The sequence below is a fragment of the Marinobacter sp. ELB17 genome (genome assembly GCF_000169375.1).
Lineage (GTDB): Bacteria > Pseudomonadota > Gammaproteobacteria > Pseudomonadales > Oleiphilaceae > Marinobacter.
This window is the reverse complement of record NZ_AAXY01000001.1, coordinates 339,617-397,287: the sequence shown is the minus strand read 5'-3', so window position 1 is coordinate 397,287 and position 57,671 is coordinate 339,617. Positions and strand designations below refer to the sequence as shown.

The 57,671-nt window shown below is 56.1% G+C and carries 52 protein-coding genes (2 of these 52 running past the window's edge); 29 read left to right on the top strand and 23 right to left on the bottom strand.

Annotated elements, in window-relative coordinates:
- The 3 genes from MELB17_RS01895 to MELB17_RS01885 form a co-directional block, all read left to right on the top strand.
- Positions 1-163: the 3' portion of an alpha/beta fold hydrolase gene (locus tag MELB17_RS01895; protein ID WP_007348433.1), read on the top strand. 785 nt of this gene lie to the left of the window's left edge; the window shows 163 of its 948 coding nt (coding positions 786-948); its start codon lies off the left edge, out of view; it ends in the stop codon at positions 161-163.
- Positions 164-264: 101 nt separating this feature from the next.
- Positions 265-1,848 (top strand): cation:proton antiporter family protein, encoded by a 1,584-nt coding sequence (locus MELB17_RS01890; protein WP_007348432.1) that lies wholly within the window; start codon positions 265-267, stop codon positions 1,846-1,848.
- 196 nt (positions 1,849-2,044) lie between these two features.
- Complete coding sequence (locus MELB17_RS01885; RefSeq protein ID WP_007348431.1) at positions 2,045-3,439, top strand: sigma 54-interacting transcriptional regulator; 1,395 nt, start codon at positions 2,045-2,047, stop codon at positions 3,437-3,439.
- Positions 3,440-3,481: 42 nt separating this feature from the next.
- On the opposite strand, the gene MELB17_RS01880 is transcribed toward MELB17_RS01885, so the two are convergent.
- The 5 genes from MELB17_RS01880 to dauA form a co-directional block, all read right to left on the bottom strand.
- Positions 3,482-3,685 (bottom strand): hypothetical protein, encoded by a 204-nt coding sequence (locus tag MELB17_RS01880; protein WP_036183145.1) that lies wholly within the window; start codon positions 3,683-3,685, stop codon positions 3,482-3,484.
- Between the two features lie 393 nt (positions 3,686-4,078).
- On the bottom strand, positions 4,079-5,944 hold the full coding sequence (locus MELB17_RS01875; protein WP_007348430.1) for an SLC13 family permease: 1,866 nt from the start codon (positions 5,942-5,944) through the stop codon (positions 4,079-4,081).
- Between the two features lie 161 nt (positions 5,945-6,105).
- Positions 6,106-7,698 (bottom strand): isocitrate lyase, encoded by a 1,593-nt coding sequence (locus MELB17_RS01870; protein WP_007348429.1) that lies wholly within the window; start codon positions 7,696-7,698, stop codon positions 6,106-6,108.
- A gap of 269 nt (positions 7,699-7,967) precedes the next feature.
- Positions 7,968-9,929 (bottom strand): CASTOR/POLLUX-related putative ion channel, encoded by a 1,962-nt coding sequence (locus MELB17_RS01865; protein ID WP_007348428.1) that lies wholly within the window; start codon positions 9,927-9,929, stop codon positions 7,968-7,970.
- Between the two features lie 120 nt (positions 9,930-10,049).
- Entirely contained in the window at positions 10,050-11,771 is a 1,722-nt protein-coding gene (gene dauA, locus MELB17_RS01860; RefSeq protein ID WP_007348427.1) for a C4-dicarboxylic acid transporter DauA, read from the bottom strand.
- A gap of 111 nt (positions 11,772-11,882) precedes the next feature.
- Between dauA and MELB17_RS01855 the strand changes: the two genes are divergently transcribed.
- The gene (locus MELB17_RS01855) at positions 11,883-12,902 is read left to right on the top strand and encodes a ChaN family lipoprotein (RefSeq protein ID WP_007348426.1); all 1,020 of its coding nucleotides are present in this window, start codon (positions 11,883-11,885) and stop codon (positions 12,900-12,902) included.
- 8 nt (positions 12,903-12,910) lie between these two features.
- On the opposite strand, the gene MELB17_RS01850 is transcribed toward MELB17_RS01855, so the two are convergent.
- Entirely contained in the window at positions 12,911-13,978 is a 1,068-nt protein-coding gene (locus MELB17_RS01850; protein WP_007348425.1) for a beta-N-acetylglucosaminidase domain-containing protein, read from the bottom strand.
- A 153-nt stretch (positions 13,979-14,131) separates the two neighbouring features.
- Here MELB17_RS01850 and MELB17_RS01845 point away from each other — a divergent pair, with 153 nt between their 5' ends.
- From MELB17_RS01845 to MELB17_RS01830, 4 genes are all read left to right on the top strand, one after another.
- Positions 14,132-15,208 (top strand): acyltransferase family protein, encoded by a 1,077-nt coding sequence (locus tag MELB17_RS01845; protein WP_007348424.1) that lies wholly within the window; start codon positions 14,132-14,134, stop codon positions 15,206-15,208.
- A gap of 115 nt (positions 15,209-15,323) precedes the next feature.
- The gene (locus MELB17_RS01840; RefSeq protein WP_007348423.1) at positions 15,324-16,400 is read left to right on the top strand and encodes a TRAP transporter substrate-binding protein; all 1,077 of its coding nucleotides are present in this window, start codon (positions 15,324-15,326) and stop codon (positions 16,398-16,400) included.
- 101 nt (positions 16,401-16,501) lie between these two features.
- Positions 16,502-17,047 carry a TRAP transporter small permease subunit gene (locus tag MELB17_RS01835; RefSeq protein ID WP_007348422.1) on the top strand — a complete coding sequence of 182 codons (546 nt, stop codon included), beginning with the start codon at positions 16,502-16,504 and terminating at the stop codon, positions 17,045-17,047.
- The gene (locus MELB17_RS01830; protein ID WP_007348421.1) at positions 17,044-18,339 is read left to right on the top strand and encodes a TRAP transporter large permease; all 1,296 of its coding nucleotides are present in this window, start codon (positions 17,044-17,046) and stop codon (positions 18,337-18,339) included. The genes MELB17_RS01835 and MELB17_RS01830 overlap by 4 nt, the downstream gene beginning before the upstream one ends.
- Positions 18,340-18,390: 51 nt before the next feature.
- Here the strand turns inward: MELB17_RS01830 and MELB17_RS01825 are convergent, their stop codons facing one another.
- Positions 18,391-18,864: a Dps family protein gene (locus MELB17_RS01825; protein ID WP_007348420.1), complete on the bottom strand. Its 474-nt coding sequence runs from the start codon at positions 18,862-18,864 to the stop codon at positions 18,391-18,393.
- A gap of 176 nt (positions 18,865-19,040) precedes the next feature.
- Positions 19,041-20,483, bottom strand: coding sequence for a dihydrolipoyl dehydrogenase (locus MELB17_RS01820; protein ID WP_007348419.1), 1,443 nt, complete (start codon positions 20,481-20,483; stop codon positions 19,041-19,043).
- A 121-nt stretch (positions 20,484-20,604) separates the two neighbouring features.
- Between MELB17_RS01820 and MELB17_RS01815 the strand changes: the two genes are divergently transcribed.
- Positions 20,605-21,276, top strand: a complete 672-nt coding sequence (locus tag MELB17_RS01815; RefSeq protein WP_036183130.1) for a LysE family translocator — start codon at positions 20,605-20,607, stop codon at positions 21,274-21,276.
- On the opposite strand, the gene MELB17_RS01810 is transcribed toward MELB17_RS01815, so the two are convergent.
- Entirely contained in the window at positions 21,221-22,303 is a 1,083-nt protein-coding gene (locus MELB17_RS01810) for a 3-deoxy-7-phosphoheptulonate synthase (protein ID WP_007348416.1), read from the bottom strand. The two genes, MELB17_RS01815 and MELB17_RS01810, sit on opposite strands and share 56 nt — an antisense overlap.
- A 370-nt stretch (positions 22,304-22,673) precedes the next feature.
- On the opposite strand from MELB17_RS01810, the gene MELB17_RS01805 reads away from it, so the two are divergent.
- Positions 22,674-23,507 (top strand): secretin, encoded by an 834-nt coding sequence (locus tag MELB17_RS01805; protein WP_157133226.1) that lies wholly within the window; start codon positions 22,674-22,676, stop codon positions 23,505-23,507.
- Positions 23,508-23,510: 3 nt separating this feature from the next.
- On the opposite strand, the gene MELB17_RS01800 is transcribed toward MELB17_RS01805, so the two are convergent.
- Positions 23,511-24,050 (bottom strand): hypothetical protein, encoded by a 540-nt coding sequence (locus tag MELB17_RS01800; RefSeq protein WP_007348414.1) that lies wholly within the window; start codon positions 24,048-24,050, stop codon positions 23,511-23,513.
- A 280-nt stretch (positions 24,051-24,330) separates the two neighbouring features.
- Between MELB17_RS01800 and MELB17_RS01795 the strand changes: the two genes are divergently transcribed.
- The 4 genes from MELB17_RS01795 to MELB17_RS01780 all read left to right on the top strand — a co-directional run bounded on the left by MELB17_RS01795 (position 24,331) and on the right by MELB17_RS01780 (position 29,808).
- On the top strand, positions 24,331-25,458 hold the full coding sequence (locus MELB17_RS01795) for an efflux RND transporter periplasmic adaptor subunit (RefSeq protein ID WP_007348413.1): 1,128 nt from the start codon (positions 24,331-24,333) through the stop codon (positions 25,456-25,458).
- Complete coding sequence (locus MELB17_RS01790; RefSeq protein ID WP_007348412.1) at positions 25,458-28,559, top strand: efflux RND transporter permease subunit; 3,102 nt, start codon at positions 25,458-25,460, stop codon at positions 28,557-28,559. The genes MELB17_RS01795 and MELB17_RS01790 overlap by 1 nt, the downstream gene beginning before the upstream one ends.
- A 6-nt stretch (positions 28,560-28,565) precedes the next feature.
- Positions 28,566-28,877 (top strand): DUF3301 domain-containing protein, encoded by a 312-nt coding sequence (locus tag MELB17_RS01785; RefSeq protein WP_007348411.1) that lies wholly within the window; start codon positions 28,566-28,568, stop codon positions 28,875-28,877.
- Between the two features lie 94 nt (positions 28,878-28,971).
- Positions 28,972-29,808 carry an inositol monophosphatase family protein gene (locus tag MELB17_RS01780; protein ID WP_007348410.1) on the top strand — a complete coding sequence of 279 codons (837 nt, stop codon included), beginning with the start codon at positions 28,972-28,974 and terminating at the stop codon, positions 29,806-29,808.
- Positions 29,809-29,811: 3 nt separating this feature from the next.
- On the opposite strand, the gene thiS is transcribed toward MELB17_RS01780, so the two are convergent.
- From thiS to MELB17_RS01745, 7 genes are read right to left on the bottom strand one after another with little or no spacing between them, the layout of a single operon-like run.
- Complete coding sequence (thiS, locus tag MELB17_RS01775; RefSeq protein WP_007348409.1) at positions 29,812-30,012, bottom strand: sulfur carrier protein ThiS; 201 nt, start codon at positions 30,010-30,012, stop codon at positions 29,812-29,814.
- Positions 30,013-30,022: 10 nt separating this feature from the next.
- Positions 30,023-30,487, bottom strand: a complete 465-nt coding sequence (locus MELB17_RS01770) for a DUF423 domain-containing protein (protein ID WP_007348408.1) — start codon at positions 30,485-30,487, stop codon at positions 30,023-30,025.
- Positions 30,477-31,277 carry a symmetrical bis(5'-nucleosyl)-tetraphosphatase gene (locus MELB17_RS01765; RefSeq protein WP_007348407.1) on the bottom strand — a complete coding sequence of 267 codons (801 nt, stop codon included), beginning with the start codon at positions 31,275-31,277 and terminating at the stop codon, positions 30,477-30,479. The genes MELB17_RS01770 and MELB17_RS01765 overlap by 11 nt, the downstream gene beginning before the upstream one ends.
- 6 nt (positions 31,278-31,283) lie before the next feature.
- On the bottom strand, positions 31,284-32,117 hold the full coding sequence (rsmA, locus tag MELB17_RS01760; protein WP_007348406.1) for a 16S rRNA (adenine(1518)-N(6)/adenine(1519)-N(6))-dimethyltransferase RsmA: 834 nt from the start codon (positions 32,115-32,117) through the stop codon (positions 31,284-31,286).
- On the bottom strand, positions 32,114-33,127 hold the full coding sequence (gene pdxA, locus MELB17_RS01755; RefSeq protein WP_007348405.1) for a 4-hydroxythreonine-4-phosphate dehydrogenase PdxA: 1,014 nt from the start codon (positions 33,125-33,127) through the stop codon (positions 32,114-32,116). Before pdxA ends, rsmA begins: the two co-directional genes overlap by 4 nt.
- Entirely contained in the window at positions 33,124-34,473 is a 1,350-nt protein-coding gene (locus MELB17_RS01750; protein WP_036183303.1) for a peptidylprolyl isomerase, read from the bottom strand. The genes pdxA and MELB17_RS01750 overlap by 4 nt, the downstream gene beginning before the upstream one ends.
- A gap of 52 nt (positions 34,474-34,525) precedes the next feature.
- Entirely contained in the window at positions 34,526-36,928 is a 2,403-nt protein-coding gene (locus tag MELB17_RS01745; protein WP_007348403.1) for an LPS-assembly protein LptD, read from the bottom strand.
- 220 nt (positions 36,929-37,148) lie between these two features.
- Between MELB17_RS01745 and MELB17_RS01740 the strand changes: the two genes are divergently transcribed.
- Genes MELB17_RS01740 through MELB17_RS01730 form a run of 3 tightly spaced genes read left to right on the top strand, consistent with a single transcriptional unit; the run spans position 37,149 to position 39,672 of the window.
- Entirely contained in the window at positions 37,149-38,225 is a 1,077-nt protein-coding gene (locus MELB17_RS01740; protein WP_007348402.1) for an aminoglycoside phosphotransferase family protein, read from the top strand.
- Positions 38,222-38,929: an N-acetylmuramate alpha-1-phosphate uridylyltransferase MurU gene (gene murU / locus MELB17_RS01735; RefSeq protein ID WP_007348401.1), complete on the top strand. Its 708-nt coding sequence runs from the start codon at positions 38,222-38,224 to the stop codon at positions 38,927-38,929. The genes MELB17_RS01740 and murU overlap by 4 nt, the downstream gene beginning before the upstream one ends.
- The gene (locus MELB17_RS01730) at positions 38,923-39,672 is read left to right on the top strand and encodes a hypothetical protein (protein WP_007348400.1); all 750 of its coding nucleotides are present in this window, start codon (positions 38,923-38,925) and stop codon (positions 39,670-39,672) included. The genes murU and MELB17_RS01730 overlap by 7 nt, the downstream gene beginning before the upstream one ends.
- A 50-nt stretch (positions 39,673-39,722) precedes the next feature.
- Here MELB17_RS01730 and MELB17_RS01725 read toward each other — a convergent pair whose 3' ends face one another.
- Positions 39,723-40,760, bottom strand: coding sequence for a DUF3530 family protein (locus MELB17_RS01725; protein WP_227498757.1), 1,038 nt, complete (start codon positions 40,758-40,760; stop codon positions 39,723-39,725).
- A 232-nt stretch (positions 40,761-40,992) separates the two neighbouring features.
- Here MELB17_RS01725 and rpe point away from each other — a divergent pair, with 232 nt between their 5' ends.
- From rpe to MELB17_RS01690, 7 genes are all read left to right on the top strand, one after another.
- Positions 40,993-41,679, top strand: coding sequence for a ribulose-phosphate 3-epimerase (rpe, locus tag MELB17_RS01720; protein ID WP_007348398.1), 687 nt, complete (start codon positions 40,993-40,995; stop codon positions 41,677-41,679).
- 12 nt (positions 41,680-41,691) lie between these two features.
- Positions 41,692-42,381, top strand: coding sequence for a phosphoglycolate phosphatase (locus tag MELB17_RS01715; RefSeq protein WP_007348397.1), 690 nt, complete (start codon positions 41,692-41,694; stop codon positions 42,379-42,381).
- 26 nt (positions 42,382-42,407) lie between these two features.
- The gene (trpE, locus tag MELB17_RS01710; RefSeq protein WP_007348396.1) at positions 42,408-43,895 is read left to right on the top strand and encodes an anthranilate synthase component I; all 1,488 of its coding nucleotides are present in this window, start codon (positions 42,408-42,410) and stop codon (positions 43,893-43,895) included.
- A 15-nt stretch (positions 43,896-43,910) separates the two neighbouring features.
- On the top strand, positions 43,911-44,501 hold the full coding sequence (locus MELB17_RS01705) for an anthranilate synthase component II (RefSeq protein WP_007348395.1): 591 nt from the start codon (positions 43,911-43,913) through the stop codon (positions 44,499-44,501).
- A gap of 4 nt (positions 44,502-44,505) precedes the next feature.
- Complete coding sequence (trpD, locus tag MELB17_RS01700) at positions 44,506-45,534, top strand: anthranilate phosphoribosyltransferase (RefSeq protein WP_007348394.1); 1,029 nt, start codon at positions 44,506-44,508, stop codon at positions 45,532-45,534.
- A gap of 43 nt (positions 45,535-45,577) precedes the next feature.
- Positions 45,578-46,387: an indole-3-glycerol phosphate synthase TrpC gene (gene trpC, locus MELB17_RS01695; protein WP_007348393.1), complete on the top strand. Its 810-nt coding sequence runs from the start codon at positions 45,578-45,580 to the stop codon at positions 46,385-46,387.
- Between the two features lie 147 nt (positions 46,388-46,534).
- A complete protein-coding gene (locus MELB17_RS01690) occupies positions 46,535-47,674 on the top strand; it encodes a GGDEF domain-containing protein (RefSeq protein ID WP_007348392.1) in 1,140 nt (379 codons plus the stop codon).
- Between the two features lie 5 nt (positions 47,675-47,679).
- Here MELB17_RS01690 and MELB17_RS01685 read toward each other — a convergent pair whose 3' ends face one another.
- Positions 47,680-48,300, bottom strand: coding sequence for a glutathione S-transferase family protein (locus MELB17_RS01685; protein WP_007348391.1), 621 nt, complete (start codon positions 48,298-48,300; stop codon positions 47,680-47,682).
- Positions 48,301-48,445: 145 nt separating this feature from the next.
- Here MELB17_RS01685 and MELB17_RS01680 point away from each other — a divergent pair, with 145 nt between their 5' ends.
- A complete protein-coding gene (locus MELB17_RS01680; RefSeq protein ID WP_007348390.1) occupies positions 48,446-49,306 on the top strand; it encodes a substrate-binding periplasmic protein in 861 nt (286 codons plus the stop codon).
- Positions 49,307-49,320: 14 nt separating this feature from the next.
- On the opposite strand, the gene MELB17_RS26400 is transcribed toward MELB17_RS01680, so the two are convergent.
- Positions 49,321-49,554, bottom strand: a complete 234-nt coding sequence (locus tag MELB17_RS26400; RefSeq protein WP_083796326.1) for an META domain-containing protein — start codon at positions 49,552-49,554, stop codon at positions 49,321-49,323.
- A gap of 313 nt (positions 49,555-49,867) precedes the next feature.
- Here MELB17_RS26400 and modA point away from each other — a divergent pair, with 313 nt between their 5' ends.
- Genes modA through modC form a run of 3 tightly spaced genes read left to right on the top strand, consistent with a single transcriptional unit; the run spans position 49,868 to position 52,416 of the window.
- Entirely contained in the window at positions 49,868-50,635 is a 768-nt protein-coding gene (modA, locus tag MELB17_RS01675; protein ID WP_036183110.1) for a molybdate ABC transporter substrate-binding protein, read from the top strand.
- A gap of 21 nt (positions 50,636-50,656) precedes the next feature.
- Positions 50,657-51,337 carry a molybdate ABC transporter permease subunit gene (modB, locus tag MELB17_RS01670; RefSeq protein WP_007348387.1) on the top strand — a complete coding sequence of 227 codons (681 nt, stop codon included), beginning with the start codon at positions 50,657-50,659 and terminating at the stop codon, positions 51,335-51,337.
- On the top strand, positions 51,334-52,416 hold the full coding sequence (gene modC / locus MELB17_RS01665) for a molybdenum ABC transporter ATP-binding protein (RefSeq protein ID WP_007348386.1): 1,083 nt from the start codon (positions 51,334-51,336) through the stop codon (positions 52,414-52,416). The genes modB and modC overlap by 4 nt, the downstream gene beginning before the upstream one ends.
- 43 nt (positions 52,417-52,459) lie before the next feature.
- On the opposite strand, the gene crp is transcribed toward modC, so the two are convergent.
- Complete coding sequence (gene crp / locus MELB17_RS01660) at positions 52,460-53,101, bottom strand: cAMP-activated global transcriptional regulator CRP (protein ID WP_007348385.1); 642 nt, start codon at positions 53,099-53,101, stop codon at positions 52,460-52,462.
- A 270-nt stretch (positions 53,102-53,371) separates the two neighbouring features.
- Here crp and MELB17_RS01655 point away from each other — a divergent pair, with 270 nt between their 5' ends.
- Complete coding sequence (locus tag MELB17_RS01655; RefSeq protein WP_007348384.1) at positions 53,372-53,794, top strand: OsmC family protein; 423 nt, start codon at positions 53,372-53,374, stop codon at positions 53,792-53,794.
- 20 nt (positions 53,795-53,814) lie between these two features.
- On the opposite strand, the gene MELB17_RS01650 is transcribed toward MELB17_RS01655, so the two are convergent.
- The gene (locus MELB17_RS01650; protein WP_007348383.1) at positions 53,815-54,681 is read right to left on the bottom strand and encodes a phosphoribulokinase; all 867 of its coding nucleotides are present in this window, start codon (positions 54,679-54,681) and stop codon (positions 53,815-53,817) included.
- Positions 54,682-54,700: 19 nt separating this feature from the next.
- On the bottom strand, positions 54,701-57,671 hold the 3' portion of the coding sequence (locus MELB17_RS01645) for a DUF1631 family protein (RefSeq protein ID WP_007348382.1). The gene runs 830 nt beyond the window's last position; the window shows 2,971 of its 3,801 coding nt (coding positions 831-3,801); its start codon lies beyond the right edge, outside the window; the stop codon is at positions 54,701-54,703.

The following is a 57,671-nucleotide window of genomic DNA, read 5'->3' as shown; positions in this document are numbered from 1 at the left end:
TGTGATTAACTACCGTAACGGCGAAGTCTTTGTGGACATCATCCCGGGTGCACGACTTGAGGTATTGGACGGGGTTGGTCACGTGCCCATGCTTGAAACACCGGAAGAGTCAGCTCGTCTGTTCCTGGAGTTTGCCAAATCCCATGCTTCAAAAGCCGGGTAACACAAACAGGCACGAGGCTCTGTTGTTATCGGCTTCAACGACCGGGAAAAACAAGGTAGCCTTATGCTGACCATAATCCGTTTTCCCTGAAAGAACCTCTCATGCCTGAAGCAGTATGGATATCCTTTGCGTTTGGTCTTGGCCTGCTGGTCAAGGTGGTTCATTTGCCACCCCTGGTGGGTTATCTGGCGGCCGGTTTCACACTCAGCGCGCTAACGGCGTTCCCGGGTTCCAATATCTCTGCCGAACCCACCGAAGTATTAGGCCACATTGCCCACCTGGGCGTGTTACTGATGCTGTTTACGGTGGGCTTGAAGCTGAAACTCAAGACCATCATCAGCCCCGAGGTTATTGGAGGTAGCCTGCTGCACTTTGGCATAACCTGCTTTGTGTTCACTCCCGGGCTGTATCTGATTTTGGATATTACCTGGTACGTTGCGTTTATGCTGGCAGCGGCGCTGTCGTTTTCATCCACTATTCTGGTCGCTAAAGTGCTGGAAAGTAAGCGCGAGTTGCGTGCATTCCATGGCCGCGTAGCCATCGGTATTCTGGTGATGCAAGACCTGATCGCACTGGTCGTAATGAGCCTGGCTGCGGGTAAAACGCCGTCGGAATGGGCCTTGATTGTGTTCGGCCTGCCGCTACTGCGGCCATTGCTGTTCCGCCTGCTGGATGCCAGCGGCCACGATGAACTACTGGTGCTGTTGGGCATGCTTTTGGCGCTGGTATTGGGCGGCTTGGGCTTTGAAGCCGTGGGCTTGAGCTCCGAGCTTGGCGCTTTGCTGTTTGGTGCGGTGCTGGCCAATCACCCACGCAGTCAGGAGTTGGCCAAATCTCTGTGGAGTGTGAAAGAAATATTCCTGGTGGGGTTTTTCCTGCAAATCGGCATTGGCGGGCTGCCAGACACCCATTCACTGATGTTTGCGCTGGCTGCCGGCCTGATTCTGCCGTTGAAAGGACTTCTGTTTTTCTTCCTGATGATTCTGTTTCGCCTGCGCGCGCGCAGTAGTTTTCTAACGTCGCTGGCGCTGACCAACTACAGCGAATTCGGCCTGATTGTAGCCAGCATTGCCTTGCCCCAGTGGATGGTGCCGTTGGCCATCAGCGTGGCGCTGTCGTTTATCATTTCAGCACCCCTGAATCGCATCGCTCACAGCCTCTACGAGCACTTTGCCAGCCGCTTGGAACGCTACGAAACCAATAACCATCACCCCGACGAACAGCCCTTGGCGCTGGCTGACGCCAAGGTTCTCATCATGGGTATGGGGCGTACCGGTACCGCCGCTTACGACTGGCTGATCGAAACCGAACCGACCCTGGTCGGGCTGGATTCTGACCCCAACAAAATTACCCAGCACGGCGTGGCGGGGCGCAATGTGGTGTTTGCCGATGCCGAAGACACCACCTTCTGGAGCAATCTGCATATGCCCCAGGTGCATTCAGTGATCCTCGCCATGGCCGACATTGAAGGCAAACTGATTGCCGCCCGCATGCTGCGGCGCATGGGTTTCACCGGCTACATTGTGGCCCACACCATGTTTCAGGACGAAGCTCACCAAATACGTGAAGCCGGCGCCAACGACGCCTACCTGACCATGAGCGAAACCGGCGTAGCCCTGGCAAGCCACATCATGGAGCGGGAAGCTTCCGCGCCGGACGGCTTCGAACCGCCCTCGACCGCCTAAACGTCAACGAATTTTACACATCGATTTTTTCACGCAATAGATGATTCTGCTAACTGTTTGATAACCCGATTCGCAGGTTCTCTGGCATACCTTATGCTTTAAATTTTGTTTGCAGCCATCTATGAATAGGGTTTTTGTACGCAATACTCAATGTTCGTGATGTGTGGCTTATGTTGTGACGAAATGGAGGTTTTTCATGCCGCCATGCCGAACGCTCATATGGCTATCAACCCACGTACCAGACATACCAGAATTTGGGTCTGAGTATCAGGTGTACGCCATCAACGCCAGTGACGATATGCCATTGGCGCCACCGTCCTGTGCAGGCCCGCGTGTTGGCGTGGCGGATCTGCGCCGGTTCAACGTCAGCGATGTCGGTAACTTTAATCGCTGGATTGAGTTTCTAGGGCTGCGCTATTGGGTTGCCATTGTCGACATCCATCCATCTCCGGGTTCCGATACCCAGTGGTTCATTGCCCGCTACTGCTCTGACTACCACTCGGCACCGTTGGATATAAGCCGCTTCAACGCGATGTTGGGGCATTTGTGGGGCATGGCAGAACTGCAAATCCAGACCTCAGAAGGCTTCCACGGCAACCGGCGCGAACCGGATTTTAATGATGTTGTGCTGACGGGCTCATCGCCCGCTATCTGCAACACCCGCGCCTTGCTACGGCGCTTCGCCGCGGTTGACGAACCGGTGTTAATCACCGGCGAAAGCGGCAGCGGTAAAGAAGCCGCCGCTCACTTTATCCAGAAAAACAGCAGCCGTGGCTATGGCCCACTTGTGGTTGTTAACTGCGCCGCGCTGCCAGAATCATTGATCCAAAGCGAGCTGTTCGGCTACGAAAAAGGCGCCTTCACCCACGCTCTGAAAACCCATCCGGGGCGCCTGGAACAGGCGCACCGGGGCACAGTGTTGCTGGCCGGTATTGATGAGCTCAGCATGAAACAGCAATCGGCGTTGCTGCCCTTTTTGCAGGAAGGCCGGCTTGAGCGCATTGGAGGCAAAACATCGTTCATCGTGGACGTACGAATTCTGGCAACCAGTTCTTCAGACCTTGATGAGTTGGTTCGCCAGGGCGAGTTCCGGAGCGATGTGTTCTATCGCCTGGGCAGCCTGATTATTAATATGCCTGCGCTTCGGCAGCGCCCCGACGACGTTATTACCCTCGCCCTGTTACTTTTAGATCAAAACAAAACCCCGAAAAAACTCAGCACCGCCGCCATCTCGGCGCTTGCGCACCATACCTGGCCCGGTAATCTGCGCGAACTGCAAAATCGTTTGCGCCGAGCCGGGCTGCTCAGCGACAGCGACAGCGACAGCGACAACAACACCATCAGCCCCCGCAGCCTGGGCTTACCGGCGGCACTGCCAACCCCCAGCAATCCTTCACAACTGACACTCTCTGCGTTTCGCAACGAGGCCGAACGTCACGCTCTGTCATGCAGCCTGAGCCTAACGCAACACAACATCAGCGCCGCAGCCCGCATGCTGGCTATTTCCCGCGTTTCGTTCTATCGCCTATTGGAAAAACACAACCATGCAGCATTACGCCCAAATGAAGACTCTGAAGGAAATTGTGTCTGACACACCTTTTGCATTCACCCATGTGGACATCTCAGGCTATGTCTATTCGCCGTTACTCTGGCCATAACACCGGCGCACGCCCAGGAAAATGCCGTTAACACCCATCCGTCCCCGATGGACCAAGCCACCAGCATTGCATCTATCACCTCGGACCGCGGCATTGTCACCCTGCTGGTCAGCCCACACGGTGCCAGACACACCCAGGCCCAATGCAACAGCAATTGCTAGCAGTTTTTTAGCATTCATGATGTTATTCCTTCTTTGTTGTTAGCTGCGATTGAGCCCATCCCTTCCTGCAAACCTTGTGTCAAGTTCCGGTGCAGACTCACAGACAACACTAAACGATAACCGTGCCAGAAAATTTAAAGAAACCAACAAGCCATTAATGACTAGAAAATTTAATTTTAATAAGCCATTTTTCTTCGCCGCAAAAAAATAGCGGGCTGTACCATTACTGATACAACCCGCCAGGTTCAAATACCGCATTTTAAGTATTCAATCTCTAAATCAAGGCTCTACAAAAATATAATGTGTAAAGCTCAGACACTATTTAGCGACATTGACGACATAAGAGCCTCAGCGCTAAACAAAGGATTCCCGAATTAGCCAGACGGAACACTGGATGCTCAATACTCAATATCACGCCCACACCCACATGATCATCGGCACCGCCACCGCAGTCACTATGATCGATAACGGCAAACCCAGGCGCCAGTAGTCGCCAAACTGATAGCCGCCGGGCTCCATCACCAACGCATTGGACTGGTGGCCAATGGGTGTCATGAAGGCGGATGAGGCCCCTACGGCTACCGCCATCAACACCGCGTCGGTGGGCACGTTTAGCGACGTTGCCAGGCTCAATGCGACCGGCGCCACCACAATAGCGGCCGCGGCATTATTGATCACATTCGACAGCAGCAGAGTGACTACCAGCAACATGGCCAGCACCGCAGCCAGCGAAAAGTCACCGCCCAGTGCCAGCATCTGGTTTGCCAGTAACTGGGCACCGCCGCTGCTTTCCAGCGCCTGGCCGACGGGAATCATCGCCGCCAGCAAGACAATGATCGACCAGTCGATAGACTTATAGGCCTCCTCCGCGGACAACAATCCCACCAAGACCATTGCCACCGCACCGCCCACCAGCGCTACCGGCGCGCTCAGCAGCCCGCTGACCACCGCCGCAATACTGGCGCCGAATACGGCGGCAGCCAGCGCTACCTTACGTGACGACCCAAGCCGCAGTCCGCGCTCTGCCAACGGCAGGCAACCCAGAGTAATCAAAGTGTCTGTGAGGCCATCCTGGGTACCCTGCACCAGCAGAATGTCGCCGGCCTGGAAGCGAATATCCCCTAACCGGCTCTGAATACGCTGGCCACGGCGAGCCACCGCCACCACATTCAGAAAATAGCGTTCGCGCAAACCCAAACGGTTAGCAGACAGTCCAAGTAAGGTTGAACCTGGCGAAACCACCACTTCCATCAACTGCAAGTCGCCTTCATCCAGACTAATCGACGCCTTAGCATCCTCTTCGTCGGCGCTGGGCTCATCGCTGGAGTCTTTAAGTAGCTCGTCCGCGTTCGTTCTCTCGTTGCCTAGCTCGCGCTGCGGCGCCAAAAACGCACCGGTGGCTAACTCAAGATCGGTATTGTCCAGAAAAGCCTGCAAACTTTCGGTATTGGCCTCAATTAACAACAAATCGCCTTCACGCATTACGGTAAAGGTTGAGGGAGTGATCTTGCGTGCGCCTTCACGGATCAAGGCCAACACCGCCAGATCATCGCTCTCACCAGATTCGGTCAACAGTGAGTGCAAGGTGGCGCCAGCGCTGGCGGAGCCTTCCGGCACTCGCAGTTCGGTGACGTAATCGCCCACGCTGAACAGCTTTTTGCCGGATCCGCCGTCATCGCGCCGCGGTGTCAGACGCCAGCCCACCAGAGTGATAAACGCAATACCGGCCACCGTGACCGCCAGGCCCACCGGGGCAAAATCAAACAGGCCAAAGGCGCCTTCGGGACGATAGGAAGAAATGATAATGTTCGGCGGCGTGCCAATCAGGGTGACGGTACCCCCCAACAAGGAGCCAAACGCCAGCGGCATCAGCAGCATAGAGGGCGAGCGCCCGGCGTCACGGGACATCCAGATAGCCACTGGCATCAGCAAAGCCAGCGCGCCAACGTTATTGATAAAACCGGAACAAAGCGCTACTACTGAGGTGAGCGTAAGCACCTGCAAGGTTGGCCGGTGACCAATACGCCCCAATAATCGGGCGATCGCATCCACCACGCCGCCATTTACCAGCCCCTGGCTGATCACTAATACAGCCGCCACAGTAATCACCGCCGGGTGTCCAAAACCACTGAACAGTTCATCAGCGGGCACCAGCCCGGTGAACGCCATCGCCAGCAACGCCAGCATCGACACCACATCAAACCGCAGTCGATTCCAGATAAACAGCGCCAGCGTAATACCCAATACCGTAAACACAATGCCTTGATCCAGATTCAATCGCCCTGCTCCTGCCTGAACACGCTGTTTCTATTAGCATAGACCAAGGCCTCGACCTTGAGCCGGCGCCACAAAAAAACCCGCACCTGGCGAACCAGAGTGCGGGTTTTTAAATCCCGGAAGAGGGCGTTGCGGCGTCCTTGCCGCGTCAGATTAGCCTGTTAGCCAAACTGGTTCATGGTGTTGTCTTTACCACCGGCTTTCAACGCGGCGTCGCCAGCGAAGAATTCCTTGTGGTCGTCACCAATGTTGGAGCCGGCCATGTCCTGGTGCTTGACGGTGGCGATACCCTGGCGAATTTCTTTACGCTGAACACCTTTCACGTAAGCCAGCATGCCTTCGGCACCGAAGTAGCCTTTGGCCAAGTTGTCGGTCGACAGGGCCGCCGTGTGGTAAGTCGGCAGCGTGATCAGGTGGTGGAACACACCGGCTTCACGGGCGGCATCGCGCTGGAAGTTGGCTGTCCACTCGTCGGCCAGCTTGCCTAGATCGGTGCTATCGTATTCTTCGCTCATCAGCGCAGCACGCTCGTAGGCCGATACGTCTTTGCCTTCTTCTTTCCAGGAATCGAACACCTGTTGGCGGAAGCTCAGGGTCCAATTGAACGACGGGCTGTTGTTGTAAACCAGCTTGGCGTTAGGAACCACTTCCTTGATGCGGTTAACCATGGCTGCGATCTGGCCAACGTGGGGCTTCTCGGTTTCGATCCACAACATGTCAGCGCCGTTCTGCAGACTGGTGATGCAATCCAGAATGACCCGGTCTTCGCCACTACCGGCCTTGAACTGGAACAAACCAGACGCCAGACGTTTGGGCTTGACTAGCTGACCGTTCTGCTTGATCACCACATCGCCGTTGTTAATGTCTTCGGCTTTGGCAATCACGTCACCGTCTATGAAGCTGTTGTACTGGTCGCCCAGATCACCCGGCTCTTCGGTTACAGCAATCTTCTGAGTCAGGCCAGCACCCAAAGAGTCAGTACGCGCAACAATCACGCCGTCATCCACACCCAGTTCCAGGAAGGCCAAACGCACAGCGTTTATCTTGGCCAGGAAGTCGGCGTGGGGAACGGTTACTTTGCCGTCCTGGTGGCCGCACTGCTTCTCGTCAGATACCTGGTTTTCGATCTGGATACAGCAGGCACCGGCTTCAATCATCTGCCTGGCCAGCAGGTAAGTGGCTTCTGCGTTACCAAAACCGGCATCGATGTCGGCAATGATCGGCACAATGTGGGTCTGGTGGTTATCAATCTGGCTTATCAGCTGCTCGGCCTTGGCGTTGTCGCCGGCATTCTGAGCTTCTTCCAGATCACGGAACAGGTGGTTCAGTTCCCAGGAATCGGCTTGACGCAGAAAGGTGTACAACTCGCCAATCAGGCCGGATACGGCGGTTTTCTCGTGCATGGACTGATCTGGCAGCGGGCCGAACTCTGAACGCAGGGCGGCAACCATCCAACCGGACAGGTACAGGTAGCGGCGTGAGGTGTCGCCGAAGTGCTTCTTAATGGAGATCATCTTCTGCTGGCCGATAAAACCGTGCCAGCAACCCAGAGACTGGGTGTATTGAGAGGTATCGTTATCGTAGTTCGCCATGTCTTCGCGCATAATCTTGGCGGTGTACTTGGCGATATCCAGACCGGTCTGAAATTTGTTCTGGGCGCGCATACGGGCCGCGTGTTCAGGCTTGATGGCGTTCCAGGTAGGATTCTGTTTCAACAGAGTGGTAAGGGCATCAACGTCTTTTGAGTAGGGCATGGTTCATTCCTTTGTACGGCAGTTTTTCCAAGAACGTCGAATTTAAATCCAATTCTTCCCGGACCTTGGCAACTACTTTAATGCCTCTCACCGCATAACTGAAATTTATATAATCTATATTCAGCATTTTTTTCGTGAATGTCTTGGCGGCATCAAAACCGGATGTCCACCGTTTATAAATCCACAGCAGACAGCCTGAATGTTTTCAACCAGACGGGTCTATTCGTTTGCTTACAGGGTGTAAACGGCCTCGGTAATGACGATAAGCATTAATCAGATATCTGGCCTGTTAAACACAAAATCACCAACCGGTCCCCAGGCTTAACATCAAGATAATCCCGCCTCGGCGGGTTTAGCATCAGATGCCGACCCTTGGCGTCCGGCTGGTTCCGATAGATGCCAAGCGCTATTTCGCCCTCTTTCGCCAACGTTCGTTCCAGCAACTGAAAATCAACGCTGGCCGGAAGCGTGTAGTCGCCCGGGTCCCGAAACTGAAATTCTGCACCGCCAACTGTAAAGAGTTCATCCAACACCACTCTCAACTCTCGCCTCAGGGCCACCTGAGCAAGAACATGGCTGAGTATCATCGGGCTGATCAGCATCTCGCTGCCGTGGTTGTACAGCAAGTGGCTGTTGTCTGGATCGCTCAACTCCATAATCAGCTGCGGACGCCGTGGTTGATCAGCCAGTACATCTTCCAGCTGTAAATAACCCACCATGGTGCGGGCGTCGGCTTCTTCGCCGGAGGCCAGGCGATCGCTGCTCAGCAGCATCACTGTGTCGTAGGCCGCTGGCTGCAATTGGCGCAGCTCGGCTTCAACCATGTAATCGGCTTCGATGTGCTGAACTTCCATGTCTACCTTTTTCCCCAGATGGCGCCGGGTCAGCTGGTCGCGCTCAGCAGCGCCGACAACCGAAATCACATCCACCTGAAACGGCCGATAGTGGTAACTCGACAACTCCGCCAGCAGGCTGGGCACCCGTCGATTCCAGCCCAGCACCAGTATTCTCCGGAGTTTCTGCACCGGCGCGGCGGTCACTATCCGTGGGCTACCACGCTGAACCGCGGGTAACGGCGGCAACTTGGGGTTGAGGTCGGTTTCGGCGTAAAACCGCGCCATCATGATCACCCGGTCTTCTTCGTCAATCACACTATCTGTTGGCGCCATCAACCAAACTTTCCACTGTTCACCCTGGCGCTTCAGCAGGCCCAGCACAATCGCCAGCGGCCGCTGCGCGGCCACCTCAGCCAGGGTCATGCCAACCATCGTTTCGCCACCGCGCACATACAGTTCGTTGCCGTCGCCAGCAGTGAGCAGTTCGTTATAAATTTCTGACAGGCCCGGATGCAAAATATTCTGCGCCATCAAACGGCTTATGGTGGCATCGCCGGCCACCACTTCTACCGCACCGGGATAGGCTCGTTCGATCACCGGCAATTTTCGCAGATCCTGAATCTCGGCCACGACATAAGGCAGTGGCGCGTTGTACTGGCGTGCCTGAGCGGCAATCGACAGCAGCGCTTTGACGATTTCCACATCCGGCGTTAGCAGGCTGCCGGCGTCTATATGGCCGCTGGGCACAATAACTGCGGCGGCATCCAGACACGCAACCCTATGCAGGGCATCGGGCTGAATGGGTGAACCGCTGCGCAAAATAATCTGCCGCGCGCGGCGGCCGATACCGGGCTCCATACGTAATTCGTGCACCTGCTCCGCACTGGCATGCTCTGAGAGCACCACTAGATTGAGCCGGCCGGCATCGTGCTTCTCCAGAAACCGGCGCATACGGCCTGATGCACTCAGCAATTCCGTTAGCAATGGCAGGGTGTGCCGGGTCCAGCCCAATACCACAATGTGATTTTTCAGCGTGACCGGAGTCAGGCCCCGCTCCAGCTCTTCCATTTTGGCAATCAGCCAGCGGGTGAGGATGGCAACCAAGGTGCCCATAAACACCACATAACCGCTGACGGTAAGCAGGGTAGATACAAAACGCTGCCAAGCGCCTACGTCATCCCCTAGATAGCCAGGATCTGTCAGGCGCAAAAACGCCCACCAAACGGCCGCGCCCACACTGTCAAATTTTTGCCCGACCGCCAATACCGCAAGCCCGCCAGCAATCGAAATCAGCGCAATAAAGGCGGCAACCACCAATAGCTGAAAACCCGCACCTTTTACCAACTGGCGCTCAACAACGAACTTAATGCGATCCACAATTCGGAATGGCAGCATGCAAAACCTTTTTCGCTGTTAGCTGGGGCACTTTTTATCAGAGCGCCGTTTACCAGAGCACGGTTTATAAGAGCTCCATTTGTTGGAGCTCGATTGTGTAGCAGGTGATGTTGACAGCGATCAGTGCTCGCCGGCTTGCACCAGGGCATCAGCCAGTGTGGGTGTAAATTGGCTAACACCGTTTACAGGCGCCACCCCTGCACGAGCCAGAGCTCGCAGTGGCTGGTACTGCAAATCGGCAATAATGATACGGGTGCCATCGCGCTTGCAGGCGGCCAGGAGCTTATTCAATGCAGACAGCCCACCCGCGTCCAGCAAGGTCACGCCGTCCATATACAGTATAAAACCACGGGCGTTTTTGGACAGTGCCGCCAGCTCGCCAAAGATGCGCTCGGCGGCGGCAAAGAACAGCGGCCCGTTGATCTTGAACACCTGCCAGCCGGCGGGCAAGTTAGCCTGCGTCACCCGCTGATTGCTGGATATGTCGGTCACACGTGTCATCTGCGCCATTTCGCGCATGAACAGTACCGCTGCCAGCAGTACGCCAGTGGTAATGGCAATCACCATATCCAGCGCCACCGTCAGGCTGAAGCAAGTCAGGAACACCACAAGGTCACCGCGGGGCGCTGTTTTAAGCAAGTGCACGGCTTTTGGCGCTTCGCTCATATTCCACGCCACTATCAGTAGCAACGCCGCCATCGCCGGCATTGGCATGTAAGACAGCACCCCTGCCAGCGCTACCAGCGCCAGCACCACCACCAGCGAGTGCACAATCGCAGACACCGGCGATTCGGCGCCAGCGCGATAGTTGGCGGCCGAGCGGGCAAGCGCCGCGGTGGCTGTAATACCACCGAAGAAGGGTGCGATTATGTTGGCCAGACCCTGCCCCAGCAATTCACTGTTGGCGCTGTGGCGCTTACCGGTCATGCCGTCGAGCACCACCGCACACAGTAAGGATTCAATCGCGCCCAGCATGGCAATGGCAAACGCTGCCGGAATCAGAGCCTGAATCAGGTTCCAGGACACCGCCAGGGGGCTGCCATCGGCACCGGCCCGCTGCCAGGGCAAGATAAACTCGGGCAAAAATGGAGGAATGCCACTGCCACTGGTGCCATCGGGGAGTAAATAACTGAAACGCGAGCCGATAGTGTCAATGGAGGCACCCTGGCTGTTCAGCCACAGCGCCAACACACTGCCCACAATGACGGCAGGTAAGTGCGGCGGTACCGGTGTTTTCAGCCGCGGCCACAGCAGCATGATCGCCAATGTGACCCCGGCCACCAGAGTACTCATGGCATCCAGCGAGGGAGCAGCTTGAACCAGCGCAGCCAGCTTTCCCCAATAATGCTCGGGCATGGCCGCAATCGGCAAACCGAACAGGTCTTTCACCTGAAGAGTTGCGATCACCACCGCAATACCCCCGGTAAATCCCAGGGTCACCGGCTCCGGTATGTACTCAATAAAGCGCCCCAAGCGCATGACCGCCATAATCAGAAGCAACACCCCGGACATCACCGTGGCTAGCAGCAAACCGCCCAACCCGTATTCTTGGGCAATGGGATACAGAATCACCACAAAAGCGGCGGTAGGACCGGAAATGCTGTAACGGCTGCCGCCCGTGAGCGCAATCACCACGCCGGCAATAATGGCAGTATACAAACCGTATTGGGGAGCCACACCGCTGGCAATAGCCAGTGCCATGGCCAGCGGAATAGCAATAATTCCCACGGTAATACCGGCCATTACATCTTTTGCAAAACGCCGGGGACTGTAGGGCTCCTGCACGCAGGCTTCGCGGATCGCGTGGCCTGGGCGCAGGGAAAACAAATGACTGCGGGACATAAACAACTTGCCTGTACGAGGGGCTTCGTCGGGCATTATACTCGCTATACCAGCAGATCGTATTCGGAAAACTTATTAGTAGTGTGCTTACCGCAACGGAACTTCGCGCTTATGTCCACAAGCCTTTACAACGTTCGTTACCTGGTTGGCGCTTTAGTGTTGGCAATAACAGCCGGCTGCGCGACCTCCCCAACCTCACACAGCATCTTGAAAGCACCGCTAAACCAGTATCAGGCGCAGATAGTTGACCCGAAGTCTGACACCCTGAACACGTTAACCGTAGAGCAGTTGGCAAGGCGCTTAGCCGACGCCGATGTGGTGGTCGTTGGAGAATATCACGGCCATCACGCCAGTCATCTGCTTCAATCTCAGCTACAGTTGGCGCTGTTTCAGCAGCAACCCCAACAGATACTGAGTATGGAGCAATTTGAAACCCATCAGCAGGATGCGCTGAACCAGTATCTGGCCGGCAGCAGCGGCGAAAGCGAAATGATCGAAGACACCGGCGCCTGGGACAATTATCGCGCGTCTTACCGGCCGCTGGTCGAGTTCGCTCTTAGCCATCAATTACCCGTGATCGCGGCCAACGCACCGGGTGCCATCGTGCGTTGTGTGGGCCGCGAAGGACCGCACATTATTGACGATTTATCTCAGGCACAGCGCCAAACCATTGCCCAACAACCGTTTATGGACACCCCGGCCTACCGGCAACGCTTTGATGATGCCATTGGTGCGAGTCATGGCGGCGGCGGCGACGCTATGAAACAGCGGCTGGACAACAGCTACAAAGCACAGTTACTGCGCGACAACACCATGGCCGAACGCATTTTGCAGGCCCACCGGGATTACCCGGGCCAACAGATACTGCACGTAAACGGCATTTTCCACAGCGAACAACGTCAGGGCACGGTAGCGCTGCTGCACGCGCGCGCGCCAGAGTTGAACATTGAGGTGATCAGCCCGGTTTTCTGGCCCGAAGATGAAGCCATGCCAGAGTTGTCCGACCATCGTACCAATGGAAACTTCCTGTATTTTCTGCAGCCACTGCCAGACGCTTACAAAAGCGACGAACGTCGCAACCGCGCCATGCGCGAGCGTTTCAGCCAAGCCGAACAGCAACCCTGCAACTGACTAATAGATTATTGGGTGGCTACAACTTCGTTGGTAACGGCATAGTCGCCAGCCAGCCAGCGCAGTAATTCGTCGGCCGCCGGGTGGTCAAAGCCGTCATAGGTATGCACTAAAGCCTGCTTCCGTTCGGCGGACAGGCGCTCCAGACCGGCGTCTTGCAACACCAACAAGTCTGCTTGCAGGCAATCCGCCAACTCGGTCCCAAGAACTTCCTGCGCGGCGTGATAAAACGCCTTACCGTATTCGTAATCCGGCCCGAGCTGATAACTCTGCGCCAGGGTAATGGCCGGAATGCAGGTCAGCGTTGGCTGAAGCGCCGGATTAATGGCATGGCCGGCGATGTACGCAGCGTTAGCCGCTGGGCGGCCCGTAAAACCACGCAAGTGCAAGTGGCGCGACATGCGATCGCCATCATTAACCGGGTAGTTGTCCCACAACAGCGGTTTTCGCCCCAGAAGATCACCCACTCTTTGCAAGTGGCCGGGTGAAATCTCCCGCGAACACACTTCCTCGCCGGTCCAGAATATCTGTATGGAGGGGTCCAGCGCCTGTCCCAGCGTTTGTAGATAGTCCACCGGGCGCGGGCCAAACACTCGATCCAACACTGGGTCATCCGAGTAATAGGTCGGGCACACACTGATACGCCGAACCGCGGAGTGTTCGGCAACCCAGTGCACAATATCTGCCTGTGCCTGCGCCGTGTGCGGCCCGCTGCCGTGCATGTCGTCAAACAGAATCGCCAGTTCATCCAGCCCCAGCTGGTCAAAAAACGCCAGCTTGCGCGCCAGTGACTGCTGGCCCGCTTCATCAAAATTGTTAAACAGTTCAAACGGGCTCAGGCCCACACCAAAACGCACCCCGGCGGCTTTACAGAAGCTGGCGAAGGCAGCCATTTCCGCGGCAGCCTTTGGCGGATGTGGCTCCCGCCAGCGCCGCCTTAAAAACGCATCGGCCTTGGGCGCATAAAGATAAAAACCGTAACCGTGGGGCGCCAGCCTATGCACCAGTTGCCGGCGCTGCTCCCAACTCCACAGTGGGCCATAAAAGCCCTCAATAATCCCCAGCTCTGCTGCCATGACCAATCTCCCTGCGGCTGCCTGCGTTGAACCCGACGGTTGTAATGAATGATGAACACATCGTATAGCGCGGACAAGGTAACCGCATAGCTGAGCCGTATTGCCGAAACGCAAAGCAGGCTGTTATAAGCCGAATCCGTGATGAGACCGCCTATGCCCAGCTCTTCTTCCAGTTCCTCGTCTGGTTCCAGATTAGGCAGCCTGGACGCCCTGCGCGGCCTTGCGGCTCTGGGCGTGGTGCTGTTCCATTACCTGCCCTATTACCACGAAATGTATGGCCACGGCTTTGCGCTTTGGCCCTGGTTTGATCACGGCTTGTCATTTGGCCGTTACGGTGTGCACCTGTTCTTCATACTCAGCGGATTTGTGATTTTCATGACCCTGGAGCGCACTGCCCATGCTGGCTGGCTTAGTGCCGCTCGCGCTCTAAGGCTATTACCGGCTTTGTGGGCCGGCATTGTACTCACCGTTATCAGCGTGCACTGGCTAGGACCACAGGATCGCGCGGTTAGCCTGAGCACGGCGCTCGCTAACGCCACTCTCAGGCACGAATACCTGGGACTGAAGCATGTCGATGGCGCTTACTGGAGCCTGGTGATTGAGGTCACCTTCTACGGCTGGATGGCCCTGCTGTATTTTACGCTGAAAGACTGGCACAAGCTGCGCGCAGCGCTTTGGCTGTGGGTGCTGATAAGCTATGCGGGCGTGGTGTGGTGGAAACAGATTCCTGACGGCCTGGAGTTTCTAGTCAAAGATCTGCTGTTTGTAAAATACGCACCCTTGTTCATTGGCGGCATGCTGATCTACCGCATTTATCGCTATGGCCACCCCCCAGCCGCCGATGCCACTCTGCTCGCACTGGCTGTCTGTCATGGCCTTTTTGCCTACAAATTTCCGTACAGCCTATTCGTTCTGGGCTGTTTCTCGATATTTTCTCTGGCCGTGGCAGGGCGCCTGAACTGGCTGGCCAATGGCCCCTTGCTCTGGCTCGGAGGGCTTTCTTACAGCCTCTATTTAGTTCATCAAAATATTGGCTACGGGGTGATTAGCTGGAGCTACAACGCAGACCTGCCCGGCTGGCTCGGTGTCTGCCTTGCTCTTGGCATCGTTCTGCTTTTCGCCTGTCTGAGCCATTACAGCGTTGAAAAACCCGCTTTGCGACGGTTCAGGGCGTGGCACACGCGGGCGAACACTGCACGGGCCGTTACAGCACCTACGACCTATATCTAATGCCTTATGTTTTTCGTTCCACCGATTAAAAATAACTGATAATGTAAGCTAGTTTTACTGCGTTTGTAATAGAACGCAGACTCAGCACAAAAAATTATAAAAGGAAGCAAAAACAATGATGATTCGTTCCATTTTCTCCGCGGCGATACTCGCGGTGGCAGCGACCTTCGCCCCTACACACGCACTGGCTCAGGACACATTTACCTTAAAGCTGGCAGAAACCTGGGGACCTAACTTCCCGATTTTTGGTGACGCCACGAAAAACATGGCTGCCATGGCCGAGAAAATGTCCGGTGGCCGTCTGAAAATCCGGATTGATTCCGCTAACAAGCACAAGGCTCCGCTGGGCGTGTTTGATATGGTGAGGGCCGGACAGTATGACATGGGTCATTCCGCCTCCTACTACTGGAAAGGCAAAGTACCCAACACCCTGTTCTTCACCAGCATGCCATTTGGCATGACAGCACTTGAGCAGTACGCCTGGTTTTACTACGGCGATGGTATGGATCTGATGCAGGAAGTCTATGAGCCCCTCGGACTGAAGTCATTCCCGGGAGGCAATACCGGCGTCCAGATGGGCGGCTGGTTCCGCAAGGAAATCAAATCTGTTGAGGACCTGCAAGGTCTGAAGATGCGGATTCCCGGTTTCGCCGGTGAGGTATTTGCCGAGGTGGGCGTAAGCCCGACCAACATCGCTCCAGGCGAGCTTTACACTGCGCTAGAGCGGAACACCATAGATGCCGTTGAATGGGTTGGTCCAGCCTTGGACCTGCGTCTGGGTTTCCAGCAGATTGCTGACTACTACTACACCGGCTGGCACGAGCCTGCGACCGAGCTGCAGTTCCTGGTCAACCAGAAAGTCTGGGACAAGCTGCCGGCAGATCTTCAGGAAATCCTGCGGATTTCCATGCGCACCGCAGCCTATGACATGCTGATCCAGTCGCAGCATGAGAACGCCAAGGCCTGGGCAAGCATCAAGAACGAGTACCCGAACGTTCAGATCAAGAATTTCCCGGACGATGTGTTCCAAGCCATGTACAAGGCTAACAACAAGTTGCTGACAGAGGCTGCGGCCGGTGATGAGCTCGCGGCGAAGATTATTAAGTCCCAGGAAGACTATCTGGGGGATTCCCGCGCTTACACAGACATTTCCGAGCGCGCATACCTCAATACCATGGGCAAAGTCGAGTAAGATACAGGCTGTAATGGAGCCGGGATCGCTCTGAAGGCGACCCCGGTTTTTTTGTTTAGAGAGATAGAAGGATCGCCAGCCTTTCTGGCGGAGGATTATGAATGCAGTGGATCATAAAACTTGATGAGGGCCTGGCGCGCTTGTCCAATTTCTGCGGTTGGATTGCCTGCGTCGCAATGCTGCTGATGGCCGGTAACGTTTTTTACGACGTTGTTGCCCGTTACGCGTTCAACGAAGTGTCTATCGGGATGCAAGAGATGGAATGGCACCTCTACTCGGTGGTCTTCCTGTTTGGTATTCCCTATGCACTGCGCACAGACGGCCATGTTCGGGTTGACGTGCTTTATTCCGGCTGGAGCGACAAGGCCAAGGCATGGGTGAACCTGACAGGCGCCCTGCTATTTGTAGTGCCATTCGCCTATTTAATTGGCCTTTACGGCTACGATTTTGCGCTGGACTCCTACAGCATGGGCGAAGGCAGCGGTGACCCTGGTGGCCTGCCCTATCGCTGGATTATCAAAGCCGTGATTCCAGTCTCAGCGTTTTTTATCGCCATGGCGGGCCTCAACATGGCGACCTTCGCCCTTCGCGTTATGTCTGGTGAAAAACAATACGAAGGTGAACACAGCGCGGGAGGACTCGCATGATTGGCATGATTATGTTCGCTGTTGCCCTCTTCATGCTGATGCTGGGTTTCCCCGTCGCTTTCACCTTTGGCGGTCTTGCTTTGTTCTTTGGTGTGTTTGCACAAGGCATGGATCTGTTTGCCTTTATGCCTTATCGCATCATGAGCGTCATGCAGAATACTGTTCTGATGGCCGTGCCCCTGTTTATCTTTATGGGCGTCGTCCTGCAGCGTACACGCCTGGCCGAACAGTTGCTTACCTCCATGGGTCGTCTGTTTGGCGGCCTGCCGGGTGGCCTGGCTATCTCTACTATTCTAGTAGGCGCCCTGCTTGCAGCCTCCACCGGCGTTGTGGGCGCCAGTGTGGTGGCGATGGGCCTGATTTCCCTGCCGGTCATGCTGGCTCACAACTACGACAAGCGCCTGGCAGCCGGCACCATCTGTGCGGCGGGTACGCTGGGCCAGATCGTTCCACCGTCGATCATTCTGATTATTCTGGGCGATGTGCTCGGGCTGCCAGTCGGCGATCTGTTCAAGGCCGCCGTCGGGCCGGGCATGGTTCTTATCGGGCTCTATATTGTCTATATCCTGATCATGACCCGATTCAAGCCCGAAACGGCTCCGGCCATGCCTGAGGACAGCAGCATTTCCCGTAAAAAGGAAGTCATGAATGCGCTGCTGGCAATCATCCCGCCGTTAGCGCTGATTGTCATTGTGCTTGGTTCGATTTTTACCGGCATTGCGACACCCACAGAATCCTCAGCACTGGGTGGTATTGGCGCTATTGTTCTCGCCATAATCTACCGGCAATTCTCATTCCAGATGGTTTGGGGTGCTTCGAAAGACACGGTCAAAGTGACGGCCATGGTGTTCGCCATCCTGGTCGGTGCAACTGCTTTCTCTATGGTCTTCAGCTACACCGGCGGCGATTACCTGCTGGAAGAGTGGATGCTGGCGCTGCCGGGCGAGAAATGGGGCTTTATCATTCTAGCCATGCTGGTGATTATGGTGCTGGGTTTCTTCATCGATTTTGTCGAAATCTCCTTCATCATCGTGCCCATTCTGGCGCCGGTGGCCGAAGCCTTGGGCATCAACATGCTCTGGTTTGCCATTCTTATCGCCATGAACCTGCAAACCAGCTTCCTGACCCCACCTTTCGGGTTCTCTCTGTTCTACTTGAGGGGGGTCGCACCACCGGAAGTGCGAACGATCGACATCTACAAGGGGGTGCTTCCGTTCATCCTCCTGCAGGTGTTTGTGCTGGCACTGATTGTGATTTTCCCCGAGTGGTTCGGCATGAGTTCCTCTTATTAGCGGATAAAAAAATGGCGGCCATATGGCCGCCATTTTTACCTTTACCGGGGCTTACTGGCCCAGATAGCTGCGGTACATCCACAAGGTTTTTTCCTGCTCGGCAATGTAATCACTCATCAGCGACGCGGTGCCTTCATCGTCAGCGTCGTTGGCTAAACTCAGCAGTTCGCGCTGCTTGCCAATCAATTTTACAAAGCTTTCTGTTATGTTCTGCACGGCGTCTTTGCCGTTAGACACGTCTTTACGCTCGGGGATGTCAGACCGTTCCATGTAGGTGCTGTAAGCGTGGGCGGGGTGGTGGCCCAGAGTCAAAACACGCTCGGCAATTTCATCAATCTTCAGCAGCAACGCGTCGTACTGTTCTTCAAATTTAACGTGCAACTCAAAGAAGTTATCGCCCTTGATGTTCCAGTGATAACCACGCACGTTCATGTAAAAAATTTGATAGTTAGACAGCAAGTCGTTTAACGAATCCGCCAGCTTCTGAGTTTTCGCAGTATCCAAACCAAGAAAGTTCTTACTCATGTTCGTCTCCTTGACGTTCGATGACATTAACACCAGTGTGGCGCCGCGCGCGGTAAAGCGGAAGTTTAACGAGTTGATCACCGCAATAGGATCAGACTTGGGCCCGCCTCAGGTTAATTTCAAGGCCAGGTGGCACCCAAGCTCCATAACAAACGTTCATCTAGACCGGCCAAATGTCATACGCCCGGACCGCAGTCCATGCAGTTGCTGTCAGCAGCAGGGCCCATACTGAGTTTACGGCTCAGGTCCTGTAAGGCACTGCGCAAACCTTCTTCAATCACCGGGTGATAGAACGGCATTTCGAGCATTTCACTCACCGTCATTCGGCGCTGAGCCGACCAGGCCAGCAAATGGGCAATGTGCTCGGCGGCAGGGCCAAACATCTCGGCGCCCATAAACAAACCGCTGCCGTGTTCGCCGTACACTCTCAGCAGCCCGCGGTTTTTACCAACCACCCGGCTGCGGCCCTGATCTTCGAAACTGACTTCACCCACCGCGTAATGGCCGCGGCAACGTTCATCCACCTGCTGGATCGTCAGCCCCACCGAAGCGATCTGCGGGTCGGTAAACACTACCGCCAGCGGCACTTTGCGCAATCCTGCTCTAACATCTGGGTAGCGGCCAGCATTGTCGCCAGCAATACGCCCTTCATCAGCGACTTCGTGCAGCAAAGGCACTTCGTTGTTAACGTCGCCAGCAATGAATATGTGGCTATCGCCACAGCGCAGAGTATAACCATCGAAAATCGGTATGCCGTGGTCGTCCAGCTGCAGATCCGCGTTTTGTATATCCAGCCCGTCGATATTCGGGCGCCGACCGGTTGCTGCCAGCAGATAGTCGAATTCTTCGGTTACGATCTTATCGTCGGCGTTTTTAAAACTTATGGAGACACCCTCGGCACTGCGCGCAACCGCCGTGACATCGGCGTCGGGGTCCAGCGGGAATTCGCGGTTGAAGCTTTTTAACGCGTAGTCACGCAGCTGCGGGTCTTGCAGCGAACCCAGGCTTCCACTCACGCCAAACATGCGAATGCGCACGCCCAGCCGCGCCAGTGCCTGGCCCAGCTCAAGGCCAATGACTCCGGGACCAAACACCGCCACCGAGGCCGGCAAGTCATGCCAGTCGAACAGGTCGTCATTGACCACCAGGCGATCTCCGGCCTCTTTCAAAAACCCCGGAATATTGGGGCGCGAGCCGGTCGCTATGACGATGCGCTCAGCCGTCACTTCGGTATGGTCACCCACCATTAAACAGTGCGGCGAGGCAAAACGTACATTGCCGAGCAACCGATCTTGCTCAGGATAGCTTTCTGCAGACTTCACCACCGATGCAACAAACCGATCTCGTTCCGATCGCACCCGTGCCATCACCGCCTCACCATCAACTGCAACTGTGGGGCAGGTTATTCCGAAAAGGCCTGTACTGCGGGCTGCGTGGGCCGCATCAGCAGCGGCGATCAACAATTTGCTGGGCATACATCCTACCCGGGCGCAGGTTGTTCCGTATTGCTTGCCTTCGATTAGCAACACGCTATCGGTATGTTTACGCGCCCGCTGGTAGGCAACCATACCGGCGGTGCCGGCGCCAATAATGGCTACCTCAACCTTTCGCTGTTTCATAACAGCCTCCTTGTGAACGTATCTTGAACAATGACTATAGCAGCCGTTTGTACTTGGCATGTCAATGCGTTGTGTTTCACAATACCGGCCCCTCATCCGATCCACACAAGGAGTACGTGGCATGAACACGTTCTGGCCAGAATTTCTGATCGTCGTTCTAGTGCATTTTCTGGCGGTCGCCAGCCCGGGGCCCGATTTTGCAGTTATGTTGCGCCAGGCACTGCGCCAAACCCGCGCAAACTCGCTGTTAACGGCCGCAGGCATAGGCGCGGGGATTTTAGTGCATGTGGCTTATTCACTGTTGGGCATAGGGCTGCTTATTCAGCAATCGGTGCTGCTGTTTAGCATTTTGAAAGTGATTGGTGCTCTGTATCTGACATGGATCGCGGTGCAATGCCTGCGGGCCAAGGCCGGAGGGGTTTACGTGGAGGCTACAAAAGCACCGCACCAAAGCCGCCAGGCGGCGCTGCGCCTGGGCTTTCTGACGAACGCGCTCAACCCCAAAGCCACGCTTTTTTTTGTCTCGCTGTTTTCGGTGATTATCAGCCCCGGCACACCGGTTGTTATACAAGCCGGCTATGGCCTGTACATGGCTTTGGCCACTTTTTTGTGGTTCAGCCTGGTGACTGTGTTCTTTAGCCAGCCGAGGGTACGCAAAGGCTTTAACCGTTTCGGTCACTGGCTGGACCGACTGATGGGCGGTGTGCTGCTGCTTTTGGCCGGTCAGTTATTGCTGTCTACAGTGAGCGGATCAGAGCCTCTGTCTGCTCCCATCCCAGGCACGGATCGGTAATCGAGCAACCGTACTGAAGGTCAGCGCCGTCGTTCTGGCGGCCCGGCTGTAAAAAGCTTTCCAACATTAGCCCACAAATGTGGCGATTACCGGCGCGCCGTTGGGCGACGACATCGCGGGCTATCTCCTGCTGGCGCTCGTGTTGCTTGCAGGCGTTATCGTGGCTGCAGTCCACCATCACCGCCGGATTCAGGCCCGCCTGCTGCAGCGCATGGGTCGCGCGGGCAATGCTGTGACTGTCATAATTGGTGATACCGCGACCGCCACGTAAAACCAAATGGGTGTCAGCGTTGCCCTCTGTAGAAATCATGACCGGCGTGCCTCTGGCAGACAGCCCTGGATGATGGTGGCCGTGGGCCGCGGACTGCATGGCATTGGTGGCCACCGCGATGCCGCCGTCGGTGCCATTTTTAAAACCCACCGGCATTGGCAAGCCGCTGGCCATTTCGCGATGCAGCTGCGACTCCGTGGTACGGGCACCAATAGCCGTCCAGCTCACCAGGTCTCCCAGATAATCCATAGCAAACGGGCTCAGCGCTTCCGTGGCTAGCGGCAGGCCGGTGGCCGCCAGATTCAGCAACAATTGCCGCGAGCGCACCAAGCCCTGATGCAAATCGCCCTGCCCGCTGCGTTCAGGATCGTATAACAGACCTTTCCAGCCAACTGTGGTGCGGGGTTTCTCCAAGTAGGCGCGCATCACAATCAACATACGGTCACTAACATCCGCCGCAAGCTGTTTCAGCCTTTGCGCGTATTCCAGGGCGGCCACCTCGTCGTGAATGGAACATGGCCCGATCACTACCAGCAGGCGGTCGTCCGCTCCATTGAGGATATTACGAATCGCCTGGCGCTGATGTTCAACCTGTGCCTCAAGCTTCGCTACTAGCGGAAAATCTCCGCGCAACTGATCAGGCGTGGGCAAAGCCACCTCGCGGCGACGGGCTGGGGCAATTTTTACCGCATGTTTTACGGCGCTTTTTACGGCATTCTCCATCGGATTCTCAACAGCACTTAATGGCATATTCATGGCGGTGTGTCCGTTTCCCTGTTCCAAAATCAAAAAACCCCGGCTGGGCTACCAGTCGGGGTTTTTGAGTCCGGTGGCAGCCTGGGTGGTCTGCCGGGCTGCCTTCCTCGTTGTTCAGTAATGAAGATCTAAGGGCGGCCCGGGGTCTGGCTAAAATAAAAGCCATAGTCGCGCCACCAAAACGAAACAGCCAATACCACCGCTGACGGTTCAATACCGAAAGCTTGCTGAACATTTAATTGGCAAATTGCTGGCTGAGTCTTCATGCTTTTTACTATAACCGGCCTGTTTTCAACTTGGCAACCACTTATGCAAAGTTTTTATCTGGCGGTGTCAATAGCAGGCACCTGCCCAAACCGCGGAGTACTCCATGAATTGTCCCAGTATTTCCCGACTCACAGCGCCAAACATAATGGTGCTGTTTATTACGTTCCTCCTGTTTTTGGCTTCAACCCATGCCTTTGCGGCAGGCCAAAGCCGGGCTTACAACCTGAACCAACGCCCGGCTGCTGATGTGGCCGCGCAAATTCGCGATCTTTACGAAGAAGTGAATGTCACCGTTGTCGGGCAGAAAATTGTAGCTCGCGGCGAGACTCGCCTACTGGACGAGATCGGTCAGATTATTCAGCAACTGGACGTTGCTACGGCGCAGCTACGCATCAGCGTGCAGTCTCGGGAATATCTCGGCGGTAAACGCAGCGGTGGCGGAGTTAACCTGACTCAAAATAACGCGTCAGGTAGTCGCAACATCATTAATAGCAATACAGTCACGATCAGTGCGCAGAGCAAAACGACCAGATCATCCGGCAATCGCGAGCGCTCATTGATTGTTCAAGACGGGCAATCTGCTCAGGTCAGTGCCGGCCAAATTCGCAGCTTGCCGTTCGCGGCCCGTGGCGGCCGAAATCCAGCTGTATTATTGCAGCTGGTGGAAACCCGCAGCGGCTTTGTGGTTACTCCGCGGATGATTTCACCGCAGAATATAGAACTCAGTATTATGTCGTTTGAGCAAGACGCCCCCGCCCTGCCGGGTTATGACACGGAAGCGCTAATGACTATTCGTCAGGTTCAACCCGGGCAGTGGGTATCTCTGGGTGGCGTTGAACGCAGCGAAAGCCGCGAAAATTCCGACATTGTGTACCAAGTTAATAGCAGTGAAAATCGCAGCAGCGAGATTCGCGTGCGGGTGGACATTTTGCCCTAAGCCTCAGGTTTTGGCCCCACGCAGTAGAACGCGTTTTGCCTCGTTAACTTTGGCTGCCAGGTAGTCGTTGCCGCCGCGATCGGGGTGGATTTTTTGCATCAGCCGGCGATGGGCCATCACGATGTCATCGCGGTTGCACCCTGGCTCCACTCCAAGAATCTCGCAGGCTTCGCGCTCGCTGACTTGCCCGGCCACATCAGCGCCCGTCCGCTGGCGCTCCTCACCGTCAGTGCTACCCTGATTACGCCTGCCTTGGCCATTACTAGCCCGGCCATTGCCAGCCTGACCATTAAGGGTGCGCTGAATAAAGGGCAGGTATTTCAACAGCGCTGGCAGCTTTCTCAGCAAAGGCAGCAAAGCGGCAACAGCGGCTGTCAAAACATGAATCCGCCCAGTCAACACCATCAGCAGCAACAGCCCGCCACCGCCGATAAGAATGACTTTCCAGGTGGCCGCTTTTTTCTTTTCTGGCGTCAAAGTTCCCCATTGCCGCAACACCACAAACAGCCCGGCGGCCAAGGCAATTCCCAAAATCCAGTGCATGCGCTAATCCCCATGGTAACTTCGGCCGTAATTCTGTCATCAACTGCCAGTACAAAGCCAGATAGGACATAGTTTCAACAGGGTTTCGACACAGTTTTAGTATCGTTTTGGGGGGTGCCGTGCAAGCATCACCGACCTCGAAGTCTATCCATACAAAGCAGATCAACGTTTCAGCAACTTTTATAGGATGCTATGCTTCTTCGCTAAACCTAAATTTTCCCCGCCGCTGCCATGCCTGTGCGAATATGGGGCGTAATCTGAATTATCAAGGTCTGCCATTATGCGCACTGCTTTTCGCTTCGTTATTGCTATCGTTTTTCTCGGCGTCGTTCTTGGCGGTATTTTCGGATACACATTCTGGCAATTTGGCCAGATGCAGGAACAAATGTCACAACCGCAGCCGCCGGCGGAAATCTCGGTGGTGCAATCGCAGACCGAACAGTGGACACCGACCGTGAAGGCCGTGGGTAGCATTGTGGCGGTGAATGGCATTGATGTGGCCAACGAAGTGCCAGGCGTTATCCAGCAGATCAACTTTGAATCCGGCGACCTTGTCAGCAAGGGCGACGTGCTGATTCGCCTGGACGCCGCCATTGAAGAAGCGGCCCTGCGCACCCGCGGCGCCGAGGCCCAGCTCGCCCGCCAGGAGTTCCAGCGCATTGCCGATCTGTTGCCGAAACGCGCGGTATCACAGTCGCAGTATGATCAAGCCAAGGCTAACTACGATGCCGCCAACGCCCGTGTGAACGAAGCCGAAGCCCAGCTCAGTAAAAAAGTAATTCGCGCACCTTTTGACGGCACTTTGGGTATTCGCCTGGTGGATCAGGGGCAGTACATTGGCACCGGCACGCCGATTGTTGAAATCAACATGCTCGACCCCATCTACGCCGATTACACCCTGTCGGAAAAGAATCTACCTGACGTAGCCGTGGGCTATTCTGTGGTGGCCACCGTTGCTGCGGCGCCAAATACTGAGTTCAAAGGCACCGTCAGCGCCATCAATACGTCGGTGAACGCCGACACCCGCAGCGTGCGCATTCGCGCTACCCTTGCCAACCGCGACCAACGGCTGCGCCCGGGCATGTTTGCCACGGTGAACACACGTCAGCCTGACGACATAACCGTAGTGACCGTGCCGCGCACCGCAATTTCCTACAATACCTATGGCGATTTCGCCTTCGTAGTAGAAGACAATGACCAAGGCCAAAAAGTGGTCACACGTCGCAGTGTTCGCTCGGGCGATGCCCGTGACGACAGGGTTGCGGTTCTTGAGGGCCTGGAAGCGGGCGAAACGGTGGTCTCCAAGGGCCTGCTGCGACTGCGCTCGGGCCAGCCCGTGAAGATTCAGGACGACAGTGACAACGCTGAAAAGAACGCCAGCCAGAGTCAACAGGAGGCGTCTGAATAATGCGTTTCACCGACATATTTATCCAGCGCCCGGTGCTGGCAACCGTCGTAAGCCTGCTGATTATGCTGCTGGGTGTTCGCGCGGCCATGGACCTGGAAATACGCCAGTACCCGCAGCTGGAAACCACCACCGTCACCGTCTCTACCGCGTATCCAGGCGCCAGCTCAGACCTGATTCAAGGCTTTATCACCACGCCACTTCAACAGGCCATCGCTGAATCAAGCGGTATCGACTATCTGATTTCGACCAGTGCCCAGGGCTCTTCAACCATAGAAGCCCACATGAATCTAAACTACGACGCCAATGCGGCCCTTGCCGAGATTCAGTCGAAAGTGGCAAGCCAACGTAACGTGTTGCCGACCGAAGCCCAGGACCCGGTCATCAGCTCCAGCACCGGCGACTCCACTGCATTGATGTACATCGCGTTTTACAGTGAAGGCGCATTAAGCGTACCGCAAATTACCGACTACCTGACCCGGGTTGTGCAGCCCCAGTTGCAAGCAATTAGCGGCGTCGGTAAGGCTCAGTTGCTCGGGCGCACATTTGCTGTGCGGGTGTGGCTGGACCCGGAACGCCTGGCTGCGGTGAACATGACCCCGGTAGAGGTTGTCGATCGGTTGCGCGCGAATAACTATCAGGCCGCGGTTGGCACCACCAGAGGTGAGTTTACCGAGGTAGCGCTGACCAGCAACACCGACATTGCCGACCCTGAAAATTTCAAACAACTCGTGGTAAAACAGAAAGACGGCACCCAGATCCGCTTGCAGGACATTGCGCGGGTTGAACTGGGCGCACAATCTTACGACCAGCTAGCCATGTATAAAGGCATCCCGGCCACCTTCACCGCCATTGAGCTAGCCCCCGGAGCTAACCCGCTAACCGTGGCCAAGTTGGTGAAAGATGAACTGCCGGGTATTCGCAGTCAGGTGCCCTCAGGCCTTGAGGTTCAGCTGGCCTACGATGGCTCACAGTTTATTGAGGAATCCATCAGCGAAGTGATTAAAACCCTGGCCGAAGCGCTGGTGATTGTCTTGATCGTCGTGTTTTTAAGCCTGGGCTCTGTGCGAGCCTCTATAGTTCCCGCGATTGCGGTTCCACTATCGTTGGTGGGCGGTGCGTTTGTGATGCTGTTGTTCGGCTTCTCGCTGAACCTGCTGACCCTTCTTTCAATGGTACTGGCTATCGGCCTGGTGGTGGATGACGCCATCATCATGGTGGAAAACATTCACCGGCACATTGAGAACGGCAAATCACGATACGATGCGGCCATCCATGGCGCCCGTGAAATGGCTGTGCCCATTATTGCCATGACAACAACCCTGGTTGCGGTGTATGCGCCCATTGGGTTTATGGGGGGTCTGGTAGGCTCGCTATTCACCGAGTTCGCTTTTACTCTGGCCGGCACCGTAGTGGTTTCCGGGATTGTAGCCTTGACCCTGTCGCCCATGCTGTCGGGCAAAGTTCTTAAACCCCACGGCGATCCCGGCAAATTCGAACGCCTGGTAGAGCGCACCTTTCAGGGCATTGCTAATGGCTATTCCACGGCCCTTGTGTCGCTGATGAAAACCAAGTCGGTGGTGGTGTTTTTTGCCTTGGCGATATTGTGCTCAATCTACTTCATGGTCACCATGAGCCAAAGTGAACTGGCGCCGACCGAAGACCAGGGCATTCTGTTCTACCAGGGTCTGGGGCCCCAAACCTCCACCCTCGACTATTTGCTCGAAAACGGCATAGAAGTTCAAGAGCGGCTATCAAAAGTCGACGGCTATTACGAAGACTTTATGGTTCTGGGCTTCACTGCGCCAAACGCGGTGTTTGGCGGACTAAAAATGAAGCCCTCGGCAGAGCGCGACATAACCCAGTTTGAAGTGCAGCCCAAGATGACCGCTGAACTGAGTAAAGTGACCGGTTTGCAAACGGCAGTATTCGCCCGTCCGTCCCTACCCGGTTCTGGCGGCGGCCTGCCGTTTCAGTTTGTAGTGACCACCGGTGGCAGTTACGAGCAATTGAGCAGCGTTGCCGACGAATTGATAGGCGCGGCCATGCAAAGTGGCAACTTCATGTTCCTGCGCAAGTCCATCAGCTTTGACAAGCCGGTTACCCGCATCGATGTGGATCGTGATCGGGTAGCAGACCTGGGCCTGTCGATGAGAGACGTGGGCCAGCAGCTGAGCAGCATGCTCGGCGGCGGTTACGTTAACCGGTTCAGTATGGAAGGCCGTTCCTATCAGGTTATTCCCCAAGTGGATCAAAACTTTCGCACAGACGAACAAGCTCTGAAAGATTACTATATTCGTGCCGACAACGGCGCCCTGGTGCCCTTGTCCAGCGTGGTGTCTTTCAGCCGCGACGTCGAACCGTCGAACCGTACCCAGTTCAATCAACAAAATTCGCTGACCCTTGAAGGCGTGGTTTCGCCTGGTGTGGTTTCTGGTACCGCCATGGATTTCATGGAGCAGGCGTCGGCGGATATTTTCCCCCAGAGCTTTGGTTTTGACTACAAGGGCGAAACCCGTCAGCAAGCGAAACAGGGAAGCGCTTTGATGGTGACTTTCTTCCTGTCGCTATTGGTGATTTACCTGGTGCTGGCGGCGCAGTTTGAAAGCTGGCGCGACCCGTTGATCATTTTGATCTCAGTGCCCATGTCGGTAGCCGGAGCCATGGCGTTTATTGTGCTGGGCTTTGCTACCATGAACATCTACACCCAAGTGGGTCTGATTACCCTGATAGGCGTGGTGTCGAAGAACGGCATATTGATTGTGGAATTCGCCAACCAGCTGCAAAAAAATAAAGGTCTGAACAAACTGGATGCAGTGGTGGAAGCCGCATCTATTCGTTTACGGCCCATTATTATGACGTCACTGGCGCTGATCTTCGCGATGGTACCGCTGCTGCTGGCGTCCGGACCGGGCGCTCAAAGCCGTTTCTCGATCGGCATTACGATTACTGCCGGGCTGGGCATTGGCACTCTGCTCACTGTGTTTGTACTGCCAGCGTTTTACGTGCTGCTAGCCCGGGACCACAACGCCGCCAGCAAAGACAAGCATAAGGATGACAATGGAGAAAATCGCGATCACCCCAACCACGCTCCAGCCAGCTAATTCGCATTGACGCTGCTCAATCTGTTTTGGCTGTTTGTTCTTGGCTTCGCTACCTGGTACTGGTGGCGGGCCAAGGCCATAAAAGATGGAGTGCTGGTTGCGGCCAAGCGCTACTGCAAAACCATGGATGTGATGCTGCTGGATGACGTTGTATACCTGCGCGGCGTGTGGGTAAAACGCGACAGTGGCGGACAGCTGCGGGTATGGCGGCGCTTCATGTTTGACTTCACCACCACCGGCGAAGAACGTTATAGCGGCCGCATTATTATGCTGGGGCGGCAAATTATTCACACGGAGCTAGAACCACACCGGATCTGAGCGCCGCTTTACGGACAACCTTGATGTGCGCGGGCGACCCACAGGCAACATGCTAAAACGATGCGTTCATCTGTTCCAACGGCCAGGAGGCGCCATGTCTGATTCTGTTTCCCTGCACGAAATCACCGATTTTGCCCAAGCCCTGGCCCTTGAAGCCGGAGAGATGATTCGCCACGAGCGCGATCACAACACCTTGCGTACCGATTACAAACAGCAAACCGAACTGGTGACTCACGCCGATGTAATGGCGGACGAGTTTATTACCAGTGCCATCCGTAAACGCTTTCCGGAACATCGCATTCTGTCGGAAGAAACCATGCCCGACCTGACTCAGGCCGAGCACATCGATACCCCGCTGTGGGTGATTGACCCGATCGATGGCACCGTGAACTACGCCTACGGCCACCCACAAGTAGCCGTTTCCATCGCCTACGCCGAGCGCGGCCAAGTACAGGCAGGCGTTGTGCACGCACCCTTCGCTGGCCAGAACGGCAAAGGTGAAACCTTCCGCGCTACCCGCGGTGAAGGGGCAACCCTAAACGGCCAGGCGATCCGCCACAGCAACGCCAGCGAACTGCGCCAGGCATTGTTTGCCACCGGCTTCCCTTATACAAAAGACGCGCTGGAACCGCTGTTAAAGCGGTTGGATGCAATGATTCACCAATGCCGTGATTTGCGCCGAATTGGTTCTGCGGCTCTGGATATATGCTGGGTGGCCTGCGGCCGGCTGGATGTGTACTACGAAAATGTCAGCCCCTGGGATTTTGCCGCCGCAAGGCTGATAGCCATTGAGGCCGGCGCCCGCGCCGGACACTTCGGCGAGGTACCCGAAAATCAACCCGCGGACTTATGGGGCAAAGATATACTGATCAGCTCGCCCAAGCTGTGGCAGCCTGTGCGAGAGATTTTGCGCAAAGCGTCTGGTTATTAACGGTCAACCGCCACCAATGGCGCGCACCACTTCTATCTGATCGCCCTCAGCCAGCGCCGTGTCTGCGTGCTGGCTGCGGGGCACTATGTTTTCGTTCAGTTCAATGGCGAGGCGCTTGCCCGCCAAGCCCAGATGCTTGATTAAGGCACCCACGGTGGCGCCGGCTGGCAACGCCATTGGCTCACCGTTCACTGTCAATTTCATAGCCGTTACCTTATTCAATCCGTTTTGAATCCGCTTTAAATGTGAGTGCCGCCACCACAAGTAGCAGCCAGCCAATCATAAAACATACCCCGCCGATGGGCGTAATCAAACCAAGGCCTTTGGTTTGAACCAGCACCAGCGCATACAGACTGCCGCTGAACAAAATCACACCGGCCAGCAAAAAAGCCGCCGCCACCGTCAGCAGCTTGCGCGACAAGCCAAATCCGGCCATTACGGCCAACAGAACCAGCCCCAGGGCGTGGTACATCTGGTATGTCGCAGCCATCTCAAACACCTCCAGGCCACGGGCATCAACCACATTGCGCAGGCCGTGGGCGCCAAAGGCACCCGCCATCACCGCGGTCAGTGCCAGCAGGGCACCGGTTACCAAAGCCCAAATTATCAACGCTGGACGAGCCGCAGTCTGGCCGTCGGCGTGGCCAGCCAGTCTCGATTCAGTATGCTTAGCAGTCACAGCAGGTGATCTCCTCGCTATCCAGGTCCATCAAGGTCAGTGTTCCGCCCCAGACACAGCCGGTATCCAGGCCGATAAAGCGTTTGTGACCGGTATGGCCCTCCAGTGCGGCCCAATGGCCAAACACCACGCGAGTGCTGTCGTCGCGGGCATAGTCAAACCAAGGCGCAAAGCCCGCCGGTGCGGTGTCCACAGATTCTTTGGCCGTCAATTCTAAAGCACCATCGGCGGAGATAAAGCGCATGCGGGTAAAGTAATTGGTGATCACCCGCCAGCGGTCCATGCCGTTCAGGCCAGGTTGCCAGGCTGCGGGCTGATTGCCGTACATGCCGGCAAAGTATTCGGCGGCTTGAGGGCCACGGATCACCTGTTCTACTTCGCAAGCGTGGGTGCAGGCCTGCTCCACCGTCCAGATATGAGGAAGCCCGGCGTGGGCCATAAAAAGATCACGCTTGGGATCATAAACGCACAGTTTCTGCTGGCGCAGCCAATCCAGAAGCTGATCGCGATCGGGCGCCGTTAAAATGCTGTCAAGAGTGTCTTTGCGCTTTGTCTTGTGGTCTGCCATAGCCACCGCTAGCAGGTGCAAGTCGTGATTGCCTAAAACCACCTCGGCGCTGGTGCCCAGGTTGGCAATATAGCGCAGTGTTTTCAGGGACTGCGGACCGCGGTTGATTAAATCTCCCGCTACCCACAGACGGTCCCGCGACGGCGAGAATCCGACCTTGTCTAAAACCTGCTGCAAAGCGTCGTAACACCCTTGAATGTCGCCAATGGCATACTCACTCATAGACGGTCACTCATTGCCAGCTCCGGGTGCCTCGAGGTCAGCACCAGGTGCGCGTGCCACCAGATAGTCAGCGATGGCGACATACTCCGCCAGACCGAGATTTTCCGGGCGCAGGCCGTCATTGATCCCTAACTGCTGGAGCTCGGCGGCGGTAACAAAACCGCCCAGGGCCTTGCGCAAGGTTTTACGGCGGGCGTTGAACGCACTGCGCACCACCGCCTGCAGCGTACCCAGGTCTTTAGCCGGGTGCGGTAAGGTGGCGTACGGCACCAGCCGGACAATGAACGAATCCACTTTTGGCGCGGGACGGAAGGCATCCGGCCCAACTTCAAACAGTGGCTGCACTTTGCAGAAATACTGGGTCATGATGCCCAGACGGCCATAATTGTTGTCGCCCGGCACCGCCGCCATACGCTGAACCACTTCTTTTTGCAGCATGAAGTGCATGTCTTGAACCACACCACTGTGGGCCAGCAAGTGAAAAATCAGCGGAGTTGAAATGTTATAGGGCAGATTGCCAATAATCCGCAGCGGCTGTTCGCCCACCAGCTCGTTAAAGTCGAACTTCAGCGCGTCGGCCTGATGAATGCGAAATTCCGGATAGTTAAAGAACTTGGTGCGCAATATTGGTATCAAATCGCGATCCAGCTCCACCACCTGCAGGCGCGGATTCACCGCCAGAATTTCTGCGGTGATGGCGCCCAGGCCAGGGCCGATTTCAACAATAGACTGATCAGGTTTGGGGGCAATAGAGCGGACAATACGCTCGATAACGCCGGGGTCGTGCAGGAAGTTCTGGCCAAAGCGTTTGCGGGCCTGATGGCCGGGTTGTCTGCTCACGGTATTTCTCTCTTCATCTGATTTGCGCGCAAACCACGGGCCATTTGTTCACCCACGCGAATGGCTGTTAACAGGCTGCCGCCGTCGGCTTTGCCGGTGCCAGCCAAATCCAGCGCGGTGCCATGGTCCACCGAGGTGCGCACAATGGGCAAGCCAAGGGTGATATTCACCGCGCGACCAAAACCCTGAAATTTCAACACCGGCAGGCCTTGATCGTGAAACATCGCCAGTGCGACGTCGGCGTTATCAAGCCAGTGCGGCGTAAATAGAGTGTCTGCTGGTAGCGGACCAGTCAGACCTATACCCTCGGCGCGCAACCGCGCCAGTGTGGGTTCAATCACTTCGATTTCTTCACGCCCCAGATGCCCGCCTTCACCGGCGTGGGGGTTCAGTCCGGCCACCAGAATGCGCGGCCGTGCAATATTGAAAAAGGTTTTCAGATCGGCGTTCAAAATCCGCACCACCTGGCTCAGGCGCTCGGGCGTTATAGCAGCAGACACGTCTTTAAGGGGCAAGTGGGTGGTTACCAATGCCACCCGCAATTCTTCGGTGGCCAACATCATGACCACCCGCTCAACACCACACAATTCCTGCAGGAACTCGGTGTGGCCACGAAAGGCGATGCCTGCGTCGTTAATCACCCCCTTATGCACCGGTGCGGTCACCATGCCGTCAAAACTGCCGTTCAGGCAGCCTTCGGCAGCGCAAGTCAGGGTATCCAGCACATATTGGCTGTTGCCGGTATCCAGCTGGCCAGCCTGATTACTATTGCAGCCGTTAACGTGCATGACCGACAGCTCGCCGGCGGCAGTGCTAACGGCCATGCCAGGCTGCCAGGCTATCAATTGAACGCTCAACCCCAGCAAACGGGCACGAGCTTCCAGCAACGGCTGGCTGGCCACCACAACAATGCCTACCTGCCGTTCCTGACCCGCTAGTTGCAGGCACAATTCAGGCCCAATGCCGGCGGGTTCCCCAGCGGTCAAGGCCAGGGTAATCCGCTCACTCATGATGCGTTCTCATCTGTGTCGGTGGCCTCAGTGTCACTGCTTTCGGCATAGCCCGGCTTGAACTCAACAAAAGCCTCATCACGAATTTCCCGCAGCCAGTTCTGCAGTTCATTTTCAAACTTGCGCTGGTAAAGGGTCTGGCGGGTTTCAGATTCGCGGAATTCGTCGCTCATGTCTTTCTGCCGACGCTCTTGCACCTGCAACAGATGCCAACCAAACTGAGAACGCACCGGGCCTTCAATCTGCCCCACGGTGGCGTTTTGCATGGCCTGTTCAAATTCTGGCACCATCTGCCCGGGGTTTACCCAACCCAGATTACCACCGTCAGAACCCGACACTGTGTCGTCAGACTCGGCCTTGGCCAGCTCGGCGAAATCAGCGCCGTTTTGCAATTTTTCAAAAAGATCGCGGACCTTATCCTCGGCTTCGGCCTCGGTGATCGCGTCAGACGGCTGCACCAGAATATGCCTTACCCGGTTTTGCTGAACCAGTTTCTGCTGTTCGCCACCGCGCTGCTCCATCACCATCACCAGGTGAAAACCGCTGCTATTCTGCAATACTTCGGACGGCTGGCCCACCACCAGGTCTGGCACTACCGGAGCCACCAGAGACGGCAATTGGCTTTCAACGCGCCAGCCCATGTCACCGCCCTCAAGAGCGTTACTGGCATCCGATTCTGCTACCGCAACCGCTCGAAAATCCCGGCCTTCCACAATCTGCTGGCGCAGTGCCTCGGCTTTGCTGCGAGCGGTTTGAACCGACGCATCGCTGCTCGGGTCCTCGGTTTCGATAAAGATGTAAGCCAGGCGATACTCGGCGGTATTGCCACCGCCGGCTTGCTGCGCCTGCTGATAGTTTTCAACTTCGCGGTCTGTTACCCGAATACGGCTGCCTACCTGGCGCTGCTGAACCCGGCTGGTGAGCAATTCATTGCGGATCTGCTCGCGGGCATCACGGTAGCTGACGCCTTCGTTGGCCAACTGCTGTTCGAACTGTTCCAGGCTCATACCATTACGACCGGCAATACTGACCATCGTTTCGTTCAGTTCGTTATCGCTGATGCGCATGCCCATTTTGCCCGCCATCTGCAGCTGCACCGATTCGGTAATCAGCTGATCCAGCACCCGCTCTTGAAGCAAGCTGCGCGGCGGCAAGGTGGTTTCCTGGGATTGCAGCCGGGTAACAATGGAGTTGATGCGGGCATCCAGCTCGGTGGCCAGAATCACGTCGTCATCGACAATCGCAACCACTTGGTCCAGCAGCTGGCGCTCGGCCTGAGCCGCCAGCGGCAGCAATGCCAACACCAGCATCAGGGATGTTACACAGTGGCGAAAGGTCGCCTTCATAGTCACCTCATTGTTAAACAGTGGCATAGCGTTTAAAAGCTCCAAAATTGTGTTACGGCGCGCTAAAGCGGCGGCGTTCGCGCTCATCAAAACCATAAATGGCGTCAGCAATGCTGGTAGAGGCGCCGCCGGTGCCCCCCAGGCCTTTAAGCTGAATCTGGAACAGTATACGGCTGTCCAGTTCTTGATCGTCGGTAAAGAAATTCTGGTGTACGAGCTGCAGACTCCAGCAACAATTATTGTATTCCACTCCCGCCAGCGAACCCACGGTACGGTCCAGATCGGTGTCGTGCACCCAACGCCCAATCAGGCTCAGGCGGTTGCTGACCGGGAACACCACGCCCACATCGGCCTGTTCCAGCTGGGTTGCCGCGGTAGTGCCCTTGCTGTAAGTGTGGCCCACGCTGGCCAGATAGCGGTAATCGCGAGAATGGAAGGTTAACTGACTGCGGCCTTCCTCGGTTTGGTTGGCGTCTGGATCCCACAGCAGGGAACTGCGAATTTCCAGAGTATCCAGCGGGCTCAGCACCACTTCAGCTGCCATCGGCGATCGGCTGCGGTCTTCCGCGCCCACGCCAAACAGGCTGACGTCTCGATCTTCAAAATACTGGATCTGGCCCAGGCTAAAACGAGCGCGTTCGGCACCGGTCTGCAGATCGTTAAAACGGCTTGTCAGTGCCACCGTTAACTGATTGGTGTCGCCTACCCGGTCGCCACCGGTAAAGCGGTTGCGCTGAAACAGTTGGTCAAAGCGGAAAGACTTCAAATCAGTGTCAAAATCAGGGATGTCATTCTGGTCGGCGTCGGCGTCGGCCCAAGCGTAATAAAACCGCGGTTCCAGAGTCTGGTTAAAAGGTATATCAAACAATCTGCCCTGGCGATCAAAATACAAACCGTTATCCCACTGAACCACCGGCACCGTGCGTTCTAGATTACCGCTACCCAAGGTGTAGTCTTCTAGTTGATAACGGGTGTAGTCCACGCTGAGGGAAGGCCGACTGTAACCCCAAAGCGCGCGCATCGGCAAAGCCAGTTCTGGTATCAGGCGAAAGCGCTGGCCATTGGCACGATCCAGGCCGCTCAGGTTGTCATTGTCGCGTTGGAAATAGGTGTACTGACTTTCAACGCCCAACTCCAAGGCGCCGGCATCCATCAGGGCCGAATACAGAACCTCCGGTAACTGGGCGTAAGGTCGGTTCACGTCGGCGATGCGCGTCGCCACCGTCTGGTAATCGTTCAGATACGCGTCGAAGTACTGACTGGAATCCTGATAGCGCACGCCAATGCGGCGCTGAAGGTGAGTCGCCTGGCTGATATCCAGGCTGCGATTCAGGTCGCTCAGGTAATCGTCATCGCTGACCACTGAAAAATCGCCGTACCCCGTCCAGCCTCGGCCCAAGGCCGCTTCGGTGGTGGCATCCAGCGCCCAGCGCTGGCCATTCTCGCCCGGATTTTCATCGCGGAAAAAGGTATCGTTATCGATATAGCCCAGCTGCAACGAGGTTTCACCATAGCTACTCAGATAGCGGCCTTCCACTTCAGTAAACAGACCGCGACCACCAATGAACTGGGGCGTAATGGTGGCATCGTAGTTGGGCGCCAGGTTCAGGTAATAAGGCAGCGCCACAAAACCACCGCTGCCGGCGTTGGAAGTACCAAATCCCGGATACAAAAACCCGCTCTTGCGACGGTCATCGATAGGAAAACTAACCCATGGCCAATAAAACACCGGCACATCTAATACTTCCAGTCGCAAATGTTTGGCGGTGCCAAAACCTTTGGCCTGATCCAAACGGATCTCCTGCGCCACAAGCGCCCAGTCGTTCTGCTGCGGGCCACAGGTAGTTAACAGCCCCTGGCTGATGAGAACTTCGTTATCGCCGATTCGGGCCAGGCTCTGTGCATGGCCGCGCATCTCCGGCCCGTGCAGCAAAAAGGTTGCGGTATTGATGTCTAAGCGACCGCTTTCGACGTTGTAATTAGCGGAATCACCTGTCAGCAAAAAACCTTCGCCGCGGCTTGTCAAGGGACCGGTGATGGCCACCTGGCCCTCTGCTTGGCGGTATCGAGCCTCGGTACCGGACACCTGAAAGCTGCCCTGGCGCAGTCGCACGTCGCCCTGCAGGTACAATTCATTGTCGATTTCATAGCGCGCCGTCAGGCCGCTGGCTTGCAGTGGCTGCCCAGCACCACTTTGCTGCGACACCATCGCAGCACTGCCTTCAACCGTGTTCCCGCCCGGTAAATAACCACCCTCGCAAAAAGACGGCAGGCGCGTTTGGGCGCTGACAGGCAGTTGCTCGCGCAGCCGCCAGTCTATTTCAGACGCCGATGGCGCCGGTTGAGCTGCCGCAGCCAAACCGCCACAACCCAAGATTCCGCCGCTCAGCAGACAGACCAACAAGCGCGGCAAGCGGCCAAACGAATGCTGCCGTGGGTGATTACGCAATAACACGGTGGCCGTTATCCTGTGGTCAGTGGGTGAGAGATTCAACAGTTTACACGGCGCCCCCCGGCTTGTTAACGGAAACCCCCGCCGGGCGAGCTTAACTTTCTTTCAGTCGCCGTTGCAGCAGGCTTTACTCCAACCGCGGATCTTCGTAGTTTAGTGCTCCAGAAGCCCGCATCCAAGCTGCGGGGACCGGCCTTGTACCCTTTAAGGAAACCCGCGCGCCATGGACCACCGTCTGCAACTGCTGACCCGCTGGGTCAGTCAATTCCCCGGCCTTGCAAACACCGCCGTGGCGCCTGTAGCCGGCGATGCCAGTTTCCGGCGTTATTTTCGAGTATGGCGCAGCGCTGATTGGCAAGAGGCGCGGGGGGTGGAAAGGGCACAAGGAGCGCAAGCCGATCAGGCGTTTATTGTGATGGACGCACCACCCGAGCACGAAGACTGCCAGCCTTTTGTTACCTTAGCTCAACATTGGCGTAGTCAGGGCGTTAAAGTGCCCGCCATTGTGCAGCAAGATCTGGCCCAGGGTCTTCTTCTGATGGAGGATTTTGGCGATCGCCTGTTGCTGGGTCAGCTCAACACGGCTAACACAGACAAACTTTACGGCAACGCACTGGCAGAACTTCTGCGCATTCAACAACTACCCGACAACCCTGACTACCCGCTGGCGGCTTATAGCAACGATTTACTGGATAGGGAAATGGCACTGTTCCGCGACTGGCTGCTACAGCGCCAACTAGGGCTAGAACTGAACGACAGCGATCTTGCCATGCTAAGCAACACATTTACCCTGCTGAGGGAAAGTGCCAATGCACAGCCAAAGGTGCCGGTGCACCGTGACTACCACTCCCGCAATCTGCTGGTAACGGGCAACGACGATCGCCCCGGCGTCATTGATTTTCAGGATGCGGTCATGGGGCCTGTCACCTATGACCTGGTGTCGCTGCTGAAGGACTGCTACGTGCAGTGGCCTCACGAGCGTGTTCAGAACTGGCTGGAAAGCTATCGCCAGAGCAGCCTCAACGCCGGCCTGCACAGCGCTGATGCTGCCACCTTCCGCCAATGGTTCGAACTGATGGGCATGCAACGCCACCTGAAAGCCGCGGGTATTTTTGCCCGCCTGGCGCTGCGCGATGGCAAGCCGGACTACCTCAATGACATTCCCCGCACCCTTGGGTATCTGTGCAGTGCGAGCGGCCACCAGCCGGCTTTGCGCCCCTTCCATGACTGGCTGTTGAACACTGTGGTACCGGCGGTAGAAGCCAACTTGGGCCCAGTGCCCGGCGCGCACCAGCCATGAAAGCCATGATTCTAGCCGCGGGCAAAGGCGAACGCATGCGTCCGCTGACCCTGCACACACCAAAACCGCTGCTGCAAGCCGGCGGGCAACCGCTGATTCACTACCACCTGCAGCGCCTTGCGCACAGCGGCTTTAACGACGTTGTTATCAACCTGGCCTGGCTTGGCGAGCAGATTGCAAAGGCGCTGGGCAAGGGCGACGCCTTTGGCTTGAAGCTGAGTTATTCCCGCGAAGGCGAACCGCTGGAAACCGCCGGCGGCATTGTTCGCGCGCTGCCCATGCTGACCGACGCCAGCGATGACTGGTTCGTGGTGATTAACGGCGACATCTGGTGCGATTTCGATTTGCTCGGGTTGAAACCACCCGGCAATGCCGACGCGTTGCTGGTACTCACCGACAACCCCGCACACAACCCGCAAGGGGACTTTACACTAAAGCCCGATGGCCGTATCAGCTGTGCTAAAACCTCACCCAGGCTTACATTTACCGGCGTTAGCCTGCTTAACCGCCGGCTGTTTGCAGGGTTAACAGACCAATCCGGCAAACTCGGGCCATTATTGCAGCAAGCCGCCGCGGCAAACCGAGTGAAAGGCGTCTATCATGGCGGTCAATGGCTGGATGTAGGTACACCGGAACGCCTCAGCTGGCTTGACCAGCAACTGCGCGCGCCAAGCTCTCGAGGGTTTCGAGGTTCCCGATGGTAAAAAGACGCCCGGCATCACGGCGGCTCGATAACGCGCTGCGCTATCTCCTCCCGCGACTTACACACTGCCAGAATCAGGCTGAAGAACTGCTTGAGCAGCAGCGGCTACCGCTTTTCGGTCAGCGCTATCTGTTCTTTTTCCTCGGCCATATTGCCAAGGCAGAAGGCACAATCGGTAAGGCAGACATTCACTACGCCGAGGCGCTGATGGCCGCATTAAGCCTGAATCGGCGCCAGCGTAAACGCGCCGTTCACTGGTTCACCCAAGGCAAAACCACGGGTCAGCTTGGGCCGTTGAAGGCTTGGTGGCTAAAAATGGTTACGCCCCTATTGGCACAGCGGGCTGTCATGTTGGCCATTTGCCTGTGCCACAGCGCACAACTGCATGGCCGGCCATCACAGGCGCGACGTTACCGTTGTGAAGACGCCATAGTGCAGAGTGGTTTGCCGGTAGGCGTAAGCGATGACATCTTCGACCATTACGCCGCCCAGGTGTGGCCGCAAGCGGCGACCCTACCCCCGGCACCAAAAAGCTACCAAGACGCTTGCGAGATTCTGGGCATTACTCGTCACGATTCTCTACAAGAGGCCAAACGTATTTGGCGCCGCAAAGTTTCTTCAATACATCCGGACAAACTCGCCCAGCAACAACTTACCCACGCCGAACTGGCGGCCGCAAAAGAACGCCTGCTACGCTATCAGCAAGCCTGGGAATTCATTAAACAACGCCATAAGCCATTATAATGGTGATGCCATAGCTCGTTCGACCGCTGCGCTTGGCGCCAAGCAGTCTGCTAATCCATATCCGGCTTGTTGTCCGCTTTTATCCACGCCGCCAGGCGGCTGGCCAAAGCGTCACCTTGCCGCGCTTGCACAGGCTCTTGCACCGTTACTCGCTGGCGCTGGTACTGCGCAACCTCAACCTGGTTCATAACAGTCGTGCGCTGCATCGCGCTCTGCGACCGGTTACCCAGCGCAGCCTGTACATCTAGTACACGTAAGCGGGGAGTTTCGGTAAAACGTTCTGCCAACACGTTAAGGTCACGAGGATAAAATCTGGGCAACAGCCAAACCAGACCTGCGCTGTCGGCCAACTCTGGCAATGCAGTGGCAAAATTGGCGCCCCGGCCAACGCCCACAATCACCACTTTCTGGTAACCTTCGCGTTTCAGATAGCCAACGGCCGCCCGCAACTGCGCAGCCACTTCCTGGCGATACTGCAACTCCGCCTCAAACAATTCGGTGCCCGCCATTACGTCAATCAGCATAGGGTCTGGATCTGGGTTTGCGTTTGAGGACGTCCCGGCAACCTGGGCCGCCACCGGCTGTGGTGCCTGGGCTTCATCTGCAGCTGACACAGCAGGCGATGCTTCAGGTAGCGGCAGTTCGCGCTCCATCACCTGTTTCAACCCCCCCGCCGGCGCCCTCAGGCCTAGCGTAAGAGCTGCCAGCCCCCGGTCAGCCAGGCTTCCAGCAAAGGCGGTCACAAATCCTTCACCTGCGTTATGGCCTTCATCTGCCAACACCACAACAGCAATGGTTGCTGCATTTTTCAGTGGCGTGAAAACCAGCGACAGCACAGAAGTTGGCGTGCCGTCGGCGCCATCGACCTCGAGCCACACCGCAGACTGAGGCCACTGCTGCTGCAGTGCCATGGTGCCCTGGCCGGTTACCACGCTGGCCCGTTGTGGCCGGTCGTCAGCTGGTTGCGCCGCTTTGTCGTCGGGATTAGAATTTGGCTCTGCTGCCTCATCGGCAGCGGCGACATCATCACGGGTCTGAACCGCATCGGCAGGCTCATCTTGCGCCTGAGTCAAAGACGGGGCAGACATGACCAACAATCCGGTAAATGACAACAGCATTGCCTGAAGCCTGAAACTGCACCCAACGGACCGCAGGCCAGCGTTTAACAACAAACGTTTATCCATCACTTACATTGCCACCCATTGCGCTATCTCGCTGCGAAAAACTCTTGTGAGCTGATAGACTAGCAGTCGCAGCCGTGCGCAACACCAACCATACCGAAATGCCGGAACCGTTCCGGCCGACAGCCAGAGGCGAACCATGAATCCGTACCTGATCGCACCCTCCATCCTTTCTGCCGATTTTGCCCGTCTGGGCGAAGAAGTGGACAACGTATTGGCCGCCGGTGCCGACGTGGTGCATTTTGATGTTATGGACAATCATTACGTGCCCAATCTGACCATCGGCCCAATGGTCTGCGAGGCACTGCGCAAACACGGCGTTACCGCGCCCATTGACGTACACCTGATGGTGTCTCCGGTGGACGACCTGATTCGCAAGTTCATGGATGCCGGCGCCAGCTATATTACCTTCCACCCGGAAGCGTCCCAGCACGTTGACCGTTCTTTGCAGCTGATCCGCGATGGCGGCTGCAAAGCCGGGCTGGTGTTTAATCCTGCAACGTCGCTCCAGTACATGGACTATGTGATGGACAAGCTCGACATGGTTCTGGTGATGTCGGTAAACCCTGGTTTTGGCGGCCAGAAGTTCATCCCCGGCACCCTGGATAAACTGCGCGAAGCGCGCAAGCGTATAGACGCCAGCGATTACAATATCCGCCTTGAAATAGATGGCGGAGTAAAAACAGACAATATCCGCGAAATTGCCGAAGCGGGTGCCGATACCTTTGTTGCCGGTTCAGCCATTTTCAATACCGATGATTACAAGGCCACCATTGACGCCATGCGCGCCGAACTTGAACACGCCAGTAAAATTCTGGGCTTTTGAACGGAACCTGCCATGACTCTGAAAGGTCTTTTTAACACACGCTGGCCAGCCGCCGCCCTGTTTGATCTGGATGGTACCCTGGTTGATAGCGCGCTGGACTTGGCCGCTGCCGTTGACCAAACCCTGGAACGGCTGGATCGCCCACCTGCGGGCATTGATCAGGTGCGCCAGTGGGTAGGCCACGGCGCCGCTATTCTGATCCGCCGCGCGCTGGCAGGAAAAGCCGACTGGCAGCCGGCCAGCGCCGCCGATGAAGCCCTATTCGAGGAGGCTATGACGCTGTTCTTCCAGCACTATGAAATAGCCAACGGCCAGTATGCCAAGGTGTACCCAGGCGTAATAGAATGCCTGAATCGATTGCAGCAAATGAACTGCCCGATGGCGATCGTCACCAACAAACCCGAGCAGTTTGTTGCACCCTTGTTGAAACAGCTGAAACTCGACGGTTATTTTAAGCTGATCATAGGGGGCGACACTCTGGCCAGTAAAAAGCCTGACCCGGAACCTTTGCTGTACGCCATGGAAAAACTAAACGGCCGGCAAGCCACTACAGTAATGGTCGGCGACTCGGCCGCCGATGTGCAGGCCGCCAAAGCCGCTGGCATTTCGTGCGTGGCCGTTACTTACGGCTACAACTTTGGCAACCCCGTGCAGGCACTGGGAGCCAATGCCGTGGTTGATTCCCTGAGCGAGCTTTTGTAACCTCGCAGAATATAGGAAGCCCGATCATGACCCCCGAACATTTTCACGAACTGGCACAAGCCGGCTTCAACCGTATCCCTGTGTACCGTGAAGTACTGGCGGACATGGACACGCCATTAAGCACCTACCTGAAACTGGCCAGCGGGCCTTATTCCTACCTGTTCGAATCCGTTCAGGGCGGGGAAAAATGGGGCCGTTATTCCATCATTGGCTTGCCCAGCCAGGAAGTACTGAAAGTCTTCGATCACCGTATTGAAATCCGCCGCCATGGTGAACTGGTAGAGAGCAGCGAGGTGAAAGACCCCCTGGCTTTCATCGCCAGCTATCAGGAACGCTTCCACGCCCCTGACCTGGCCGAACTGCCACGATTCAACGGTGGCCTGGTGGGCTACTTTGGCTACGACACCGTGCGCTACATTGAGAAACGCCTGGCCAACAGCTGCCCGCCAGACCGCATTGGCACCCCGGACATCCTGCTAATGGTGTCTAACGAACTGGTGGTGTTCGACAACCTGCGCGGCAAACTGCACCTGATTGTTCACGTAAACCCGGCAAACGAAGGCGCCTTTGAACAGGCCCAGAAGCGCCTGGATCAACTGGAACAGCAGTTACGCCAAAACACCGCTCAAACACCAAAAACCCCGGCTCATCTGCGCGGCAAAACCGTGGATGAAAGCGAGTTCGTGTCCGGCTTCAGCCAGGAAAAATTTGAAGCCGCCGTGGACACCATCAAGGACTACGTGCTGGATGGCGACGTGATGCAAACCGTCATTTCCCAACGCATGTCGATTCCGTTTGAGGCGCCGCCGCTGAATCTGTACCGCTCGCTGCGAATAATGAATCCTTCGCCGTACATGTACTTTCTGGATCTGGACGACTTCCACATTGTGGGTTCATCACCGGAAATTCTGGCGCGCATGGAAGACCGCGAAGTGACCGTGCGGCCCATCGCCGGCACCCGCAAACGCGGCGCCACCGAAGCTGAAGACCGCGCCCTGGAAGCCGAACTGCTGGCTGACCCAAAAGAAATTGCCGAACACCTGATGCTGATTGACCTGGGCCGCAACGACGCGGGCCGGGTATCGGAAACCGGCACCGTACGGCTGACCGAGAAAATGGCTGTTGAGCGCTACTCCCATGTAATGCACATCGTATCGAACGTCACCGGCCAGGTAAAAGACGGCATCAGCTGCCTTGATGTACTAAAAGCTACCCTGCCTGCCGGCACATTAAGCGGCGCACCAAAAACCCGCGCCATGGAAATCATTGACGAGCTGGAGCCGGTCAAACGCGGCGTGTATGGCGGCGCCGTAGGCTATTTGTCGTTCAACGGCAACATGGACACCGCCATCGCCATCCGCACCGCGGTGATCAAAGACAACACCCTGCACATACAGGCCGGCGCCGGTATAGTCGCAGATTCTGTACCACGCCTGGAATGGAAAGAAACCATGAACAAAGGCCGCGCCATTTTCCGCGCCGTCGCCATGACCTACAACGACTTTGACCACTAAGGCGAGGGACAGATTATGCTTTTAATGATCGACAACTATGACTCCTTCACCTACAACGTGGTGCAGTACCTGGCCGAGCTGGGTGCCGACGTGCAGGTACATCGCAACGACGAAATCACCGTGGAGCAGATTGAAGCGCTGAACCCGGAACGGCTGGTGATTTCCCCCGGCCCCTGTACCCCCAGCGAAGCCGGCATCTCTATGGACGTTATCCGCCATTTCGCCGGCAAAATTCCCATATTGGGCATCTGCCTTGGCCACCAGGCTATCGGCCAGGTGTTCGGCGGCCAGGTGATTCGGGCCGGCCGAGTCATGCACGGCAAAGTGTCCCCGGTTTACCATCACAGCAAAGGCGTATTCCGCGGCCTGAACAACCCGCTGCAGGCCACCCGCTACCACAGCCTGGTGATTGAACAGGCCACCCTGCCGGATTGTTTGGAGGTAACCGCCTGGACCCGCAACAACGACGGAAGCGTGGAAGAAATCATGGGTGTGCGCCACAAAACCCTGGCCGTGGAAGGCGTCCAGTTTCACCCCGAATCCATCATGAGTGAACAGGGCCACGAACTGCTGCGCAACTTCCTGCGAACCGAACAAAAAGGCTGACGTAATGGATATGAAAGACGCACTGAACCGGGTCGCTGAAAATCTCGACATGTCCCGTGACGAAATGAAACAGGTGATGCGCATCGTCATGAACGGCGAAGCCACCAACGCCCAAATTGGCGCCCTGCTGATGGGCCTGCGCATAAAGAGCGAAACCGTGGATGAAATTACCGGCGCGGTAGAAGTCATGCGCGAACTGGTGTCCGGTGTAAACGTCAATGTCGAACCCTTGGTCGACATAGTCGGCACCGGCGGCGACGGCGCCAACCTGTTCAACGTCTCTTCCGCGGCCGCCTTTGTCGTGGCTGCAGCCGGCGGCTTTGTAGCCAAACACGGCAACCGGGCGGTGTCTTCAAAAAGTGGCAGCGCCGATCTAATCGAACAGGCCGGAATCAACCTGAATTTAACACCGGAACAGGTCGCCCGCTGCGTTGAACAGGTCGGCGTTGGCTTTATGTTCGCCCCGGCCCACCACGGCGCCATGAAACACGCCATAGGCCCGCGCAAAGAACTGGGCTGCCGCACCCTGTTCAACATCCTCGGGCCTATGACCAACCCCGCCGGCGTAAAACGCCAGTTGGTGGGTGTTTTCAGCAAAGCCCTGTGCCGCCCCATGGCCGAAGTGCTGCAAAAACTCGGCTCTGAACACATCATGGTGGTGGCCTCAAAAGACGGCCTGGACGAAATCAGCCTGGCCAGCACCACCTACGTGGCCGAGCTTAAAAACGGCGAAATCATTGAATATGAAATCACTCCGGAAGACCTGGGCATAAAAAGCCAAACTCTGTCTGGCTTGACCGTTAACACCGCCGAAGAATCTTTGGCCCTGATCAAGGCCGCCTTTAGCCGCGACCACAACGAAAGCGCTGAAAAAGCCCGCGACATGATTGCCCTGAACGCCGGCGCTGCAATTTATATTGCCGGTTTGGCACCCACCGCCAAAGAAGGCGTGCAACTGGCCCTGGACGCCATCGGCTCCGGTCGGGCCAACGGTAAGCTGACCGAACTGGCGACGCTCTCCCAGTGCTTTTAAGCAAGATGAACAGTAGATCAGCACAAACACGGAACCCAAAAAAATGAACGCACAGAACGACAAAACGCCCACCATCCTGCGCAAAATCGTCGACAGGAAATGGCAGGAAATCGAACAGCGTCAGCGCATCGCCAGCCTGGCCGACCTGAAAGCACGAGCCGGCGACCAGCCCGGCACTCGCGGTTTTGCCAAGGCTCTGCGCCAGCGCATAGAAGCCTCAAAACCTGCGGTTATCGCCGAAATTAAAAAAGCGTCGCCCAGCAAAGGTGTACTGCGCGACCCATTCGAGCCGGCGCAGATCGCCGAAAGCTACGAAAAAGGCGGCGCTACTTGCCTGTCCGTGCTCACCGACCACGACTTCTTCCAGGGCCACGAAGATTACATGGTGGCCGCTCGTAACGCCTGCAGCCTGCCCGTTATCCGAAAAGATTTTATGGTATCGCCTTACCAGGTGTATGAATCCCGCAGCATCGGCGCCGATTGCATACTGCTGATTGCCGCCTGCCTGACCAAAGGCCGGATGCAGGAACTCGAAGGCATCGCCCACGAAATAGGCCTCGACGTACTGGTAGAAGTTCACAACAGCGAAGAAATGGACGACGCCCTTACCCTCAGCACCCCACTGGTGGGCATTAACAATCGCGACCTGCACAGCTTTGAGGTATCACTGGAAACCACCTTTAACCTGCACCAGTTGATTGGCCCCGAGCGACTTGTCATCACCGAAAGCGGGATTATGACCCGCGCCGACGTAGAAACCATGACCGGCCGCGGCATTTATGGCTTTCTAATCGGCGAGTCATTCATGCGCGCCCCTGACCCGGGAGCCAAGCTGCAGGAACTGTTTGCATAATCTTTTTCACAGTGTTCGCTAACGCGGTGTATTTAACGGACACAGTTCAACCAAAATTTAATGCTTGAGGTTGTAACCGGCAGACATTTGGTTAAATATCGTAAATATATACATGCCAGTGAACGCTGTTCACAAGGATGAACTGTCGTGATCTTTCGCCGCACGCCCATACCTCCGAAGTGGCAATCCACTTATGACGACTTCCTGCGCCAGGTTGAGAAACAGATCGCACTGGTTGCCGGGTGGTTAATAACAGTCATTCTCGTGATTTATCAGGTTAACCAAGATCAGCGGGGCATCGACGGCAATATTCACATCATCGAAACCTTGCTGCGGGCGCCGGTAATGCTGGTGGCTCTGTTTACGTTGTTTGTCCACTACACGAAAAAGCCCAAGGTAGACCCAGGTTTGCTGCTGCGCGTTATCGCGCTATCGGTGATGGGCCTGTCACTGTCGCTGTTTGTAGCGCACGCACTTTACAGCCCTGATACTTTGTACCAGATGTCCAATGTCTTGATGATCGGTTTTTTTGGTGTGTCCATTCTCTCGGTACGCGGTCTGGAGCAGTGGCGGACGTTTTTTGTCATCCCGTTGATGCTGTTCTTTGCTGCCCTTGCCATTGTAGATCTCGAATTCAAACAGCTCATACCGTTTCTATTTGACCCGCTGGTGATGATTTTTCTGGGCATGGTGGTCAGCGGTTCTCTCAGCCAGCTGCGGCGCTCCGAGTTTCTATCCCGGCAGCAGCTCAAAAGCCTGGCGTCGACCGACCAGCTAACCGGACTGCTCAACCGCCACGCTATTCATAAATCCCTTGAGCAACTGGTCGCTCGTCATGCCCGCCACGGGCACCCGTTCAGCCTGATATTGGGTGATCTGGACAAATTCAAGCGGGTTAACGACAGCTACGGCCATAATGTGGGCGACGAAGTGCTGATCGAAACCGCAAACCGCCTGCAAGATCATGTGCGTGCCGGCGACATCCTGTGCCGCTGGGGAGGTGAGGAGCTGCTCGTGGTTCTGCCGGATACCGAACGGGACAGCGCCCTGGCGGTCGCTGAAAAGCTGCGCTGCGCTATAGGGGAAGCGCCCATGACAGCCGGCGGGCACAGCATCGAGCAAACAATCAGCTTCGGGGTCACCTGCTATCACAACGGCGAACACATCGACACCACCATCATGCGCGCCGACAGTGCCCTATACCTGGCCAAGCAGGGCGGTCGCAACCGCGTGGTGAGTGTCGAACCCGGCGCTGGCGCCCCGTATTCAATACCGGCTGCTTTATAGCGAGCCTAAACCTTCGCCGAAGGCCGTGACTTGATGCGGTCAAACCAGGCCTGCAGGTTCTGGTGTTCTGCCGCGATACGGATATTCACCACCCGAGCAAAGGCAACGGTGGCAAACGCGTTGATATCCGCAGCCGTAAAACGATCGCAGCAAATGTAGTCTTTGCCTGCCAAGTGCTCATCCAGAAAAGCCATGAACGACACCACCGCCTTGCCACAGTCCTCGCCCCATTCTTTAATCGGATTCATACGATCACTGAAATACCCGCTGGTGTGCTGGAAACACATGCCTGTGGGCATAAAAAAGTAAAAATCTATCCAGCGCAGCCACTGCTCAATCCGTGTTTTCTCCAACGCCGTGTCACCCAATAATGTGGGCGAATCAGGGTAGCTTTCCTCAAAATAACGGCAAATCGCCATGGTTTCGGCCACCGCCGTGCCATCGCCCAATTCCATTACCGGGACTTTCTTGAACGGATTGCGGGCGGCAAATTCGGGCGTCAGATTTTCGCCTTTTTGCAGATCAATTTCGACAAATTCAGCGACGTCCAACAGGCCCTTTTCCGCCATGAACATTCGCACACGCCGTGGGTTGGGTGCGGTTTTTGTTTCGTAGATTTTTATCATTGAGGCGGACTCCAAAATATAATAAAGTGACATTTGAACCAGTGCACACTGGTCGGAAGCTAGGACTTCGTCAAGCGTAATTGAATAACGACAGCAAGCCAAACACACGCTAAACTAAAAAACCCCGCATCCTGGCCCAGCTGATATGAACAGTCGACTCCGGCCCCACGATCCCTATTTTCCCTTGCTGGTATTTTTGCTGTTATTCATGGCGGTTGCCCAGTCTTCAAATGCGAATGAACTTAACCCCCTGCCCGGTCAAGTTGTGCTCGCCGCAGATCCTTGGTGCCCCCACAACTGCGAGGCCGGTTCAGTCGTCGAAGGGTATATGGTGGACATTCTCCGCCAGGCCTTCGCTCTTCAGGATATATCCGTAAGCTACGTCAATATGAGCTGGGCGCGGGCGCTGCAGCAGGCGCGGAGCCACCGTGTGGACGGCATTATTGGGGTTTTTGCCGGCGACGCCGGCGATTTTTTATTCCCGGAAGAAGCACTGGGCTACTCGGAAACGATGTTTTTTGCTCACCCAGACAGCCAATGGACGTACGAAGGCCTGAAATCACTGGAAAACCGGACATTGTTGGTCATTTCCGATTATTTTTACGCTCCGGGTATCCATCAGTATATTAATAACAACCGCAACCAGCAGGATCTTATTTGGGAACTTTCGGGAGAGCATCCCCTTACCCGGGCAATTACGCTGATTGGCCAGAAGCGCGCCAACCTGTTGTTTGAAGATCGCCAAGTGATGGCCTGGACACTGCGTAATAGACCCGACCTGCCAAAACTTCGAAGTTCTGGCAACATTTACGCTGCGCCCGTTTATGCCGCCTTTGCGCCGGCTCATCCCCATGCTCAGGCGCTGGCTCGAATTCTCAGCGATGGCGTGCGCCACCTGCGGGCCTCAGGTGAGCTCAAGCGTATTTATCAGAGCTATGGCTTGGGTGCAGACGGGAAAGCGCGGATGGTTTCGCCCGAAGGGGCGCTCAACAATAGCTCGCCGTGATCACCAAAGCGCGCCTAGCCTACATTCATAAGCAGCTTCAGGAAATAGTCTTCCTGATTCATCAACGCGGGTGGGCACGCCATTCGAGTAGATGCCATGTTGTCGCCAACGGTGAATCCGGATCCGCTGAGCTGGTATTCTCCGCTGTAACGATTGCAGGACGGACTACCCAATTTCCATTCATGAAGACGTTGCTGATATGCGAGCTGTCGATAATGCCTTTGCCTCCCAAATCCTCCACAACCCATTCGCCACCCTGCAGCAAACCGTCCGTTGTAACCCGCTCTTAAGTGGCGCCCGGCGTGGTGACGCAGACGCTTAGAAAAAGCGTCGAACTGAACGCGCTTGCGACGACTAAAAGTCTTTTTAATTTCATTCCATTACCCTGTCTTTTGATGCGCTTGATGGCATCATGTTAACGCGCCAATCGCACTCATGCTGGTTTCTTGCCAAACCGCCATACGCGAACTGTCATACGCAAAGAACGGCACCACCGGAACCCGCGTGAGCCAAACCCGATGCGCAGCTTGTTTTATCCACCAGAATACAGAGACTCACTGCATGTTTACCTTTAGTCGCCTGATTTCACGCTTCGTTGCCGCTGCGCTGCTGTTCTTTACGGCCAGCCTGGCCGGCGCCGAACCTTTACGCATTGCGGTCGCCGCTAACTTTACTGACACCACCCGTGACCTTATTGCCTTGTTTGAAGAAACCACCGGTCACTCAGTTGCCGCCAGTTATGGCTCCACCGGTAAGCTCTTCGCCCAAATAGAAAACGGCGCGCCCTTTGACGTGTTTCAAGCCGCAGACAGTGCGCGCCCGGAAATGCTGGAAAACAGCGGCGCCGCGGTTAATGGTAGTCGTTTTACCTACGCCCGCGGCAAACTGGCGCTATGGAGCCCGGAGACCAACGTGTTCAGCAACCCCGAAAGCTGGCTGGCCAGCGCTGACTTCAAACGATTGGCCATCGCCAATCCGAAAACCGCGCCTTATGGCCTGGCCGCGCAGGAGGTGTTAAAAAACCTGAGCCTGTGGGATGCCCTGCAACCGCGTCTGGTGCGCGGTAACTCAATCGCACAGACCTTTCAGTTTGTGGCCACCAGCAATGCCCAGGCAGGCTTTGTGGCGCTGTCTCAGGTGAATGCCTGGCAAAACAGCAATGGCACACTGTGGGTGGTACCGCAGCAGATGTACGCACCCATCGACCAGCAAGCGGTTTTGCTTAATCATGGCAAAGACAAACCTGTTGCCCGCCAATGGCTGGAATTTTTACGCAGCCCGCAGGCGCTGAACGTTATAAAAGACGACGGTTACGACATTGCCGACTAACGCAAACACAGGCCTGTAACGATGATGGCAACTTACTGGGAACCAGTGTGGCTGACCCTGAAACTGGCGACCATGACCACCTTGATACTGGCGGTGGTGGGCACGCCCATTGCCTGGTGGCTGGCCCGCAGCCAACACTGGCTACGCCAGCCGATCGCTGCTGTGGTGGCCTTACCTTTGGTGCTGCCGCCAACCGTACTGGGTTTTTACCTGTTATTGCTGATGGGGCCTAAAGGCGTTGTAGGGCAACTTACCGAACAGCTGGGCCTTGGGCTACTGCCATTCACTTTTGAGGGTTTGGTGGTAGCGTCGGTGATTTACTCACTTCCGTTTACCGTGCAACCCCTGCAAAACGCCTTTATCGGCATCAACAATCAGCTTCTGGAAGTGGCCGCTACGTTACGAGCTTCGCCCATGGACCGATTCTTCACCGTGGTGATGCCACTGGCCCGCCCGGGATTTTTGACCGCCGCCGTACTCACCTTTGCCCACACTATTGGCGAATTTGGCGTGATACTGATGATTGGCGGCAATATCCCGGGGGAAACCAAAGTGTTATCAGTGGCCATTTACGACCACGTTGAAGCCATTGAATACACCCAGGCCCACTGGCTCGCCGGCGGTATGGTGGTGTTCTCGTTTGTGGTGTTAGTGGCGCTGTATTCGCTGAATGGCCGCGTGCACTCGGGGATGATGAAATGAACGTAAATAATACTATCCTGGCGCGCTTTCACTGCCAAATCGGTGGCTTTACCCTGAATGTGAATCTGAATTTGCCGGGCAGCGGATTAACTGCGCTGTTCGGGCACTCCGGCTGCGGCAAGACCACCCTGTTACGCTGCATCGCCGGGCTGCAACCGGCCAGTGGCGAACTGGTGGTGAACGGTGACACCTGGCACAACGCCCATGAAAGTCGCCCCGTGCATCAGCGTCCGCTGGCTTACGTGTTCCAGGAGACCTCGTTATTTCCGCATTTATCGGTAGAACGCAACCTGGACTACGGTTACCGCCGGGTGCCCGTTAGCCAGCGCCGGATTCAGTTTAACCAGGCGGTGGAATGGCTGGGGCTGGCGCACCTGCTGGAGCGTATGCCGCAAAAGCTGTCGGGCGGTGAGCGCCAACGGGTGGCTATCGCCCGCGCCCTGCTGACCAGCCCGCAGTTGCTGCTGATGGACGAGCCATTGTCAGCACTGGACCAGGCCAGCAAGCGGGAAATCCTGCCCTACCTGGAACGCCTGCGTGACACCCTCGCCATTCCAATTTTGTACGTCTCCCACTCGGTGGCTGAAGTCGCCAGGCTGGCAGATCACATTGTTATGCTGAACCAGGGGCAGGTAACGGCCAGTGGATCTCTACAACAGACCCTGGCGCGCACCGATCAACCCTTTGGTTTGGAAGAAGGCGCTGCCATTATTCTGCCGGCCCGCATTACCACTCAAGATACCCAGTGGCATCTGAGCCTGGCGGAATTTGACGGCGGCCAACTGTGGCTTCCCAGCGAGCTGCGCATTCCGGTAGGCAGCGATGTGCGAGTTCAGGTACTGGCAAGGGATGTCAGCCTGGCGCTCAGTGCCAACCATGACCAGAGCATCCAGAATCTGATCCACGGCCGAATCGATGAAATTGCAGAAGAAATAAGCCCGGGCACGTCATTGGTGCGGGTGCTGGCAGGAAGTACGCCATTTCTGGCGCGTTTGACCACCCGCTCCGTACACACTCTGGAACTAACCCCGGGCAAGCCCATATGGCTGCAGATAAAAGCGGCGGCTCTGGCTGACTGACCCGCCCGTTTGGCCAACGTTAGAGCCAAGGCCGGGAAACGACTCAGCGAGTACCGTAAACCACCATGGTCTTGCCTTTTACCCGCACCAAGCCCTGCTCTTCCAGGGTTTTCAATACCCGGCCAACCATTTCGCGGGAGCAGCCCACAATGCGGCCAATCTCTTGCCGGGTAATCTTGATCTGCATACCATCCGGATGGGTCATGGCGTCTGGTTGCTTGCACAGGTCCAACAGGGTGCGAGCGACCCGGCCGGTAACATCCAAAAACGCCAGATCGCCCACTTTGCGGGTGGTCTCACGCAACCGCGATGCCACCTGCTCGCCGATGAAATACAGAACCTTCGGGTCCTGCTGGGCAATCTCACGGAATTTTGTGTAACTGATTTCCGCCACTTCGCACTCGGTTTTGGCTTTCACCCAGGCACTACGGGAATCCAGGTTGTCGAACAGCCCCATCTCGCCAAAGAAGTCGCCGACGTTCAGGTAGGCCATGATCATTTCACGCCCGTTTTCATCCTCAATAATGACCGTTACCGAGCCTTTCACGATGAAAAACAGCGAGTCGCTCTTGTCACCCGCGTAAATGATGGTGCTTTTTGCCGGGAAACGACGGCGATGGCATTGCGACAGGAAATAATCCAGGTGTTTGGTACGATCATCAATAGGCTTCAAAATTGTGGCCATGGCTTGCGCGGCACCTCCTTAAAAATTAACACTGGAATATCCTGACCTGATCATAGCGCTTTTCTAACAGATTTTTCATCCTTAACGCACGTTAGCACCTTCTGGATAGCAACAACCGGTAGCCCGGTCAAGTTCAGGCTGTCGCTTAGCCTTTTGTTAATTATCGCCGATGCTGTCGATTCACCCGCTCTGTGCTAGCATCTTGCGCATTCGTTTCCATTGCCGTCCATGGCGGAATTAACACTCAATAACACCTGCGGAGAGCCTGTGATGAAAGCAACCATCGACTGGACCGGCGAAGTCAGTTTCAAAGCGACCAGCGCCAGCGGCCACAGCGTTCAGCTGGACGGACCGGCAGACCTCGGGGGCCAGAATCGCGGCCCGCGACCCATGGAAATGGTACTGATGGGGCTGGGCGGATGTTCGTCGTTTGATGTCATGAGCATTCTGAAAAAAAGCCGTCAGGACGTCACTGCCTGCCACACCGAACTGAGCGCGGAACGAGCCGAAGCGGTGCCGGCGGTGTTCACAAAAATTCACCTGCACTTCGTGGTGACCGGCAACAATCTTAAAGATAGCCAAGTAGCACGGGCGGTGGCCCTGTCTGCAGAAAAATACTGCTCAGCGTCCATCATGCTTGCCAGCGGCGGGGTAGCAATCACCCACAGCCATGAGGTGCATCAGGCCCACTAGCTTATTCACTTTGAACAGCTTCAGGCGAAGGCTTTCTGTGCGATCAGCCGTTGCACCATAGGCCGCACAATTAGCTCCATGGCCAGGCTCATTTTTGTACCGGGAATTGCCAGGGTATCGTGGCGCGACAACACGCTGTTGGGAATTACCTGTAACAGATAGGGAAAATCCACCTCGCGGGCGTCGCGGAAGTGAATCACCAGCATGCTTTCGTCTTCGGTGGGTACATCACGCACCACAAACGGGTTGGATGTATCCACCAGGGGCACCCGCTGGAAATTGATGTGGGTATGGGAAAACTGCGGCACTATGTCATGAACGTAGTCGTTCATGCGGTTAAGAATGGTTTCAACCACCGCTTCCTGACTGTAGCCACGTTTGTGAGTGTCGCGGTGAATTTTCTGGATCCATTCCAGATTTACAATCGGCACTACACCAATCAACAGATCAACATATTGGGCGATGTTGAAGGCATCGCTGACCACGCCACCGTGTAAGCCTTCGTAAAACAGCAGGCTGGTATTGGGCGGCAGATCCTGCCATGGAGTGAAGCTCCCGGGTTTATTGCCATCTGCAACCAGAGCAAAGTCCTCATCGTGCACGTACTGGCGGTAGCGCCCGTTACCGGTCAGGCTGTAATCGTAAAACAGAGACTCCAGGCGGTCGATGTGATTGGCACCCAGGGCAAAGTGATTGCGGGCACCGAACTGCCCTTTGGCCGCCAGGCGCGCCATCTGCTCACGAGTATAACGGTGGAAACTGTCGCCACCCACCATGGCGGCGCTCAGGCCTTCGCTGTCGAACATGCGGCGAAAAATCCGGCCGGTGGTGCTGGTGCCGGCACCGGATGAACCGGTAACAGCAATAACAGGATGGCGTTTCGACATAAACTTCTGGTTTCCGCGGTTATACCAGGCTGTCAAGCATGCCGGGCTTTTCAATGGCTGTACCCTGAGCGTAATCCACACCTAGTTGGACTAGCAATGCCAGCAGCTCGCGGGACTCTACCTGGGTTACAATCACCTCGCGCTCCAGATAATGCGCCATTTCCACCATCGAACGTAACATGGTCTGATCGCTCTGGCTGTTGGCGAGATTCGCCGTCAGCGCGCTGTCGATTTTCAGCATGTCTACCGGCAGCGACCGCAATGCTTGGAAAGAGTCTGGGCCATTCCCCATATTACCCAGGCAAAAACAACACCCAAGCTCTTTCATTTCGCGCACGAATCCCGCCAGCGCCACCATATCGCGTACCGCCGAGGCTTCGGTAATCTCAAAGCACAAACGCTCGATGGGTGCTTCACGCTCGCTCAGCTTCTCGTAAATAAACTCCAGCAGCGCTGGGTCATTCAGCGAATGTCCGGACAAATTGATGACAATGCCACCAAATTGCTGCAAACAATCTGCTTTGTGTTCCAGCCAGTCGAGCATGGTGCCCACCACCCAACGGTCCAGAGCCTGAATCTGGTCGTAGCGCTCGGCCAAACGGATAAAGTCTTTACCGCCAACCAGATTGCCATCGTCATCGTAAACGCCGGTTAAAACATCGTATTGGGTCAGCCTGCGGGTTTCGGGATGCAAAGGAATAATTTTCTGGCACCGCAGCAACAGACGCTCCTGTTGTTGGTCCTGCAGGCCGGCCACTTTCGCCACAATTTTTTGTTGCCGGGCCTTATCTGCAGGCGCCGGGCGATATTCCCCAACGGCCTCTCGCTTACTGCCGCTTTCATGCAGTGTTTGCTCGGCGGCTGCCAGCCAGAGCAAGGGGTTCAACAGTGTTTCCAACTGCGGCACCAAAGCTGCACCTAACTCCAGACTGAACGGTTTATCTCGCAGCATCGGTTGCAGCGCTGACACCTGCTGACTTAGCTGGCGGGTCAGGGCCATGGCATCCTCTGCCGGCAGCAATAGCGCAAATTGCGCGCCTGACAGGCGCGCGATCGGAGTGTCTTCAGCGCAGTGCGCAGACAAAATAGCCGCAATCTGCTGCAGCAAGGCGTCGCCCGCTTGCTCGCCGGCACCGTCGTTGAACTTACTGAAGTTTCGCAAGCTCAGCCGCAACAGGGTTCGCGGCGTTTGCCAGCAGACCAATTGCTGGTCCAACTGGCGCTCAAACTCGCGCCGCTCCAATAAGCCGGTAAGCTCATCGTGGCTGGCGGCGCTGGCCAGTTGGTCATACACTTTGCGCACCATACGGTCCAGACCTTCGTCCACCAATGGCCGCTGATAGTGTGGGTCTGGCACAATATAGCCCTGGCGCATTTTATCCGCCAGCGTATCCAGTTCCAGCTCTACCACCCGCATGCCCTGATGGTTCACAAACACCAGACGCTGGAAATCACGCGCAATCCACACCAGGCGAATGTAAAACGGTTCGTTAGACGGGTGTTGATCACGCAGCCAGTCACCGGTGTGCAGCTCTTGAACACGCTTGCGCCAGCGTTGCCCCTGCTCAGGCAGGGTGCGCAGACGCGGCGGTGCTGCGGGCGCTTCCGGTATGGCCAACACCTCCGGCGCCGATTTTGGATCGCGCACCAGAAACCGACGCAGTTCGTCGCGAATCTGAGCAGACGGCAAGTGACTGCTTGAAATAGAGGACAAGCCATCCTGAATGGTACGCAGCAACTCTGGCAGATTAATCTCGCTGTCCGGATTTTTGGTAAACAGCACCAAGGAATCCACTGCGCCCAGATAATCTTGCCATAACTTGCTGTCTGGCCCATGGCGGATCCAGGTTAGCGACAGCAAATCACGCCAACCACCGGCAAGCAGGCTATTGAGCGCTTTTGGCACGATTTTACCCGCCAGCCGGGCCTGCAGAGTGTCTTCTACCGCCTGTTTAGACTCGGCGACTTTTTGTGCGCCTTCAGCAGCAGCCTTAACCCGCTCAACATTGCGCTGATACACTCTTTTCTGATGCTCAATCAGCTCTTCCAGCTCTTCCGCTGCGCGCTCAAACACACGCAGGTCGTGCTCGAAGCCGGTCACAATAGATTGAATTAACTCTTCCACCCGGCGTTGAACAACCGGGTTGACTCTGCTGCCGCGGCTACCAAGCTGGGCCAAGCGGTTAAGCACGCCACGAACCGGGCTTTGCTCGTCCTCAAAAAAGTCCGGGTCACGCATTACCACTTTCAGCACCGGAACTTCCAGTTGGCGCAGGTGGCGACGAGTGGGTTCGTCCAGTTTCGGGCTCTCGCGCAGGCTTTCAAAAAAACGGTCAACCACATCCACCGCACCCTGCTGTTCGGTATCAAGTTTGCCCTGACTGTCTGCGCGCAGCTTGCTAACGACACGTTCCCGCAAGCTGGCGGCACTATCGTTGACGGGCAAAGCCACGGTCTGCAGCTGCTGCAGCTGCTGCAGCTGCTGCAGCTGCTGCTGCAACTGGGCATTGCTTAAGGGCGGAGCGTTCGCCGGGAACTCATCGCCGCGCACCTGGCTTTTCGCAGCGCGACTGCTCGCCAAGGTATTTAGCAGGCTGCGCACCGTGCTAAACGCGTGGCGTGCAAGCCGGGCGTGCTCCTGAAATTGAACGGATTTCTCGCCAGAACCGGGCTCTAACGTCGGGCGGGATCGGGCCGCCGGTTGTGGCTTTGTCTGGGATTCTACCGCCGGCTCAGTGTTAGGCCCTGCTCTGGGCGCAGCCTGCTGCGCGGGTCGCTCAGCGGGCTTGCTCGCTTCAGATGCTGATTCGTTACGTTGGACATCAGCCAGATATTTAGTCAAGTCCAGATCAGGCAAAACATCTTGGCGAATTAATATGTTATTCAGCTCGACATAAAGCGGTTCCAATTGTTGCAAAACAGTATGTTCGAACACACCGAAGGCAACCTTTTCAACCTCGCGAGACATTCGCAGGGGCGCCAGCCCATCC

Coding starts and splice junctions, on each gene's coding strand:
- MELB17_RS01890 (WP_007348432.1), top strand. CDS start 265: ATGCCTGAAGCAGTATGGATATCCTTTGCGTTTGGTCTTGGCCTGCTG.
- MELB17_RS01885 (WP_007348431.1), top strand. CDS start 2,045: ATGCCGCCATGCCGAACGCTCATATGGCTATCAACCCACGTACCAGAC.
- MELB17_RS01880 (WP_036183145.1), bottom strand. CDS start 3,685: ATGAATGCTAAAAAACTGCTAGCAATTGCTGTTGCATTGGGCCTGGGT.
- MELB17_RS01870 (WP_007348429.1), bottom strand. CDS start 7,698: ATGCCCTACTCAAAAGACGTTGATGCCCTTACCACTCTGTTGAAACAG.
- MELB17_RS01865 (WP_007348428.1), bottom strand. CDS start 9,929: ATGCTGCCATTCCGAATTGTGGATCGCATTAAGTTCGTTGTTGAGCGC.
- dauA (WP_007348427.1), bottom strand. CDS start 11,771: ATGTCCCGCAGTCATTTGTTTTCCCTGCGCCCAGGCCACGCGATCCGC.
- MELB17_RS01855 (WP_007348426.1), top strand. CDS start 11,883: ATGTCCACAAGCCTTTACAACGTTCGTTACCTGGTTGGCGCTTTAGTG.
- MELB17_RS01850 (WP_007348425.1), bottom strand. CDS start 13,978: ATGGCAGCAGAGCTGGGGATTATTGAGGGCTTTTATGGCCCACTGTGG.
- MELB17_RS01845 (WP_007348424.1), top strand. CDS start 14,132: ATGCCCAGCTCTTCTTCCAGTTCCTCGTCTGGTTCCAGATTAGGCAGC.
- MELB17_RS01840 (WP_007348423.1), top strand. CDS start 15,324: ATGATGATTCGTTCCATTTTCTCCGCGGCGATACTCGCGGTGGCAGCG.
- MELB17_RS01835 (WP_007348422.1), top strand. CDS start 16,502: ATGCAGTGGATCATAAAACTTGATGAGGGCCTGGCGCGCTTGTCCAAT.
- MELB17_RS01830 (WP_007348421.1), top strand. CDS start 17,044: ATGATTGGCATGATTATGTTCGCTGTTGCCCTCTTCATGCTGATGCTG.
- MELB17_RS01825 (WP_007348420.1), bottom strand. CDS start 18,864: ATGAGTAAGAACTTTCTTGGTTTGGATACTGCGAAAACTCAGAAGCTG.
- MELB17_RS01820 (WP_007348419.1), bottom strand. CDS start 20,483: ATGAAACAGCGAAAGGTTGAGGTAGCCATTATTGGCGCCGGCACCGCC.
- MELB17_RS01815 (WP_036183130.1), top strand. CDS start 20,605: ATGAACACGTTCTGGCCAGAATTTCTGATCGTCGTTCTAGTGCATTTT.
- MELB17_RS01810 (WP_007348416.1), bottom strand. CDS start 22,303: ATGAATATGCCATTAAGTGCTGTTGAGAATCCGATGGAGAATGCCGTA.
- MELB17_RS01805 (WP_157133226.1), top strand. CDS start 22,674: ATGAATTGTCCCAGTATTTCCCGACTCACAGCGCCAAACATAATGGTG.
- MELB17_RS01800 (WP_007348414.1), bottom strand. CDS start 24,050: ATGCACTGGATTTTGGGAATTGCCTTGGCCGCCGGGCTGTTTGTGGTG.
- MELB17_RS01795 (WP_007348413.1), top strand. CDS start 24,331: ATGCGCACTGCTTTTCGCTTCGTTATTGCTATCGTTTTTCTCGGCGTC.
- MELB17_RS01790 (WP_007348412.1), top strand. CDS start 25,458: ATGCGTTTCACCGACATATTTATCCAGCGCCCGGTGCTGGCAACCGTC.
- MELB17_RS01780 (WP_007348410.1), top strand. CDS start 28,972: ATGTCTGATTCTGTTTCCCTGCACGAAATCACCGATTTTGCCCAAGCC.
- thiS (WP_007348409.1), bottom strand. CDS start 30,012: ATGAAATTGACAGTGAACGGTGAGCCAATGGCGTTGCCAGCCGGCGCC.
- MELB17_RS01765 (WP_007348407.1), bottom strand. CDS start 31,277: ATGAGTGAGTATGCCATTGGCGACATTCAAGGGTGTTACGACGCTTTG.
- pdxA (WP_007348405.1), bottom strand. CDS start 33,127: ATGAGTGAGCGGATTACCCTGGCCTTGACCGCTGGGGAACCCGCCGGC.
- MELB17_RS01750 (WP_036183303.1), bottom strand. CDS start 34,473: ATGAAGGCGACCTTTCGCCACTGTGTAACATCCCTGATGCTGGTGTTG.
- MELB17_RS01740 (WP_007348402.1), top strand. CDS start 37,149: ATGGACCACCGTCTGCAACTGCTGACCCGCTGGGTCAGTCAATTCCCC.
- murU (WP_007348401.1), top strand. CDS start 38,222: ATGAAAGCCATGATTCTAGCCGCGGGCAAAGGCGAACGCATGCGTCCG.
- MELB17_RS01730 (WP_007348400.1), top strand. CDS start 38,923: ATGGTAAAAAGACGCCCGGCATCACGGCGGCTCGATAACGCGCTGCGC.
- MELB17_RS01725 (WP_227498757.1), bottom strand. CDS start 40,760: ATGTCTGCCCCGTCTTTGACTCAGGCGCAAGATGAGCCTGCCGATGCG.
- rpe (WP_007348398.1), top strand. CDS start 40,993: ATGAATCCGTACCTGATCGCACCCTCCATCCTTTCTGCCGATTTTGCC.
- MELB17_RS01715 (WP_007348397.1), top strand. CDS start 41,692: ATGACTCTGAAAGGTCTTTTTAACACACGCTGGCCAGCCGCCGCCCTG.
- trpE (WP_007348396.1), top strand. CDS start 42,408: ATGACCCCCGAACATTTTCACGAACTGGCACAAGCCGGCTTCAACCGT.
- MELB17_RS01705 (WP_007348395.1), top strand. CDS start 43,911: ATGCTTTTAATGATCGACAACTATGACTCCTTCACCTACAACGTGGTG.
- trpD (WP_007348394.1), top strand. CDS start 44,506: ATGGATATGAAAGACGCACTGAACCGGGTCGCTGAAAATCTCGACATG.
- trpC (WP_007348393.1), top strand. CDS start 45,578: ATGAACGCACAGAACGACAAAACGCCCACCATCCTGCGCAAAATCGTC.
- MELB17_RS01685 (WP_007348391.1), bottom strand. CDS start 48,300: ATGATAAAAATCTACGAAACAAAAACCGCACCCAACCCACGGCGTGTG.
- MELB17_RS01680 (WP_007348390.1), top strand. CDS start 48,446: ATGAACAGTCGACTCCGGCCCCACGATCCCTATTTTCCCTTGCTGGTA.
- MELB17_RS26400 (WP_083796326.1), bottom strand. CDS start 49,554: ATGGGTTGTGGAGGATTTGGGAGGCAAAGGCATTATCGACAGCTCGCA.
- modA (WP_036183110.1), top strand. CDS start 49,868: ATGTTTACCTTTAGTCGCCTGATTTCACGCTTCGTTGCCGCTGCGCTG.
- modB (WP_007348387.1), top strand. CDS start 50,657: ATGATGGCAACTTACTGGGAACCAGTGTGGCTGACCCTGAAACTGGCG.
- modC (WP_007348386.1), top strand. CDS start 51,334: ATGAACGTAAATAATACTATCCTGGCGCGCTTTCACTGCCAAATCGGT.
- crp (WP_007348385.1), bottom strand. CDS start 53,101: ATGGCCACAATTTTGAAGCCTATTGATGATCGTACCAAACACCTGGAT.
- MELB17_RS01655 (WP_007348384.1), top strand. CDS start 53,372: ATGAAAGCAACCATCGACTGGACCGGCGAAGTCAGTTTCAAAGCGACC.
- MELB17_RS01650 (WP_007348383.1), bottom strand. CDS start 54,681: ATGTCGAAACGCCATCCTGTTATTGCTGTTACCGGTTCATCCGGTGCC.